Origin of the sequence: Pseudomonas sp. MH9.2 (genome assembly GCF_034353875.1) — a bacterium.
GTDB lineage: Bacteria > Pseudomonadota > Gammaproteobacteria > Pseudomonadales > Pseudomonadaceae > Aquipseudomonas.
Map to the genome: position 1 here is coordinate 2747844 of NZ_CP133784.1, position 57671 is coordinate 2805514.

Sequence of the window (57671 nt, forward strand, 5' to 3'; positions counted from 1 at the left end):
GTGGAAACCTGGTTACTGGTCCCTCTGGCGATTGGCTGGTTGTTGCTCAATCCAATGGCGGTCAGCGCTCAAGCCAGTTTCTGGACGACCTCTCAGGCCTGGTGGCTGGCGGCCGCAGGACCGATCACGGTCATGCCGCTGATCTGCTTCAACGCAGCGGCGCGTCATTTGCCGTACACCACGCTGGGCTTCCTGCAATACATCGCGCCCACTCTGGTCCTGTCGCTGGCGGTTCTGGTGTATGGCGAGCACTTGGCGGCCAGTACGCTGCTGACGTTTGCGTTTATCTGGGCTGGACTGGCGGTGTACAGCGTTGATATATGGCTGCGTTCACGCCGCTGAAACTGATCGAAAAACGTACAAATCCCTGCACGCCACGACAGCCGTGGCTTGCAGCGATCTCTCCAGAGGTTATCCACAGCCTCATTCAACTTATTTGTGCACAAGCCATTGAAACTGTTGGTTTTTTGATCAGTTCCAGCAAAGCCTTGATGGCTATGGGCCGCAGCGCTGTCTCCCCAGGTTATCCACAGGCAGGTGCACGTATAACTTGGATAACCTTTTTTGCCCTCTGTGCGTCAAACCTCTGCTCGAAGCACCAACTCGACCATCAAATCATCCGCCAGATTCTCCAGACGTTTCTGCAGCACATCCAGGGACAAGGTCAGCGGCACAGCCAGAATTGCCTCGGCGTGAAACAGCGGCTCGCTGCTCATCGGTGCCGGCCTGACATCGGTTATCAATCGTTCGAGGTTAACGCCCTGTTCAGCGAGCAAGCGCGTGATGTCACGCACGATGCCGGGGCGATCATTGCCAACCAACTCCATCGCGATCGGCTTCCAGGTGCAGGACTGCTCTATTCCACCTTGTGCAATCAATACCTGAATGCCGTGCGCCGACAGGCCCTGTAAGGCAACCACCAGCTCATCGTAGCCTTCTGCAGACACAGCCACTCTTAATATTCCGGCAAATTGCCCGGCCATCCGAGACATACGGCTTTCCAGCCAGTTGCCGCCATGCTCGGCGATACATTGGGCGATCCGCTCAACCTGGCCTGGCTGATCAGGCGCAAAAACAGTGAGTACGAGATGATCCACGGTCGGTTCCTCTTATTCTGCATGGGCCCAGGCCCCGATAAATCAGGGTTTTCAGAGCTGTCGGACAAGTATAGGCAACGCCTGCGGATGCGCTTTGGTCATCAAGGGATCATCGGTTTATTTAAAGGGCAGATCGTGTGCCGGTTTTAGAATCACCTGGAACAATCCTGAGGCTTTTTTAGAATATTCTGTCCCTCGGAGTGACCCGCACAAGACTACGGGTCGTTCAATGACGTATTTAGTCTGATTTTCACAACCGCAACTCATCATGTAGTATGCCGCAGCGAGCACTACATAACATTGGATTGATGTCTGCCAAGGCGCGTTTACAAACCCGTAGTTCCTTGCTGCACACGGTTGTGCGAGCAGCATGGGTCGAGCCCAGCCGCCAGCGATGGCATGTTCTGGCGCACGGGGTTTGATGAGCACGCCAAGGACTTTATTAGAAAGCTGAATAGCTGAGCAGAGTGAGGCAAGCAATGACTGAACACGTTCAAGTCGGTGGCCTGCAGGTCGCCCAAGTCCTGTTCGACTTCGTGAATAACGAAGCCATCCCTGGAACCGGCCTCGACGCCGCGAAGTTCTGGGTCGGTGCAGAGAAAATCATCAATGAACTCGCGCCGAAGAACAAAGCCCTACTCGCCAAGCGTGATGACTTCCAGGCGCAGATCGATGCCTGGCACCAGTCCCGCAAGGGCGTTGCGCACGACGCTGCGGCTTATAAAGCCTTCCTGCAAGAAATAGGTTATCTGCTGCCAGAAGCGGCGGACTTCCAGTTGACGACGCAAAACGTCGACGATGAAATTGCCCGCATGGCCGGCCCGCAACTCGTTGTGCCGGTAATGAACGCACGCTTTGCCCTCAACGCCTCGAATGCGCGTTGGGGTTCGCTGTACGACGCTTTGTACGGCACCGATGCCATCAGCGAAGCGGACGGTGCGGAAAAAGGCAAAGGCTACAACAAGGTCCGTGGCGACAAGGTCATTGCCTTCGCTCGTGCCTTCCTCGACGAAGCCGCGCCCCTGGCTGCTGGCTCGCACGTCGACTCAACCGGCTATAAAATCGTTGACGGCAAACTGGTCATCGCTCTCAAGGGCGGCAGCAACAGCGGCCTCAAAGACGACGCGCAACTGATCGGCTATCGCGGTCAGGCTGAGGCACCGACCGCCATCTTGCTCAAGCACAACGGTCTGCATTTCGAAATTCAGATCGACGCCACCAGCCCTGTCGGCCAAACCGACGCAGCCGGCGTCAAAGACGTGCTGATGGAAGCCGCGCTGACCACCATCATGGACTGCGAAGACTCGATCGCCGCCGTCGACGCTGATGACAAAGTGGTGGTGTACCGCAACTGGCTGGGCCTGATGAAAGGTGATCTGGCCGAACAGGTGTCCAAGGGCGGCGAGACATTCACCCGTACCATGAACCCCGACCGCACCTACACTGCACCGAATGGCGGCGAAGTGAGCCTGCACGGTCGTTCGCTGTTGTTCGTGCGGAACGTGGGTCACCTGATGACCATCGACGCCATTCTTGATAAAGACGGCAACGAAGTTCCGGAAGGTATTCTTGACGGTCTGATGACCAGCCTTGCTGCGATCCACAGCCTCAACGGCAAAAGCACGCTGAAAAACAGCCGCACCGGTTCGGTCTATATCGTCAAACCGAAAATGCACGGCCCCGAAGAAGCGGCGTTCACCAACGAGCTGTTCGGGCGCATCGAAGGCGTCCTGAACCTGCCACGCAACACGCTCAAAGTCGGGATCATGGACGAAGAGCGTCGGACCACGGTCAACCTCAAGGCCTGTATCAAGGCTGCCAGTGAGCGCGTGGTGTTCATCAACACCGGCTTCCTCGACCGCACCGGCGACGAAATCCACACCTCCATGGAAGCAGGCCCAGTCGTGCGTAAAGCACAGATGAAAGCCGAGAAATGGATTGCTGCCTACGAAAACTGGAACGTCGATATCGGTTTGAGCTGCGGCCTGCAAGGTCGTGCGCAAATCGGTAAAGGCATGTGGGCCATGCCTGACCTGATGGCGGCGATGCTCGAACAGAAAATCGCTCACCCTCTGGCCGGCGCCAACACCGCTTGGGTACCTTCGCCGACCGCTGCTGCGCTGCATGCGCTGCATTACCACAAGGTTGACGTGTTTGCCCGCCAGGCCGAACTGGCCAAACGCGGTCGCGCCTCGATAGATGACATCCTGACCATCCCGTTGGCGCCAAACACCAACTGGACGGCCGATGAGATCCAGAACGAACTGGACAACAACGCCCAAGGCATCCTTGGTTATGTCGTGCGCTGGATCGATCAAGGCGTCGGTTGCTCGAAAGTGCCGGACATCAACGACATCGGCCTGATGGAAGACCGTGCCACGCTGCGTATCTCCAGCCAACACATCGCCAACTGGTTGCGCCATGGCGTCGTCAGCGAAGCGCAGGTGCTGGAAACCCTCAAGCGTATGGCACCCGTGGTCGACCGGCAGAATGCCAACGACCCGCTGTATCGCCCGCTGGCCCCGGATTTCGATAGCAATATCGCGTTCCAGGCCGCAGTAGAGCTGGTGATCGAAGGGACTAAACAGCCCAACGGTTACACCGAGCCGGTGTTGCATCGCCGTCGTCGTGAGTTCAAGGCAAAAAACGGGCTGTAAGCTGCAAAATGCGGTGTGTCTGACACACCGCATTCGCTTCCCACAGGGAATCGCGATTTTCTGTGGGAGCGAATTCACTCGCGAATAGCTGTACTCGCTCTACCTGATACCCCTCTCACTCCATCCTCAACTCACGCTTGACCAACGCCAGCAACTGCTTGGTATTGATCGGCTTGAGCAAAAAATCCACCACACTCAAGTGCATCGCCGCGATGGCGTCTTTCACGTTGGCGTCGCCGGAAACAATGATGATCGGCAGCGCCGCACGCTCGGACTCACGCACCTGACGAATCAAGTCCAGCCCACTGCACGGCGCCATCTTCAGATCGGTGATCAACAAACCGATGGATTCACGGGTGTTCAGCAGGTTCAACGCCATATTGCCACTGGCCGCTGTGAGACACCTGATGCCATTGAGGCTGAGAATCTCGGCCAATACCTCACGCGCGTCTTTATTATCATCGACGATCAGCACCCGCTGTTGCGCAGGCTCATCAGGCGCTTGCATCACCTGATTGAGGGCCTCGCGCTCTTCATCGCTCAAAATATCGAGGTCAGGCATACACTCTCATTCCTATCCAAAGCCCTGCTCAGACAGCGGATTGCCCTGATTTCGCGGTACGTCTCGTCGGCTTTTTACGTCCATGCTCACCTGCGAAACACACGATAACCACTGCGCCAATTTATGCGAACCCCGTTGGATTAAGTTAAGCATTTTTCAGCGATCCTAGACTTACGTCCAATGGGCACTGCCCTGCAAGCGGCCGACCATGAACCTCTAAAACCCATTCGATAAAAATCGACAAAAAAGTGCGGTAGTGGTCATGAGCAAAGCGGATGCTTTCACCCAGGCAGGCAAAACGGCGGTGTTGCAGAACATTCAGGGCACGATTCAGTTCTTGCAAAAATTCCCCCCGTTCAATCAGATGGAAAACGCTCACCTCGCGTATCTGGTCGAACAGTGCCAACTGCGTTTTTACGCGACGGGCGAAAGCATCATCAAGCCCAGTGAGGGACCGGTAGAGCACTTTTACATCGTCAAGCAAGGTCGCGTGGTCGGCGAACGCCCTCATGCAGTCAAGAGTGGCACCGAAACTACGTTCGAGATCACCACCGGGGAATGCTTCCCCTTGGCGGCGTTGCTGGGCGAGCGGGCTACCCGCACCGAGCATCTGGCGGCCGAAGACACCTTTTGCCTGCAACTGAACAAGCTCGCCTTCATCAAGCTGTTTGCCCTCTCCAACACCTTCCGTGATTTCGCCTTGCGCGGGGTCAGCAGCCTGCTCGACCAAGTCAATCAACAGGTTCAACAGCGCGCCGTGGAGACCCTCGGCATGCAGTATTCGTTGAACACGCGGCTCGGCGAATTGGCCATGCGTCATCCCGTGACGTGCAGCCATGACACGCCTTTGCGGGCGGCAGTCAAGCTGATGCACGATCAGCAAGTGGGCAGCATCGTGATTGTCGACGAGCGCAAGACACCGCTGGGCATCTTTACCCTGCGTGATTTGCGCCAAGTGGTGGCCGATGGCGTTGAGGACTTGGGCCTACCCATCGAACAGCGAATGACTCAGTCGCCATTTTTTCTCAGCCCCGATGCCACCGCCTTCGATGCCGCCATCGCTATGACCGAACGGCATATCGCCCACGTTTGCCTGGTCAAGGACAAGCGCTTGTGCGGCGTGGTGTCCGAGCGCGACTTGTTCTCTTTGCAACGCGTGGACCTGGTGCATTTGGCACGGACCATCCGCACCGCCCCACGCATTGAAAGCCTGGTCAACCTGCGCGGGGAAATCGTGCAATTGGTCGACCGCATGCTTGCCCACGGAGCCTCGTCGACCCAGATTACCCAGATTATCACCCTGCTCAACGACCACACGGTGTCCAGGGTCATCGAGCTGACGCTGGCAGAAAAAGGCGACCCCGGCATCGCGTTCACCTGGCTGTGCTTCGGCAGTGAAGGCCGTCGCGAACAGACGCTGCTCACCGACCAGGACAACGGCATCCTGTTCGAAGCCCGCGACGCCGCACACGCGGCTGAAATCCGTGGGAAGTTATTGCCTCTGGCGCAACAGATCAACCAAAGCCTGGCGCAGTGCGGATTTACCCTGTGCAAGGGCAACATCATGGCCGGCAACCCGGACCTGTGCCTGTCCCGCGCGGAATGGTCACGGCGCTTCAGCGCGTTCATTCGCGAGGCTACACCTGAAAACCTGCTGGCCTCGACGATTTATTTCGACTTGCGGGTGGTGTGGGGCAATGAGCAAGGCGCCGATCAACTGCGCCAGGAAATTCTTGATCAAATTGCCGACAACCGCCTGTTCCAGCGCATGATGGCCGAAAATGCGCTTCGTCATCAGCCGCCCGTGGGGCGCTTCCGTGACTTCGTGCTCGCGCGCAAAGGCGGTGAAAAAGCCACGCTTGACCTTAAAGTCCAGGGTCTGACCCCCTTTGTCGACGGCGCCCGCCTATTGGCCTTGTCCAATGGCATCGAAGCCAGCAACACCTTGGAACGCTTTCGTCAATTGGTCGCCAAAGGTGTGATCGAACCGCTCGACGGTGCCGCCTATGAAGAGGCCTATCACTTCATTCAGCAAACCCGCATGCAGCAACATCAAATGCAAAGCCGGCAAAATCAGCCGTACTCCAACCGGGTCGACCCGGACATTCTCAACCACCTGGACCGACGAATTCTGCGTGAGTCGCTGCGCCAGGCCCAACGCCTGCAAAGCAGCCTGACGCTGCGTTATCAGCTATGAATCTGAATCTATTCGGTTGGCTACGCCCGCACGCCCCTCACTTGAACGCACACCAACAGCAACGGCTGGAGCAGCTACTGCCCTGTGCCGCGCTCAACAAGAGTCCGCTGCGCCAACAACGCTGGGTGGTCCTGGACCTGGAAACCACGGGATTGAACCTGAACCGTGATCAAGTGCTGTCGATTGGCGCGGTGGTGATCGAGGACGGTGCCATCGACCTTTCTCAACAGTTCGAGCGGACCTTGCTGCGCTCGGATCACAAGGTCAGCCCCAGCGTGTTGATTCACGGTCTGGGCCCCAGCGCCATTGCCGCCGGCTGCGACCCGGCTGATGCCCTTCTGGACCTGATGGAGTTCGTCGGCAGTAGCCCGATAATGGCGTTTCATGCGGCGTTTGACCGGCACATGCTCGGCCGCGCCTTGAAAGACAGCCTCGGTTATCGCTTGCAGCACAGCTTTTTCGATGTCGCCGAGATGGCGCCGATGCTTTGCCCTCAGGCGCACATTCGTAAGGGTGGGCTGGACGCCTGGACCGCGTTCTTCGGCCTGCAAGCCGGCGAACGTCATCACGCCAGCGCCGACGCATTGGTCACCGCCGAGTTGGCGCTGATTCTGTTCAGCTACGCCCGCCGCCAACAAATCGACAGCCCGGCAAGCCTCGACCAACAATTGAGCCACTGGCGCAAACGCCAGGAAACTCATTCGTTTTAAGTGCCGTTGGTATTCAGTCCAAAGCCCCCAAAGTGAGCTGATTGGCGTGGTGACGCCGATCTGCGCGACAGTGGGTGGAACATGTTGTCTTGGGTCGGGATGGAGTGCCGATACGCCTTAGTGTTAGTGCGCGGGGGATTGTTGGCGCGTTGACGGATCGTCATTGCGGACAATCCACACGCTGATTAGTCTAGGCTCCTGTCTCATCCGAGGAATTCCCATGTCCGTTCCCAGCATGACCTTGTTCTACAACCTGGCATCGCCCTTTGCGCGCAAAGTGCTGATCCTGCTGCACGAGACCGGGCAACTTGATCGAGTGGCGTTGCTGCCGACGCAGGTCAGCCCTGTCAGTCCGGACGCAGCGCTCAATCAGGACAATCCGGCTGGCAAGTTGCCGGCGCTGCGTTTGGCTGACGGCAATGTGATTCATGACAGCCGGGTGATTCTCGAATACCTCGACACCCAGCATGTCGGCAATCCACTGATTCCGCGTGAAGGCTCGGCGCGCTGGAGACGTTTGACCCTGGCATCTCTGGCCGACGCGCTGCTCGATGCGGCGCTGCTGATTCGGTATGAAACCGCCCTGCGGCCGCCGGAGAAACACTGGGACCTGTGGCTGGACAACCAAGCCGAAAAAATCCGCCGCTCCCTGGCGTATTTCGAACAGAACGCAATCGCCGAACTCAGTTCGCATTTCGACATCGCCGCCATCAGCGTCGCTGCCGCCCTGGGCTATCTGGATTTCCGTCAACCTGATCTGGACTGGCGCAACAGCTGCCCACAGCTGGCCAACTGGTTTGCCGACGTCAGCCAGCGGCCATCAATGCAGAGCACGCAGCCGCCGGTTTAAGGTTTTATGTGCAGAGACGGGCGACGCCTGCCACGCCGTCTTCGCGAAAGGGTCTCAGCCGCAGATCAGCAATCAGGTTTGTCTGCGGTATAACGACGCGCCGGATTGACTGCGGCACCGAATTCACGAAGGGCCTTGGCACCGATCAGCAGCGGATAATTGAAGCTGCTGCGGTCGGTCAGGTTGACCTCGACCGTGCGCTTGACCTTGCCCAGGCACAGTTCCAGATCGACGACCGGGCGTTTGCTCGGATCGGCGCTTTCTTCGTCATCTTCCTCGGAGCGGGTCTTGATCTTGCTGATCCGCGCGACCTTGTGCTCGTAGACCTTGTCGCTGGCACCTTTGGTCGCGAGGCGGAAGCGCACCCAGTCTGCGCCATCCCGTTTGAACATCTCGATGTCCTTGGCCGACAGCGACGCAGTCAGGGCGCCCGTGTCCATTTTCGCCTGGAGGGTTTCACCGATTTCCGGTACCCCGATGTATTCGTAGCGACCGTACAACGTTGGCTCAGCGGCCATCACAGGGAGGGCCAGCAGAGACAACAGGGCCAGGATTGATTTCACGTAGGGATTCCTCTAAATGGATGAAGCCTGTTCGCAGTAATTACGTGCCGCCAGCATAGATACCCGCACGTGAAACATTCGTAAACAGAGACAACGTACGCACCGTCGCCTTGCACGACGATGCGTCAAACGGGTGACTCAGCTACCGACATTCCACAGGCTACCCAAGCTTTGCAGCGCTGAACCGCTGGCGCCTTGCTGACCCAGGTATTGCAGGATCAACGGGGCGAACTGGCCCACCATACTGCTGTCCATGCCCAGCGCACCGAACGCCGAGTTGACGTCCGCCATGCTCTTGACGTTGCCCAGCGCGCCGGTCACCGCCGAACCACCCGAGTTTCCCATCAGACCGCCCAAACTGCCCAAACTGCCCAACGCGCCAGCACCGGACAATTGATCCAGACCCGGGACAGACTTGGTCAGCTGTGAATAGTCGTTGCCGCTCAATTTATTCTTGGCCAGGCCCAATAACGCGCCGGTACCGCCGACGGCTTGTTCAGGGGTCACGTTGAGCGTTCCCAAGGTACTGAGCAAATCGGTCGTTTGAGGCGTAGGCGCGACGTTCTGATTGCCCCCGGCAGCTCCTGAAACCACGTTGGCCGCATCACTCAGATTGAAAGCGAAGACCGAGTTCGCCGCCAAAGTCATTAGCGTAGCCAGTGCAAAACCGCGTGAAACCTTCATACAAACAACCTCGTCAGCCATGGAGTCCGGCGAATTGCCGGCATAAAACTGAACAGTTGGACCACAACATAAGCCTGATTGTTCCCTTGCGCCGTCCGGTTAAAACACCCTTGAGCCGGGCTGCCTGATTGGGCATCCCCGCTTCTCCATCGACAAGAAAGAGAGCTCCTGGGTGGATGGAACAGCGGCTCAATCTGGACTACCCTGCCATGGACTTGGCAAACTGCACAGCGCACCTCTTCACCTTGTCTGGAGAACCACTATTTCCTCTGACGACGCCGATGAACTCCGGCAACTGCTGGCTGAATGCACACTCGGTAACCGGCAAGCTTTTGAAAATCTCTATCGACGGGTTTCAAAACGCCTGTTCGCTGTCGCCCTGCGTTGCATGAACCGTAGTGATCTGGCCGAAGAAGTGTTGCAGGAAAGCTTTGTGCGCATCTGGCACAACGCCTCGCGTTACGACGGCAATCTGTCGGCACCGATGACGTGGATGATCAGCATCACCCGCAATCAGGCCATTGACCAGTTGCGCAAACACCGTGAAGTACCGCTCACCGAAGAACAAGCAGACATACTCTTCGACGACAGCCCGAGTGCCCACGAACAACTCGACAGTCAACGTGAAGCACAGGCGTTGCAGCACTGCCTGGATATGCTTGAAGGCATGCAGCGCACATCGATCGTCACTGCTTATTTCCAGGGGGTGTCCTATGCCGATCTGGCCATGCAATTGGCGGCGCCGCTCGGTTCAGTAAAGTCCTGGATTCGCCGAGGCATGGAGCGCCTGCGCAGGTGCCTTGAATCATGAATTACCAACAACCTGCTCTACGCCGCGCCCTCGCCGCCGACTATGCCATTGGCTTGATGCCGCTTACCGCGCGCCGCCGATTCGAACACCTGCTGCTGGACGATCCAGGCTTGCGCGCCGAACTGGCGCAGTGGCAGACCACCCTTGCCACGCTCACCGCCCCACTGCCAGAACACCCAGTGCCCGACCACGTCTGGCACGCCATCGAGGCCCGGATCGACCCGCAAAAACTGCACATCCCGGCCAAACGTCCGTTCTGGAACTGGCTGCGCGTGACCGCCGTCGCCTGCTCACTCGTCGTCGCAATCATCGCGGGCGTCCTCTACAACCGCGACACCCTCAACTACAGCGCCACACTGATGGCGGTCAATCAGCAACCCGCGATCAGTGTTCAGGCCTACAGCCACTATCTGAACGTCGCGCCCCTGGCCCTGCCTTCCGTCGAAACGGGGCGCAGCCTGGAGCTGTGGGCCATCCCGGCAGATGGAAAACCGGTCTCCCTCGGCCTGTTGCCCGCACACGGCAAAGGCCGGATCATCCTGAGCGAAAGCCAACAAAAACTGCTCGTTGCACCTGTCACTCTGGCCGTCAGCCTGGAACCCGAAGGCGGCTCACCCACCGGACAACCTACTGGGCCGGTGTTGTACAAAGGGGCATTGGCGGGGCTTTGATCAGAACACGCTGTGGGGTCTGAATTCATAAATAGAAAGGGCGACATAAAGTCGCCCTTTCTATTTATGAAACAAACTTAAGCAGCACTGAACAACTTGTGCGGATCAATCACAAACTTCTTCGGTACGCCGGCATCGAACTCGCCGTAACCGCGAGGAGCTTCGTCGAGGCTGATGACTTCGACGCCGACGATGTCTGCGATTTTGATCCGGTCCCACATGATGGCTTGCATCAGTTGGCGGTTGTATTTCATGACAGGGGTTTGGCCGGTGTGGAAACTGTGGGATTTAGCCCAGCCCAGACCCAGGCGGATGCTCAAGCTGCCCATTTTCGCGGCAGCGTCGACTGCGCCTGGATCTTCGGTGACGTACAGGCCCGGAATACCGATTTTGCCTGCAACGCGGACCACACCCATCAGTGAGTTCAGAACCGTAGCCGGTGCTTCGTGTTTCACACCGTCATGACCGTGACCACGGGCTTCGAAGCCTACGGCGTCGATAGCACAGTCCACTTCCGGTTCGCCCAGCAGCGCAGCGATTTGCTCGTGCAGTGGTGTGTCCAGCGACAGGTCGGCGACTTCGAAGCCTTGAGCCTTGGCGTGAATCAAGCGAACCGGGTTGACGTCGCCGATGATCACTACCGCAGCGCCGAGCAAGCGCGCAGAAGCAGCAGCGGCCAGACCCACAGGGCCCGCGCCCGCAACATACACGGTGCTGCCTGGGCCAACACCTGCCGTCACTGCGCCGTGATAACCGGTCGGCAGAATGTCGGAGAGACAGGTCAGGTCGCGGATTTTTTCCATCGCCGCGTCGCGGTCCGGGAGTTTCAGCAGGTTGAAGTCGGCATACGGTACCAACACATATTCAGCCTGGCCGCCGACCCAGTCACCCATGTCGACATAACCGTAAGCACCGCCCGGACGCGCCGGGTTGACGGTCAGGCACACGCCGGTGTTTTGCTCTTTACAGCTGCGGCAACGACCGCACGCCACGTTGAACGGCACGGAAACCAGATCACCGACCTTGAGGTTTTCAACATCGCGACCGGCTTCGATCACTTCGCCGGTGATTTCATGGCCCAGTACCAGACCGGTCTGTGCCGTGGTACGGCCGCGTACCATGTGTTGGTCCGAGCCGCAGATGTTGGTCGACACCACACGCAGGATCACACCGTGATCAATGCGTTTGCCTTGTGGGTTTTGCATTTTCGGGAAAGGAATTGTTTGTACTTCGACCTTGCCGCCGCCGAGATACACCACACCACGATTACCAGACATGCTTTCACCTCGCTGTTATTTTTTTAATGGAGCGTTGAATTGATGTTGTCTGTGGTGCCGTCTTCGCAGCACCTCGGTACTAAAGAACCACCGTGCGATTCGCGTTCAAGAACACGCGCCGCTCGATGTGATAACCCACTGCCCTCGCCAACGTCTGGGCCTCGACATCCCGGCCTTTGGCGATCAGGTCTTCGGGGTAGTGGCTGTGATCGACCGCTTCGACGCCCTGGGCAATGATCGGGCCTTCGTCGAGGTCGTTGTTGATGTAATGCGCCGTTGCACCGACCAGTTTCACGCCCTTGTTGTAAGCCTGATGGTAGGGTTTTGCGCCCTTGAAGCCGGGCAGCAATGAGTGATGAATGTTGATCGCCCAACCGTCGAGACGACGGCACAGCTCGGGTGACAACACCTGCATGTAGCGGGCAAGAATCACCAGCTCTGCACCGGACTCCTGAATCACTTGCCAGACCTGACGCTCCTGCGCTGGCTTGTCATTGGGGTCGAGGGCGAAGTGGTAATAAGGAACCTCATGCCAGCGCGCCAGCGGTTCCAGATCCGGGTGGTTGGAGATCACCGCCACCACGTCCATGGACAACTGGCCGATGCGTTGGCGATAGAGCAGATCGTTCAGGCAGTGATCGGCCTTGGAGACCATGATCACCACTTTGGGCCGATAGTTGGGCGCAGTCAGCTCGAAGACCATACCGAAGGCTGCACCGCGTGCGGCCAGGCCCACCCGGAAAGCTTGTTCATCGAAACCCTCCGGCTGACGAAACTCGACGCGGATAAAGAACCGGCTCGACAGTCGATCATCGAAGGAATGGTGCTCGGTGACGTAACAGCTCTGCTCGAACAAATAGCGAGTCACCGCGTCCACCGTGCCTAAAACGCTCGGACAGTCGGCAGTCAGAATCCATGTATCGGGGGCGCGGCTCATCTGGCGGTGACTCCTTGTTGGTACTGTTGAAACCTCTTTGCAGGGACCGACGCTTTCGCGGACAAGTCCGCTCCTACAGGAATTGCGTCAGGCCTTGATGCTCAACCCGTACTCAGCGCTGGCGTCTTGCAACCACAGCCACCAGTAGTCGGAGAACGAGCGGCGGATCAGCAATTCCCAGGTCTCTTCACCCGTGCGGCGAATCACCAATTGCGACTTGGCGAACACCGTGCCGATGGCTTTACCCACCGGGAAGTTGTTCGGGTGCACATCGTAGCTGGTGGATTTCATCAGCAGTTCGCGAACCTTGGGCCCGGTCAGTTCCAGCAGAGTTTGCCCGCCGCTGACGTTGACCACGGCGATGTGCAGCCCATCCAGTGCTGCACGCAGACGCTGTTCGGTCGCCAGCTCTTCGCCACTCGGGACGATCAGCAGCCATTCATCCGGGCCCAGCCATTGCAGTGAGCTGTCGCCGTTGGCAACGACAGTCAGCGCAACCGGCAATTCCATGCCCAGCGCCTTGGCGACACCGGCCACGAACGCCGGGTCTTTGCCGTCGCCACGCAGGGTCAGATGGCCCAGCAGCTTCTTCTCGCGCAAGGTCACGCCAGGGTTGTTGCGGCCTTTGCCAACCAGGCTATTGAGGTCGGCGTGGAACAGCGGCGACTCGGCCTTTTCGCCGGTCGTTGGCCGCTGTTGGTAAACGTTGGCTATGGTCATAGAGCACCTGTCCTGAATTCTGTTGTGTTGCCGAAACACCAATGTGTAGGAGCGGTGAATCGCTAGACGTTCTGCTGCTCACCCTTCGGATCGAAGAACACCGAAGACACGATTTCGGCCTCGATCACGGTGCCATCGACCAACGGTGCGAACACCCGTTCGCCCATGCGTTTCAGGCCGCCTTTGACCACGCCCAGCGCGAACGAATAACCCAGTGAGCCGTTGGTGTAACTGGAGGTCACGTGCCCGACCATGCTCATCGGAATCGACTGTTTGGTGTCGAATACCAACTGCGCCCCTTCAGGCAGCCATTTGGTCGGATCGATCGGTTTCAGACCAACCAGCTGCTTACGTTGATCACGCACACAGTCTTCGCGGTTCATGCCACGCCAGCCGAGCCACGAGAACGGTTTGGTCCGGCCAACACACCAGCCCATGTTCAGGTCGTCAGGGGTCATCGAGCCATCGGTGTCCTGACCGACAATAATGAAACCCTTCTCGGCCCGCAGGACGTGCATGGTTTCAGTGCCGTACGGCGTCAGGTTGTACTGCTTGCCCGCTGCGACGATTTTTTCCAGCACACCCATGGCGTAGTCAGCCTGGATGTTGACCTCGTACGACAGCTCACCGGTAAAGGAGATACGGAACACCCGAGCCGGCACACCACCCACCAGACCTTCTTTCCAGGTCATGAACGGGAAAGCGTCCTTGCCCAGGTCGATGGCCGTGACTTCGCTGAGCAGCTTGCGGCTGTTAGGGCCGGATAAGGTCAGGGTTGCCCAATGGTCAGTGACGGACGTGAAGTACACCTTCAGGTCTGGCCATTCGGTCTGTTGATAGATTTCCAGCCATTGCAGCACGCGTGCAGCGCCACCGGTGGTGGTGGTCATCAGGAAGTGGTTATCGGCGATACAGGCGGTCACGCCATCGTCGAAGACCATCCCGTCTTCTTTACACATCAGGCCGTAACGCGCCTTGCCCACATCGAGCTTGGTCCAGGCGTTGCTGTAGATACGGTTGAGAAACTCACGTGCATCCGGACCTTGAATGTCGATTTTGCCCAGTGTGGAGGCATCGAGCAGGCCAACGCTGGCACGCACGGCTTTGCATTCACGGCTGACGGCGGCGTGCAGGTCTTCGCCATTTTTCGGGAAGTACCAAGGCCGCTTCCACTGGCCGACGTCTTCAAACTCGGCACCGTTCTTAACGTGCCAGGCATGCAGCGCGGTGAAGCGCACCGGCTCGAAAATGTGCCCGCAATGACGACCCGCTACAGCGCCGAAGGTAACGGGCGTGTAGTTCGGGCGGAACATGGTGGTGCCCATGTCGGTGATCGACATCTTCAGCGAACGGGCGGCAATCGCCAGACCGTTGACGTTGCCGAGCTTGCCTTGATCGGTGCCGAAGCCCAGCGCTGTGTAGCGTTTGACGTGCTCGACCGACTCGAAGCCCTCGCGGGTCGCCAGTTCGATGGCGGCAGCGGTGACGTCGTTCTGCAGGTCGACGAATTGCTTCGGCGCCCGTGCGGTGGCTTTTTCATGCGGCACCTGGAACAGTGCCAGAGTCGCTTCTTCATGGCGGGTCAGTGCTTTTGGCAAGACGCCTTCGACCACCCTAAAGCCTGCTTCGTTGGCTGCGCGAGCGCCGCCCTCGAAACCATCGGCCAAGGCATCAGCCAGTCCGTACACACCGTTTATGCCACCGACGCAGACGCGCTTTTGCGGCGCTTCGCCCGGTACGAAACCGAGGATGTCTTCACGCCAGATCGGCTTGCCGCCCAAGTGGGACGCCAAATGCACGATAGGGCTATAGCCGCCAGAGCTGCCTACCAGATCGCAATCGAGCCATTCGCCGGGGCTGGTAACGCGATGGCCTTTGACGTCGATGGCCGCAATGCGGGCAGCGGTTACATGCTTGCTGCCACGCGCTTCGACAACGGCGCTGGAGGTCAGGATACGAATCCCTTTGGCCCGTGCTTCTTCAACCAGTGCGCCACGCGGATTGCTCCGGGCATCAGCGATTGCCACCACTTGCAGGCTGGCATCGAGCCAGTCCAGCGCTACGCGGTAGGCATGATCGTTGTTGGTCGACAGCACCAGTTTTTTGCCAGGCGCCACACCATAACGGCGGACGTAGGTGGAAATGGACCCCGCGAGCATGTTGCCCGGCACATCGTTGTTGCCATACACCAGCGGACGTTCGTGAGTACCGGTCGCCAACACCACGCGCTTGGCGCGAACCCGGTGCATACGCTGACGCACTTGACCAATCGGCGCGCGGTCACCGAGGTGATCGGCCAGACGCTCGTGAATGGTCAGGAAATTATGATCGTGATAGCCGTTCACCGTCGCCCGTGGCAGCAAGGTCACTTCCGGCATTTTTTTCAGCTCGGCCAGCACGGTGGCAACCCACTCGGCCGCCGGTTTGCCATCCAGGCTTTCACGGCTGTCCAGCAGACTGCCGCCAAACTCTTCCTGCTCATCCGCCAGAATCACCCGCGCACCGCTGCGACCGGCAGCCAGGGCTGCGGCCAGGCCAGCAGGGCCGGCGCCGACGATCAGCACGTCGCAGTGCTGGTTCATCGCGTCATAGCTGTCCGGGTCGTTCTCGGTAGGCGAGCGACCAAGGCCCGCCGCCTTACGGATGTACTTCTCGTAGGTCATCCAGAACGATTGTGGGTACATGAAGGTTTTGTAGTAGAAGCCCGGCGGCATCAGCTTGCCACCGACCTTGCCAAGAATCCCCATCACGTCGGTGTTTACGCTCGGCCAGCCGTTGGTGCTGGTAGCGACCAGACCTTGATACAGCGCTTGTTGCGTGGCTCGCACGTTAGGAATCTGGGTCGCTTCAGTGGCACCGATCTGCAACACCGCGTTCGGCTCTTCGGAACCTGCCGCGAAAATCCCGCGAGGACGCGAATACTTGAAGCTGCGGCCAATGATGTCGACGCCATTGGCCAGCAATGCTGCGGCCAGGCTGTCGCCTTCAAAACCTTGATACTGCTGACCGTTGAAGGTGAAATTCAGCACCTTGCTACGGTCGATACGGCCGCCGTTGGGCAGTCGATTATTCTGGCTCATACCTTGTCTCCCGCACGCGTACTGGCGGCTTTAGCCGTGAATTGCGGCTTGGCGCCAATCGGGTAGGTTTCGAGAATCTCGTACGTCACGGTGTCACGCGTGGCGTTGAAGTACTGACGGCAACCGGCAGCGTGATTCCACAGTTCATGGTGCAGCCCACGCGGGTTGTCGCGGAAGAACATGTAATCGCCCCACTGCTCATCGGTGCAGGCGTTCGGGTCCAGCGGACGCGGGATATGAGCCTGGCCCGACGCGTGGAATTCCTCTTCGGAGCGCAGTTCGCCACAGTGAGGACAGAAGATGTGCAACATAGGTATTTCTCCTGTAGTGGGCTTAGTGAGCTACGGCCGCGGCGCCGTGTTCGTCGATCAGCGCACCGTTGTGGAAACGGTCGATGGAGAATGGCTTGGCCAAGGGGTGCATTTCACCTTTGGCGAGACTGGCGGCAAATACGTTGCCCGAGCCCGGCGTGGCCTTGAAGCCACCGGTGCCCCAACCGCAGTTAAAGAACATATTCGGCACGGGTGTTTTGGAAATGATCGGGCAGGCGTCCGGCGTGGTGTCGACGATGCCGCCCCACTGACGGTTCATGCGCACCCGGGACAGGACCGGAAACATCTCGACGATGGCTTGAATAGTATGCTCAATCACCGGGTACGAACCGCGCTGGCCGTAACCGTTGTAGCCGTCGATACCGGCACCAATCACCAGGTCGCCTTTGTCCGACTGGCTGATGTATCCGTGAACCGCGTTGGACATGATCACGCTGTCGATAATCGGTTTGATCGGCTCGGACACCAGCGCTTGCAGCGGATGGGATTCAATCGGCAAGCGGAAGCCGGCCAGTTTCGCCATGTGCCCGGAGTTACCGGCCGTCACCACGCCGACGCGCTTGGCGCCGATGAAGCCTTTGTTGGTCTCGACGCCGATGCACACGCCGTTTTCCTTACGGAAACCGATCACTTCGGTCTGTTGAATCAGGTCGACGCCCAAGGCGTCGGCGGCACGCGCAAAACCCCAGGCCACGGCATCGTGACGAGCTACGCCGCCACGGCGCTGAACCGTCGCGCCAATGATCGGGTAACGGGTGTTTTTCGAGCAATCCAGGTACGGGATTTCTTCCGCGACCTGTTTGGCATTGAGCAACTCGCCATCCACGCCATTGAGGCGGTTGGCGCTGACCCGGCGTTCCGAGTCACGAATGTCTTGCAGGGTGTGGCACAGGTTGTACACGCCGCGTTGAGAGAACATCACGTTGTAGTTGATGTCCTGCGACAGGCCTTCCCACAGTTTCATCGCGTGTTCGTACAGGTGCGCCGACTCATCCCAGAGGTAGTTGGAGCGCACGATGGTGGTGTTGCGTGCGGTATTACCGCCGCCCAGCCAGCCTTTCTCGACCACGGCCACGTTGGTGATGCCGTGCTCCTTGGCCAGGTAATACGCAGTCGCCAAACCATGACCGCCGCCGCCGACGATGACCACGTCGTAGACTTTTTTCGGGGTCGGCGTGCGCCACATGCGCTGCCAGTTTTCGTGGTGGCTGAGAGAGTGCTTGAAGAGGCCGAAGCCTGAGTAATGCTGCATGGGGCTACTCCTGACTCAGCGATAAACCGGGAAATCGGCGCACAGTGCCGCAACCTGGCTGGCGACATTGGCCTCGACATCTGCATCGCCGAGGTTGTCGAGAATGTCACAGACCCAGCCGGCCAGTTCGACACATTGTGGAACTTTGAAACCTCGCGTGGTGACGGCCGGGGTGCCGATACGCAGACCCGAAGTCACGAACGGCGATTGTGGATCGTTCGGTACGGAGTTCTTGTTCACGGTGATGTGCGCACGACCCAAGGCGGCGTCGGCGTCTTTACCGGTGAGGCCCTGACGGATCAGACTGACCAGGAACAGGTGGCAGTCGGTACCGCCGGACACCACGTCGTAACCACGGTCGATGAACACCTTCGCCATCGCCTTTGCGTTATCGATCACTTGTTGCTGATAGACCTTGAACCCTGGCTCCAGCGCTTCCTTGAAACACACGGCCTTGGCCGCGATAACGTGCATCAACGGGCCGCCCTGACCACCAGGGAATACTGCAGAGTTGAGTTTCTTCTCGATCTCTTCGTTGGCTTTGGCCAGGATCAGGCCGCCACGTGGACCGCGCAGGGTTTTATGGGTCGTGGTGGTCACCACGTCGGCGTACGGCAGCGGGTTCGGGTACAGGCCAGCAGCAACCAGACCGGCCACGTGGGCCATATCAACAAACAGATAGGCGCCCACTTTGTCGGCGATGGCGCGGAAGCGTGGGAAATCCAGGGTTTTCGAGTAGGCCGAGAAACCGGCAATGATCATTTTTGGCTTGCATTCAACGGCGATGCGCTCGACTTCGTCGTAATCGATCAAGCCGGTGGCGGTGTCGATGCCATATTGCACAGCGTTGTACAGTTTGCCGGAGAAGCTGACTTTGGCGCCGTGGGTCAGGTGACCGCCGTGGGCCAGGCTCATGCCCAGCACGGTGTCGCCCGCTTGCAGCAGGGCCAGATAGACAGCGGCGTTGGCCTGGCTGCCGGAGTGCGGCTGGACGTTCGCGTAATCGGCGCCGAACAGCTGTTTGGCGCGATCAATGGCCAACTGCTCGACCTTGTCCACATGCTCGCAACCACCGTAGTAGCGCTTGCCCGGATAGCCTTCTGCGTATTTATTGGTCAGGCCGCTGCCCTGGGCTTCCATCACGCGTTTGCTGGTGTAGTTTTCCGAAGCGATCAGCTCGATGTGGTCTTCCTGGCGTTGCTCTTCAGCATTCATCGCCGCCAACAGTACATCGTCATAGCCTTGGATTTTGTCTTGCTTGCTGAACATCGCGGTTCTCCCAGCGGCGGCGCTGCGCCTGACTTATCGATAGGGCGTGTAGAGTGCCCTTTGGATGCGATGTTAGGTCCGACGCAGAGAGGCCAAATGCCTATGGGCGCCACGCAAAGGTGCGTTTACGACATGGCTTGGCGCGCAGAGATAATTGGTAGCTGGGAAAGGCCCTGTTATGGGGCTTGGCGGGAGGTTTATGTTGTCTCAACCGACGCCTTCGCGAAAGAAGCCGGCGCGATCTGACCGATAGAACGCATTCACCCCGCCACCCAAAACCTGACCCCGACCAACAGCAAAAAATGCACGGGGTAGATCGCATACGCCCAGCGCCGCATTGGCCAGACCGCGACAGTCAGCCGGGTCTTCAGCAGTGCCAATCCGACCAGCGGCGCCATCAGGCACACCGCAATGCCCTGTATCGACACACTGTCGCCCCACCGCGCCGCCGCGAACATCTCTGGCCAGGCGTTGCTCGCCAGACACACCAGCCCCGGCAATAGTGCCCCGTACCATGGCCCGCGCAGCACCCACAAAAATGCCAGCGGCAGCGCGACGCCAAAAAAGCCGAACATCAGCTGCGCCTGGAAAACCGCCGCCACCAGCAACACCACGCCCGCCAGACACAACGCCCACGGCGTACGGTCGCGCCAACCCTGCGCCAGCAACAGCCCCAACCCCAGCGTCGGCAACACGTTCAAGGTGTCTGCGTGAAGCATGAACAACCGGTAAGGCAGCTCCGCCAGCCCGGCGAACACCAGCAGCCAGGCCAGATAGCGCCATTGAACGCCCTCAACCTGTCCAGCCCCGCCACGCGCCAGATTGGCGGCGATTGCCAAGCAAAACCACGGAAACGCAAATCGCCCCGGCACATACAGGAAGTCCACCGACCAGCCGACGTAACGCAGGTGATCGAGCACCATGCTCAGCATCGCCAGCCACTTGAGCAGGTCCAGCGCAGCGTCTCGCCCGGTGGTTATCGGATGCTTCAGCAACGACCTCATAAGGCTCCATGCACGTGATGAAAAAAGCGGGAAACAGAACAACGCATGACCCGCGCCAACAATCATGGTTAAAGTGCGACCTTATTCGATCACAGGGAATCGGCCATGACAGATAAAAGCCAGCAGTTTGCCAGCGACAACTATTCCGGGATCTGCCCCGAAGCCTGGGCCGCCATGGAACAGGCAAACCACGGCCATCAGCGCGCCTATGGTGACGATGAGTGGACCGCTCGCGCCTCTGATCATTTTCGCAAACTGTTCGAAACCGACTGCGAAGTCTTTTTCGCCTTCAACGGTACCGCAGCCAACTCTCTGGCGCTGTCGTCGTTGTGCCAGAGTTACCACAGCGTTATCTGCTCGGAAACCGCCCACGTCGAAACCGATGAATGCGGCGCACCGGAGTTTTTCTCCAACGGCTCCAAGCTGCTGACCGCCCGCAGCGAAAACGGCAAGCTGACCCCAGAATCGATTCGTGAAGTCGCACTCAAACGTCAGGACATTCACTACCCAAAACCTCGGGTCGTGACCCTGACTCAGGCGACGGAAGTCGGCAGTGTCTATCAGCCCGAAGAGCTCAAGGCCATCAGCGCCACCTGCAAGGAACTGGGCCTCAATCTGCACATGGACGGCGCGCGTTTCGCCAATGCCTGCGCCTACCTCAATTGCTCCCCGGCAGAACTGACTTGGAAATCCGGGATCGATGTGCTGTGCTTCGGCGGCACTAAAAATGGCATGGCGGTGGGCGAGGCGATTCTGTTCTTCAACCATAAACTGGCTGAAGACTTTGACTACCGCTGCAAACAGGCTGGGCAACTGGCCTCGAAAATGCGCTTTCTCTCAGCGCCGTGGGTCGGGCTGCTGGAGAACGATGCCTGGCTCAAACATGCACGCCACGCCAACCACTGCGCGCAATTGCTCAGCGAACTGGTGAAGGACATCCCTGGCGTAGAGCTGATGTTCCCGGTGCAGGCCAACGGCGTATTCCTGCAACTGTCGGAACCGGCGATCAAGGCGTTGACCCATAAAGGCTGGCGCTTCTATACCTTTATCGGCAACGGCGGCGCGCGCTTCATGTGCTCATGGGACACCGAAGAAGACCGCGTGCGCGAGTTGGCAGCGGATATCCGAACGGTGATGCAGGCGGGATAAAGCCGGTCTTCTGGATGGGATACTGCGCGGTCGCGTAGCAAATACGGCACTTGCAGGAGCGCGCTTGCCCGCGCGCCTGCAAAATAATCGTTTTTGTATTTGCCAGCTCAATTCAACCCTGAGCCAGGGTCTTGGAGATGACTTCAACCGTGGCGCTGACCTGCTCTTGATAACGGTTGAGGTCCATCTTGTGCTGGCGTTTGAGTTCTACCTGCTGCGAACACAGGTTCAACGCCGCCAATACCAGCAATTTATCGCCGATCAGGCTTGGGTATTTCTTTTTGGTGTCAGCCAGGGCGGCCTTGAGCATGACCGCCGCATCCAGCAAGGCCTGCTCTTCCCCCAGGGGGGCCTTGATCGAATAGTCGTTGCCCAGAATAGAGACGACCTTCACTGCATGACTATCGCTACTCATGCGCTGACAGGGTTGACGCTAGTGGCACGCTGAACCAATGCCTGAATACGGGCAGCGGTAGCGCCCTGTTTTTCTTCCTGCTCCAGCAGACTCAATTGCAGGCTGTCGTTGTCATCCTTGACCTGGACCAGCTCGGCACTCAATTGCGCGTTCGCGGCGTGAAGGGTCTGATTCTGCTGCACAAGGTCACTGACCAGTTGTTCCAATTGACTCAGGGATGCTTCCAACATTTTGATTTCTCGAGCAAATTTCAAAGGGCGCACACGATAAAGAAAAGTCACTGCACACGCCAGGCTTATCAAGGCGTTCACGCCTTTGATTCCTCGCCGATGCGCTTCTTTTCAAGAGTTGCCGATGTAAACGCATAGGAATGTTACTGACTGCATTTTCCTTGTGGGGTTCCTGCTGCTCGTCGGACCAAGCCGTCTGCGACAAATACGGACAAGTTCGCCAGCAATGCTCAAGACTTTAGTCTTATGTCCGATAGGTGATGCAAGCCACACTTTTTTGCCTTACCCGCATGGAACGCGCCCTCATCGGAACCCCTTATGTCCCTTCGCAATATGAACATCGCTCCCCGTGCGTTTCTCGGGTTTGCCCTGATTGGCAGCCTGATGCTAATCCTTGGCATCTTCGCCCTGACGCAGATGAGCAAGATCCGTGCGGCTGGCATGGCGATCGAGCAGAACAGCTTGCCCAGCATCAAGGCCCTTGATGAGTTCACCCAACTGACACTGCGTCTGCGCGTCCTGTCTTACCGCTTGCTGATCAATCGCGAGCCCGACGTTCAACAGAAAACCATTGAGTTGTTTCAGCTAAGAAACGAGCAGATTCGCGCCGCACAAAACATCTACGAGAAGCTGATCGTCCGTTCGGAGGAACGTACTGCGTATGACCAATACGTGCAAAAGCTCGCCGAGTACCGCCAGCTTGAAGAGAGAATCAAGACGCTGTCGCGCAACAACCAGGTTGATGAACTGCGTTCAATACTCAACGCGGACCTGCTGAGCAACTCGGAACAAATGAATGCCGCGCTGAGCAAACTGGTCGATATCAATACCCGTCAGTTGAGCGAAAGCAACAAAGAAACGAGCGACCAGTACAGCATGGCATTCGATCTTCTGGTCGGGATCCTGATTGTCTCTACCCTCCTCACCATCCTCTTCGCCTGGCTCCTGACCACCAGCATCACCCTGCCCATCTCCCAGGCCTTGGCCGCCGCCGAAGACATCGCCGAGGGTAATCTGACACGCCCGATCAAAGTCAATGGCAGTGATGAAGCCGGCCGCCTGCTGGCTGCCATGGAAAAAATGCAGGGAAAACTGCGCGATACCCTGCAACGGATTTCCGGCTCGGCCACTCAGCTCGCATCCGCAGCCGAAGAACTGAACGCCGTCACCGACGAAAGCGCGCGCGGACTCTCGCAACAAAACAAGGAAATCGAGCAGGCCGCAACGGCCGTCAATCAAATGACCAGCGCCGTGGAAGAAGTCGCGCGCAATGCCGTGAGCACTTCCGATGCCTCGAAAAGCGCGACCACCTCAGCGGGCGATGGCCGGGAACTGGTGATGGAAACGGTCGGTGCTATCGAGCGGATGAGCGGTGACGTGCAAAGCACCGCCGAGCTGATTGGTAATCTGGCCAACGAGTCGCGGGATATCGGCAAGGTACTTGATGTGATTCGTGGTCTGGCGGATCAGACCAACTTGCTGGCCCTCAACGCGGCCATTGAAGCGGCACGTGCCGGTGAAGCGGGTCGTGGGTTCGCGGTGGTTGCCGACGAAGTTCGCGCCCTGGCGCATCGCACCCAACAGTCGACCAGCGAAATCGAGCGGATGGTAGGCAGCATTCAGGGTGGCACCGAACAGGCTGTCAACTCGATGCGCAACAGCACCGAGCGGGCTGAATCGACGCTGAACATCGCCAAAGGCGCGGGCATGGCGCTGGATACCATCAATCAGGCCATCGTGCAGATCAACGAGCGCAATCTGGTAATCGCCAGCGCCGCCGAGGAGCAGGCACAAGTCGCCCGCGAAGTGGACCGTAATCTGGTGAACATCCGTGACCTGTCGGTGCAATCGGCGACGGGTGCCAATCAGACCAGCGCCGCCAGCAACGAATTGTCTCGCCTGGCGGTCGACCTAAACAGCATGGTTGCGCGGTTTAGTCTGTAAACGCTACACCATCATCGGCAGGCGTCAGCTTGTTGGCGAACGGCCTGATGCGGTGTGCCTGACACACCGCATCAGTAATCGATCCGCACATCACCTTTAGGCACACTGCAGCACGACAGGATATAACCCTCGGCCACGTCTTCATCGGTGATGCCGCCGTTGTGCTCCATCTCTACTTCCCCGCCCAGCTTCAACACCTTGCAGGTCCCGCAGATGCCCATGCCGCAGGCTTTTGGAATCATCAGGCCAAGCTTGGCGGCAGCAGCGTGTACGGTTTCGCCCGGACCGACGCGGATGCTCTTGCCGGTCGAAATGAACTCCACTTGATGCAGGTCCGCCAGATCGATCTCAGGGGCGTCGGCCGCTTGCTCGGCTTGTTCCACCGCATCGGCGCGGGCTTCAGGCGGCGTCGCGCCGAACGACTCTTCATGGTACTGATCCATGTTGAAGCCATTGGCTTCGAGCAGGCGTTTGATGGCGTTCATGTAAGGCGTCGGTCCGCAGCAGAACACCTCGCGCTCAAGAAAATCCGGCACCATCAATTCGAGCATTTTCTGGTTCAGGTAACCGCGATAACCGGCCCATGGTTCGCCGAGGCCATGCTTCTCGCACACCAGGTGCAGGCTGAAGTTGTCGATTCGCGACGCCATGTGCTCCAGCTCGCGGTGGTAAATGATGTCTTTGGGCGAGCGGGCGCTGTGGACAAAAACCATGTCGACATTGGCGTTAGTGTCGTAAAACCAGCGCGCCATGGACATGACTGGCGTGATACCGACACCGCCGCTGAGGTAGAGAATTTTCGGGTTGGGGAAATCGATGGCGTTGAACAAACCCACCGGCCCGTGCACCGCCAGCTCCTGGCCTTCATGCAGAGTGTCGTGCAGCCAGTTCGAGACCTTGCCGCCGGGCACACGCTTGATGGTGATAGAGAAGCTGTACGGCACGGAGGGCGAGCTGGAGATGGTGTACGAGCGCATCACTGACTCACCGTCGATTTCCAGCTCCAGGGTGACGAACTGACCCGGCTTGAAAAAGAACAAAATCGGCTGGTCGGCCATGAAACAGAAGGTGCGCACGTCCCAGGTTTCCTGGATCACCTTGACGACACGAACCAGGTGGCGGCCATTGGCCCAGGTCTGGGTATTTACCGGGCTGAGGAAACTGTTAGACATGCTCATCTCCACGGCCGACTGTCGGCCTTATGTTGAGGATTCTGCGTAAGCCGCAGATTGCCCACTTGCCTATCTGCGACATTGACGTACTTATCGCGACCAGCCCCTAACGACCGGGGTTCACGCGTCGGAAACGGATTCGGCCATGTCGCCCATGGATAAGGTTCGGTCAGCGCCGGACCCCACACTCGGCTCTAAGTATCCATGCCCGCTTTGCAATGAAAAGCGTAACCATGAGCATGAACGGCAAAAGAACCGTCGCCTTACGTGCAACTGACCTAAAGAACCTTATTAGCCACATTCGCCGACCGTTGAAACCGGTCATGAGGACTTGAAAGATGGACGTCACCGCAACCTTGAGCTTGGGCGATCCGCTGGAACCTGCACGTAAGGCCACCGCCGAAATGCTGCAGAACCGCGAACGCACGTTTTCGCTGCCGCAGCCTTTCTACAGTGACGAGCGGCTGTTTGAAATCGACATGCAGGAAATCTTTCAAAAAGAGTGGCTGGTCGCGGGCATGACCTGCGAGATTCCGACCAAGGGCAATTACCTGACCCTGCAAATCGGCAAGAACCCTATCATCGTCCTTCGGGGTCCTGACGGTCAGATCAACGCGTTTCACAACGTCTGCCGCCATCGTGGCTCGCGTCTGTGCACCGGGGAAAAAGGCAAGGTCGCCAAGCTGGTGTGCCCGTATCACCAGTGGACCTACGAGCTGAACGGTCGCCTGTTATTCGCGGGCAGCGAGATGGGCGCCGACTTCGATATGAAGCAGTACGGCCTCAAGCCGGTGAACGTAAAAACCGCAGGGGGTTACATCTTCATCAGCCTGGCGGAAAACCCACCAGCCATCGATGAGTTCCTGGCGACGCTCACTCATTACATGGAACCGTACGACATGGAGAACACCAAGGTGGCGGTGCAAACCACCTTGATGGAAAAAGCCAACTGGAAGCTGGTGCTGGAAAACAACCGCGAGTGTTACCACTGCAATGCATCGCACCCGGAACTGTTGAAAACCCTGCTGGAATGGGACGACGTCACCGACCCGCGTGCCGACCAGGCCTTCAAGGATCACGTGGCCGCGTCTGCCGCTGCCTGGGAAGCCGAGAAGATTCCCTACGCTCACGCCAGCTTCGGCCTGCGTAACCGCATCGTGCGCATGCCGCTGCTCAAAGGCACGGTGTCGATGACCATGGATGGTAAGCAAGGCTGCAAGAAACTCATGGGCCGGATCAAAAACCCGGACCTGGGCTCGATGCGCATTCTGCACTTGCCGCATTCCTGGAACCACTGCATGGGCGATCACATCATCGTCTTCACCGTGTGGCCGATCAGCGCACAGGAAACCATGGTCAGCACCAAATGGCTGGTGCACAAGGATGCGGTTGAAGGCGTCGATTACGACCCGGCCAATATGCGCAAGGTGTGGGACGCTACCAACGACCAGGACCGTCGTCTGGCAGAAGAAAACCAGCGAGGGATCAACTCCACGGCTTATCAGCCAGGCCCGTACTCCAAGACGTACGAGTTCGGCGTGGTCAACTTCATCGACTGGTACAGCGAACGCCTGCTGAGCAACCTCGGCGCAGAGCCGGCAACGTACCTGAAGGGTGTGCCAGTCAGTCACGAGTAAGGGGAGATGGCGCGGTGTGTCCGTCACACTGCGCCGTCAATGAACTCGCGCCTACAGGTGATTAATTTTTAACCAATACCTGCCAACACCAACCCCGCCGCCCTTCCTGGCCTTCCGCCAACAACTTATCCACAGACCCACCCACAGCAATTGTGGGCAAGTCGAATTTTGCCTGTGGAAAAACCCAAGAAAAACCGTGACTTATCAGGAAGTACCCTTTCAGGGCACTATTGATTGTTTTTTGATCATGTCGCGCAAAGCCACGTCGATAGTGGCCTGCAAAGGACCGTGAACATGTTATCCACAGAAGCGCCAACAGAGATTGTGGGCAAGTATTTTGATACCGCGCCAGCTTGCTTGCGAAAGCTATTTAACGAACACGCCTTATTCAATCAGCTGCTTAATTAAATTGCAGGAGCGAGCTTGCTCGCGATAGATCGCGAGGCGGTCCGAAGACACTGAACTCAGTTTCAGTCTGAAAATGCATTCACTGGTTTACGACCGCTGTACGGCAGCACGCCTCCTCCAAGAGCTACTTACACGAAGTCCCTGGCTGTTTTTGTGCTGTTTTTCCTGACTCGGCGTATGTTGTTGTCGAGTTTCATCGGTGTGCTGGTGTTTTTTGCAGCCAATGGCTCTTTGCTGGCGTGTGAATGATCGTGAAGGAGAAGAACGATGACAGTCAGGGTTTTGATCTTGCCGGGCCTGTTCAATTCGGGTGAAGCACATTGGCAGTCACAGTGGGAGCGGCAGTTTTCAGGCCTGCACAGGGTCGAGCAGCAAGACTGGGAAACGCCAAACGCGAAGGATTGGGTGGAGCGCTTAAATCAGGAAATTGCTGCTGCCGACAGGGAGGTCGTGCTGGTGGCCCACAGCCTGGCTTGTACCTTGATCACCCGCTGGGCGCAGCAGTATCCCGAGGCGCACAAGGTTCGTGGCGCATTGCTGGTGGCTCCGAGTGATACCGAGGCGGATAGCTATCCGTCAGGCACATCGGGATTTGTGCCGATGTCGACGCAATGCCTGCCTTTTCCAACGATCATGGTGGCGAGTACGGATGATCCGTATGTCACCCAGGAGCGGGCCAAGGCTTTCAGCCAGGCCTGGGGCAGTGAACTGGTCCGGGTGGAAAATGCCGGCCATATCAACGGCCAAACCGGGTATGGGCCCTGGCCCGAGGGCGTTGAGTTGCTGTTCAAACTCACGGGAGATCCGCAGTTCCAGCTTAAGTAGCTCGGGCCATGCAGGCCAGACATTCGCCCCCCCGGCTGCAACGCCGGGGCGTGATATCCGGAGTAATCATCCAGAAGTCGCAGTGGTACTTCCTGCGCACCTACCGCACCACGCCTTCCTCAATCAACAACTTCAAAATCGCCTCGGCGCCTTCTTTGGCGCCGAGGCCTTTGAGTACTTGCCCACCGCCACCGCTGGCCTTGGCTGTTGCGGCTTTCATGCGGTCGGCGCCGCTTTTGCCTTTGATCACTTTCAGACGTTTTGGCCTTGGTTTGGCGGGTTGCAGTGATGACGCTGCGAGCAGTTCGTCCACCACCACTTCAACCTGATCAGCCGCAAGCACGCCGCGCTGTGCAGGCCCGTAGGCACTCTGCCGGGACTTGGGCGCGGCGTTATCCACAGTCGCGAGAAACGGCAGGCGGACCTTCAGACGACGACGTTGACCGCGTGGCAGCGCTTGCAGCACATGGGCCACGCCGTTATCCAGCGATTCGACCTGCGCCAATCCGACCACCAGCGGCCAGCCCAGTTTTTCCGCCAACAGAAACGGCAACATGCCCGAGCCTTCACCGGTTTCCGCCTGGCTGCCGGTGAGCACCACTTGAACATTGGCTTCGCGCAGATAATCGATCAGCGCTGGCAAGGCATCCGCGCCTGGGGGCTGCTCCAGTACATGCAGTTCGTCCAGGCCCATGCCCAAGTAAGCCCGCAGCGCAGGCTCGTCGACATTGCCCGCGTGCAGCACGTGCAAGTTGTCCCCAGCCAGTTGCAGGCCCAGTTCGACAGCGCGCGCATCTTGTTCGGCGCGGCGTGGACGGCCGGACGTCGGGTGCGCACCGATGGACACCAGGCTGATGATGTGAATTGCACTGTTATCCACAGGGGCCTTCGAATTATGCAGCATCGCGTTTCCCCTCATTGCGGTAAGCCTCAACGGCAACAATCAGTGCCTTGAGTATGTCCGCGCTTTCACAGATCACCGACAGGTCAGCACGTTTGATCATGTCGCACCCCGGATCGAGGTTGATCGCCACCACCTTGTCGCAGGCACCAATGCCTTGCAGATGCTGGATCGCGCCGGAGATACCGACAGCCACATACACCCGAGCTGTGACCCAAGTACCACTGGCGCCGACCTGACGATCACGCGCCATGTAGCCATCGTCCACCGCCACACGGGATGCGCCTTCGGTGGCGCCCAATGCCGCTGCAGTTCGGTGAAACAAATCCCAATCTTTCACGCCATTGCCACCCGAGAAGATGAACTCCGCTTCAGCCATGGGGACGGCTGCCGGGTCCACCGCCACTGCGCCGAGGTCTTCGATACGCGACAGACTGCGAGCGACGGCTGTGGATAACTCCACCGGCAAGGCTTCGTGAAGGGTTTCACTGACTGGCTCGGCGCATTCGACGGCGGCCAGAATCAAGCGAGCCAATGGACGGGCCAAGTCTTCACGACCCGCACCCGCGCGGCCGATGCACTGCTCGTCAGTCACCTGCCAGACCCGTGTTGCCGGACGTTCGCCCAGGCTTGCGGCAAAACGTCGACCCAGCTCACCGCCACCGCTGCGGCTGTCAGGCAGCAGCCAATGACGCGGATTGAACTGGTTATCCACAGCCCGTAGACCCTGAACACGCTGTTCCGGTGAATAACCGCTGAACTCGCTGCCGTCGAGCAGCAACAGACGGTCGACGCCGGCGGTGGCAAACGCAGTTTCCTTGTGCTCGCCGAATACCACGGCCAGCACTGCACCGTCGTTGCCGGCCAATTGACGAGCCTGGCCCAACACGTCGCGGTCGTGACTGCTCAAGCGGCCGCCGACCATGTCCGGTGCGACGCAAATGTAGAACGCCGGTTGCGCGATGACATGCAGCGGCAACTGCACGTCGGCCGCAGCAGAACGTTTGACTGCACCGCCCTGCTGCGCGCCGCTGCGGTCGATCCGCTTGATACCATTAGGGCCAATGAAACCCACGTTGTGCACATCTTTGCGCACGATGCCGTTGGGCCCCATCCAGCGGGTTTGCGCGGGTTGCATGGCCGCGTGCAGCGGGTGCAGGCGGTTACGGGCGATCCATTCGGCGCGGGGGTCGCGGCGGATAATGTCGCTCATCAATTCACCTCCGCAGGTTGGCGTTTAACAGGTGTCGGTTTGCTGGTGACGACGTCTTCCAGCAACGCATCGGCGACCAGTTCAGCAATGTCTTTGATCAGTGGCCGAGGCTCGACCACCCCTTCAAGCATCGCCGTACATTGCGGGCAACCCACAGCCACCAGCTCGGCGCCGGTTTCGCGGATGTCTTCCATGCGCATGTCGGGAATCCGCTGCTTGCCAGGAATGTCGGTGATCGGCGCGCCGCCACCTCCGCCGCAGCAACGGGAGCGAAAACCGGAACGCTGCATTTCCTTGATCTCGATACCCAGTGCGCGCAATACCTCACGCGGCGCCTCGTATTCGCCGTTGTAACGACCGAGGTAGCACGGGTCGTGATACGTCACGCTGGAGCCTTTGTGTTGGCCAAGGTTCAACGCACCCGCCTGGATCAACTCGGCCATGTAGGTGCTGTGGTGCTGCACTTGATAGTTGCCATCAAAAGCACCGTACTCGTTTTTCAGCACATGGAAGCTGTGCGGATCGCAGGTGACAATACGCTTGAAAGCGTACTTGGACAGGGTCTGGATGTTGCGTTTGGCAAGCATCTGAAACGTCGCTTCATCGCCCAAACGGCGAGCCACGTCGCCACTGTCGCGCTCTTCGAGACCCAACACCGCGAAGTCGACATTGGCGGCTTTCAGTACTTTGACGAAGGCGCGCAAGGTCCGCTGATTACGCATGTCGAACGCGCCGTCGCCGACCCAGAACAGCACGTCGGCGGTCTTCTTCTCGCTTAGCAGATTGAGGTTTAGGTCGGCCGCCCAGTTCATCCGGCCACCCGGCGCAAAGCCGCCTGGGTTGTCCGTGGCGATCAGGTTGTCCAGCACTTCGGCGCCCTTGTTCGGCGTCGCACCTTTTTCCAGGGTCAGGAAACGGCGCATGTCGACGATGGCGTCAACGTGCTCGATCATCATCGGGCATTCTTCGACGCAGGCGCGGCAGGTGGTGCAAGACCACAGGGTTTCGGCGTCCACCAGACCGTTGACGATCGGTTGATGGGCATTGCCGCCGTGTTCGCCGATCGGTTTGCCCCTGCCGTCAAGAGATGGATACGGGCTCCCCGCGAACTTGGCATCGGTGCCGCCAGCCAAGCCGACCACCATGTCTTGAATCAGTTTTTTCGGGTTCAGCGGCTGGCCGGCAGCGAACGCCGGGCAGGCGGCTTCGCATTTGCCGCACTGCACACAGGCGTCGAAGCCCAGCAGTTGGTTCCAGGTGAAATCCTCGGGCTTTTCCACGCCCAAAGGTGCGCTGCGGTCACTCAAGTCCAGCGGTTTCAAACCGGTGGAACGGCCGCCACCAAAGCGCTCGGCGCGACGGTGCCAGGCCAGGTGCAAAGCGCCGGCAAAGGCGTGCTTCATCGGCCCGCCCCAAGTCATGCCGAAGAACATTTCCGTCAAGCTCAAGGCCACGGCCACGCCCAGCAGCACGACGAGAACCCAACCGCCAAAGTGCTCCGGCAGGATGCCCGCCACTGGCAGGGTCACCAGAAAGAAGCTGACGGAAAAGGCCATCAGGCTTTTCGGCAGGCGCATCCATGGACCTTTCGACAGCCGCGCAGGCGGATTGAGCCGGCGCAGTGCCATGAAAATTGCGCCGACAAACATGATCGCCGACGCCAACAGCAAGGCGTAGCCGAGGATCCGGTTATGCAAGCCGAAGCCGTGTACCAGGATCGCCAGTACGGCCGCCAAGACAAAACCGCCCGCCGTCGCAACGTGGGTGTTGGCGATGTATTTATCCCGTGCCACGACGTGGTGCAGATCGACCATATAGCGCTTGGGCATGGCCAGCAGACCGCCGAGCAAGTCGACCTTGGCCGCCCGGCCTTGGCGCCACAGCAGCATCCGCCGCACTGCGCCCAACACGGCCAGGGCCAGGGCGACGAACAACAGGATGGGAAGAAGGGTGTTCAACATGTGGAGCTCCCACCGGGAAAGCGGAGAAACGCATTTACCGTAGGAGTGAACGTGTTCGCGATAAGGCCGGGGCGGCCTTCAGGCGTTCATCAAATGAACAAATCCTTTTTGGCCGCTCCGCGCCCAATCGCGAACACGTTCACTCCTACAGAGGTATTGATTTAAAAATCCTTACACAACCGCAATGCGTCGTAGATCGCCGCATGGATGTTGCGCTGGGCCACGCAGTCGCCGATGCGGAACAGCAAGTAACCTTCGCCCGGCTGACTCAGCGAAGGTTGCGGCTGGATAGCGAACAACGCTTCGATGTCGATCTGGCCCTTGTTACGCGAGGCCTCTTTCAGCGCGTAGTAGATTTCTTCGTCTGGACGCACGCCGTTCTCGATCACCACTTGGTCGATCACCCGCTCCTCTTTGGCGCCGGTGTACTCGTTCTCCAGCACCGCGACCAACTTGTCACCCTCGCGATAGACCTTCTCCAGCATCAGGTCGCCGGTCATGATCACTTCTTTGGGGTACATGCTGCGGTAGTACGTCGGGAACGATGTTCCGCCAATGGCCACGCCCGGTTTGATGTCGTCAGTGACAATCTCGACCTGACTGCCTTTGTCCGCGAGGAAGTCGGCAACCGACATCCCGGTGAACTCACAGATGGTGTCGTAGACCAGCACGTTCTTGCCCGGCGCAACTTTGCCGTCGAGGATGTCCCAACTGCTGACCACCAGGCCTTCATCCGCGCCCCAATGTTCATTCTGTTCCAGGAACGGGTGACCGCCGTTTGCCAGCACGACCACGTCCGGACGCAAGTCCAGGATGGTTGCAGGGTCGGCCGCAGTCCCCAGACGCACGTCGACTTTCAAGCGCGCCAATTCCAGCTGGAACCAGCGGGTGATACCGGCGATCTGATCGCGCTGCGGCGCTTTCGATGCGGTAGTGATCTGCCCGCCGAGCACGTCTTTTTTCTCGAACAACGTCACGTCATGCCCACGCTCGGCAGCCACGCGTGCGGCTTCCAGGCCTGCAGGACCTGCACCGACCACCACCACTTTGCGTTTCACTCCGGTGGATTTTTCGATGATGTGCGGCACGCCCATGTACTCACGGGAGGTCGCGGCGTTCTGGATGCATAGCACATCCAGCCCTTGGTACTGACGGTCGATGCAGTAGTTGGCACCCACGCATTGCTTGATCTGATCGACCTGGCCCATTTTGATCTTGGCGATCAGGTGCGGGTCCGCGATGTGCGCACGGGTCATGCCGACCATGTCGACGTAGCCGCCTTCCAGAATCCGTGTCGCCTGGTTCGGGTCCTTGATGTTCTGCGCGTGCAGGACCGGGGCCTTGACCACTTCTTTGATACCGGCGGCCAAATGCAGGAACGGCTCCGGTGGATAACTCATGTTGGGGATAACGTTGGCCAGGGTGTTGTGGGTGTCACACCCCGAACCGACCACACCGATAAAGTCGAGCATGCCGGTGTCGTCGTAGTACTTGGCGATCTGCTTCATGTCCTCATGGCTCAGGCCATCGGGATGGAATTCATCGCCGCACAGACGAATGCCGACGCAGAAATCCGGACCGACTTCCTTGCGCACAGCCTTGAGCACTTCCAGACCGAAACGCATGCGGTTTTCGAAACTGCCGCCCCACTCATCGGTGCGTTTGTTAACCCGAGGGCTCCAGAACTGATCGATCATGTGCTGGTGCACGGCGGACAGTTCGACGCCATCCAGGCCACCGGCCTTGGCCCGCCCGGCAGCGCTGGCGTAGTTGCCGATCACGCGCCAGATTTCTTCCGGCTCGATGGTTTTGCAGGTCGCGCGGTGTACCGGCTCACGAATGCCGGACGGTGACAGCAGGGTCGGCCAATGGTCGCCGTCCCAGCGCGAACGACGACCCATGTGAGTAATCTGAATCATGATCTTGGCGCCATGCTTGTGCATGGCATCCGCCAGGTTCTGGAAATGCGGGATGATCTTGTCGGTGGCCAGGTTGACCGATTTCCACCAGCCTTGTGGGCTGTCGATGGCCACGCTGGAGGACCCGCCACAAATGGCCAGGCCGATGCCGCCCTTGGCTTTCTCCTCGTAATACTTCACGTACCGGTCAGTGGTCATGCCGCCATCGGTGGCATAAACCTCGGCGTGTGCGGTACTGAGTACGCGGTTGCGGATGGTCAGTTTGCCGATCTGGATAGGCTGGAACATTGCTTCGAAAGCCATGACGGAAACCTCGACTTACAACGGTTTGACGATGAACAGGCCATCGTCGTGGCCTTCTTCAGAACCACCGTAAACCTGCTCGGCCACAGTGCGGATCGGACTGCCTTTGGCGGCCAGGATTTGATCCATGGCACCCGCGAACCAGCCGGTGAACATATAATCGACCTTGCGCCCGACCTTGCCGTACACATAGACGAAGCACGAGTGCTCCAGGCGGATGCTGGCGGTGCCTTTTTCCAGGTCAATGGCTTCGATCTTGAACAGCCCCCAGCCGCGTTGCGACAAACGCTTCATGTAGTGTTCGAACACCGCGACGCCTTCCAGGCCGTGGCATTCAGCTTCTTTCTCGCACCAGTGCCAGGCCGATTTGTAACCCGCCTTGTAGAGAATTTCGGCGTAGGCGTCAGCGCCCAACACTTCTTCGATGCCCATGTGGTTGTTGACGAAAAAGTGACGTGGCACGTAGAGCATCGGCAACGCATCAGACGTCCAGACACCGGTTTCGCTGTCGACTTCGATAGGCAGTTGCGGGGCGATTTTAGCCATGGGGTAACACTCCAGAAATTCGGGTTGCGCCCACTGCGCGGATGGCAGTGGGGTCAGCTATTCAATGCAGATACGGTGTGAGCGTTACTCGCCCCAAACATCCTTGAGGACGCTTACCCAGTTCTCGCCCATGATTTTGCGCACGACGCGCTCGGGGTGGCCGCGTTTGAGCAGGGTTTCGGTCAGGTTGGGGAACTCACCCACGGTACGAATACCCAGCGGGTTGATGATCTTGCCGAAGCTGGTCAGACGCCGCGCGTAGCCCTTGTCGTGGGTCAGGTATTCGAAGAAGTCCTGACCGTGACCCTGTGTGAAGTCAGTGCCGATACCGATGGCGTCTTCACCGACAATGTTCATCACATATTCGATGGCTTCGGCGTAGTCGTCGATGGTCGAATCGATACCCTTGGCGAGGAACGGCGCAAACATGGTCACGCCGACAAAACCGCCATGGTCAGCGATGAACTTCAGTTCTTCATCGGACTTGTTGCGCGGATGTTCTTTCAAGCCGGACGGCAGGCAATGCGAGTAGCAGACCGGTTTTTTCGATTCGAGGATGACTTCTTCGGAGGTTTTTGAACCCACGTGAGACAGGTCGCACATGACACCGACGCGGTTCATTTCGGCAACGATCTCGCGACCGAAGCCCGACAGGCCGCCGTCACGTTCGTAACAGCCGGTGCCGACCAGGTTTTGCGTGTTGTAGCACATCTGCACAATGCCAACGCCGAGCTGCTTGAAGATCTCGACGTAGCCAATCTGGTCTTCATAAGCGTGGGCGTTCTGGAAACCGAAGAGGATGCCGGTCTTGCCTTGTTCTTTAGCCTTGCGGATATCCGCCGTGGTACGCACGGGGATGACCAGGTCACTGTTTTCACGCATCAGCTTCTGGCTGGTGCAGATGCTGTTGATGGTCGCCTGGAAACCTTCCCACACCGACACGGTGCAGTTGGCTGCGGTCAGGCCGCCTTTGCGCATGTCTTCGAACAGCTCACGGTTCCACTTGGCAATGATCAGCCCGTCAATAACGATGCTGTCGGCGTGCAATTCGGCTGGGCTCATCAGGCTGTCCCCTCTGGGTGATTCATGCGCCGAATCGTCTGCCGGCGCTTTGGGGCCAGCATATGCCTGAGGGTTGAGCGAGCCGGGTGCAAAAACGACAGGGGGTTTGCCGAAAGCGTCAAGAAACGACAAAGGGTAAGCGCCGTCTACATAGATAGACCATTGGGCCTCTATTCTTTACGCGGCGGCTGGGGGAAAATCCTTGGCGATTGCTCTGAACAACCGGCGAGGATGTTGCAAATGAGGTCAATGTTATTGGTGCTGGCAGTGCTGGCAACCGGTGCTCAAGCCGAAGACAGCACCCCCTGCGACAACGTGGAAACCACCCAGCAGAGCTTCGAGTGCTCAGCCTTCAACAAAACCACCTCCCAGCACGAGCTGGACAGCGCTTATAAAGACCTGGTCGACCGGATCAGCTCTCAGTACGCCAACCACCCGGCGCAGCTGAACGACTACCTCGCCAAAATAAAAAATGCCCAACAAATCTGGACCAAACTGCGCGAGGCTGACTGCGCGGTACAAACCTTCCTGAGCGAAAAAGGCAGCCAGACCCTAGAAATCGGGCAAAACGATTGCTTCTCGCAGATGAGCGATCAACGGTCGGAGTATTTGCAGTCGATCGGGATGGAGTGAAGCAGCGCCTGATAGTGATTCACGCATTCGTCCGCTGTCGATCCTCTCTCGGGCAGCGCGCAAACCGCGCGCGGTAACTGCGAGTGAAATACGATGGCGATTCAAAGCCGCAGGCCAGGCTGACTTCCAGCACACTCATGTCGGTCTGGCGCAGCAGTTGCCGCGCCTTCTCCAGGCGCAGCCCGAGATAGAAATTGCTCGGTGTGTCTTTCAAATGCAGGCGAAAAAGGCGCTCCAGCTGGCGGCGGGTGACCTGGATGCCTTCTGCCAGGTCCAGGGTGCTGAGCGGTGGCTCAGTGTGCTGCTCCATTTCGCCAATCACCTGCACCAGCTTTTTGTTGTTGATACCGTAACGCGTGGCGATCTGCATGCGTTGGTGGTCTTTGCGTGGGCGAATCCGGCCGAGCACGAACTGTTCCGAGACCTGAATCGCCAGTTCCGGCCCGTGGGCCTGGCCGATCAGGTCGAGCATCATGTCGATGGACGCCGTGCCGCCTGCGGACGTGATGCGGCGACGGTCGATTTCAAACAACTCCTGAGTCACTGCCAGCTGTGGATAAGACTCCTTGAACGCCCCCAGCGCCTCCCAATGCAGGGTCAGACGATGGCCGTCGAGCAGGCCTGCCTGCGCCAGGATAAAACTGCCGGTGTCGATGCCACCAAGGGTCACGCCTTCGTGGTCGAGTCGACGCAGCCAGTGCTCCAGTGCCGGGGTGCAGAATTTCAGCGGCTCAAAGCCAGCCACCACCCACAACGTCGTGCCTTTCTTCAGCGGCTCCAGCGCGGCATCGGCGTTGACCGACATGCCATTACTGGCAACCACCGCCCCGCCATCGACACTCAGCACATGCCAGCGATACAGCTCGCCACCGAAGCGATTGGCGACGCGCAGCGGCTCGACGGCCGAGACGAAGCCCATCACCGAGAACCCTGGCATGAGCAAAAAGTAATAGTCCTGGGACATCGGCGGTACTCGCGGGGTCAGCATCACTCACCACATACGCCAGTTGAATGAGGACAGCAAGAGAACAAGTCGCTACTGTGCAAGAGCGCGTCGCCGCTGTGCGTTTTCCAGGGGCTGCGGCTGCGTAACGTTGCATCACGGCGCGCAGACTTCGGAACCCCACAATAACGACTGCCGAGGGAATCCATCATGAAACGACTGATTAGCTGTTGTTTGCTGGCACTCACCGGAACCACCTTCATCGCCAACAGCGCCAGTGCAGCTGAAGCGGCAACCTGTCAGAACGTACGCCTGGGCGTGGTCAACTGGACCGACGTTATGGCTACCAGCGCCATGACCCAGGTTCTGCTCGATGGCCTGGGCTACAAGACCAAACAGACCAGCGCCTCACAGCAAATCATCTTCGCCGGTATCCGCGATCAGCGCCTGGACATGTTCCTCGGCTACTGGGACCCGTTGATGACCCAGACCATCACCCCGTTCGTGGAAAAAAATCAGGTGCGCATCCTGCCTGAACCCAGCCTCAAAGACGCTCGCGCGACCCTCGCCGTTCCAACCTACCTCGCCGACAAGGGCCTGAAAACCTTTGCCGACATCGCCAAGTTCAAGAAAGAACTGGGCGGCAAAATCTACGGCATCGAGCCCGGATCGGGCGCCAACACCCAGATCAAGGAAATGATCGCCAAGAACCAGTTTGGCCTCGGCGACTTCCAGTTGGTGGAATCAGGCGAAGCCGGAATGTTGTCGGCAGTCACCCGGGCGGTCAATCGCAACGAAGCCATCGTGTTCTTCGGGTGGGCGCCGCACCCAATGAACGTCAACCAGAAAATGACCTACCTCACCGGCAGTGATAACGCCCTCGGCCCGAATGAAGGCGAGGCCAAAGTCTGGACCGTTACCGCACCGGATTACGCCCAGCGTTGCCCGAACGTCGACAAGCTGCTGACCAACCTGAGTTTCACCGCTGAAGACGAGAGTCGGATGATGCAGCCGTTGCTCAACCACAAAGACGCGCTTGAATCAGCCCGGCAATGGCTCAAAGACCATCCGCAAGACCTCAAGCGCTGGCTCGCTGGGGTGAAAACCTTTGACGGCAAAGACGCCGCTGAAAACCTGAAACTTAGCAGCAACCCGTAGCGTATCCGAACCACCGATCCGCAGCCTGAACAGGCTGCGGAAGGGATCACCACACTCTAAAAACCGCCTGTAAGGAACCTGAAATGAACCATGACGTCATCATCACCTGCGCACTGACCGGTGCTGGCGACACTACCGGGAAGAGCCATCTGGTCCCGGTCACTCCCAAACAAATCGCTGCCGCCGCCGTTGAAGCCGCCAAAGCCGGGGCGACCGTGGTCCATTGCCATGTACGCAACCCTGACACCGGCAAGTTCAGCCGCGACGTGGCCCTGTACCGTGAAGTGATGGAGCGCATTCGCGAAGCCGACGTCGACATCATCGTCAACCTCACCGCCGGCATGGGTGGCGACCTAGAGATTGGCGCAGGCGAGAACCCGATGGAGTTCGGTCCGAACACCGACCTGATCGGCCCGCTGAGTCGCTTGGCACACGTCGAAGCACTGCTGCCGGAAATCTGCACCCTCGATTGCGGCACCCTGAACTTTGGCGATGGCGACACCATCTACGTGTCCACCCCGGCCCAACTGCGCGCTGGCGCCAAACGCATTCAAGAGCTGGGCGTGAAAGCCGAGCTGGAAATTTTCGACACCGGTCACCTGTGGTTCGCCAAGCAGATGATCAAGGAAGGTCTGCTCGACGACCCACTGTTCCAGCTGTGCATGGGCATCCCGTGGGGCGCGCCTGCTGACACCACAACCATGAAAGCCATGGTCGATAACCTGCCGGAAAACGCCGTGTGGGCAGCCTTTGGTATCGGCCGCATGCAGATGCCGATGGCAGCCCAGGCCGTGCTGCTCGGCGGCAACGTGCGTGTGGGTCTGGAAGACAACATCTGGCTTGATCGCGGCGTGCTGGCCAGCAATGGCGCACTGGTCGAACGCGCCTCGGAAATCCTCAGCCGCTTGGGCGCCCGGGTTCTGACCCCTGCTGAAGGCCGGGTCAAGATGGGCCTCAAGAAACGCGGCTAACGACACCCCGAACTGTAGGAGCTGACTTGTCACTACGCGTCCCGCTGCGAAGACCATTCAGCGCGGTGTATCTGATAGACCGTGTCGTCTGGCATTCGCAGACAAGCCAGCTACAAAAGCGACTTTTTTCAGGAATTTTCGATGACTTTTATCACTGACATCAAAATCTTCGCTGCGCTCGGTAGCGGTGTTATCGGCAGCGGTTGGGTTTCCCGCGCACTGGCTCACGGCCTGGACGTGATCGCCTGGGACCCGGCGCCCGGCGCTGAGGAGGCCCTGCGCAAACGCGTGGCCAATGCCTGGTCCGCCCTGGAAAAACAGGGCCTAGCCCCTGGGGCGTCGCAAAGTCGCCTGCGCTTTGTCGCGACGATTGAAGAATGCGTGCGTGACGCCGACTTTATTCAAGAAAGCGCCCCCGAGCGTCTCGACCTGAAGCTGGACCTGCACAGCAAGATCAGCGCCGCAGCCAAGCCCAATGCCTTGATCGGCTCCAGCACCTCGGGTCTGTTGCCCAGCGAATTTTACGAAAGCGCCATCCACCCAGAACGCTGCGTGGTCGGTCACCCATTCAACCCGGTCTACCTGCTGCCTCTGGTTGAAGTGGTCGGTGGCAAACACACGGCCCCCGAGGCCGTACAAGCGGCGATCAAGGTGTATGAATCCCTGGGCATGCGGCCGCTGCATGTGCGTAAGGAAGTGCCGGGCTTTATCGCCGACCGTCTGCTTGAAGCGCTGTGGCGCGAGGCCTTGCACCTGGTCAACGACGGGGTGGCCACCACCGGCGAAATCGACGATGCGATCCGCTTTGGCGCAGGCCTGCGCTGGTCGTTCATGGGCACCTTCCTCACCTACACCCTGGCAGGTGGCGATGCTGGCATGCGCCACTTCATGGCGCAATTCGGCCCGGCGCTGCAACTGCCGTGGACTTATTTGCCGGCCCCCGAACTGACCGACAAGCTGATCGACGATGTGGTCGACGGCACCACCGACCAGCTCGGCAGCCACAGTATTTCAGCCCTGGAACGCTATCGCGATGACTGCCTGCTGGCCGTACTTGACGCGGTGAAAACCACTAAAGCCAAGCATGGAATGGCGTTTAGCGAGTAGCCCGCTCCTACAGGGAATTCATTCCAGATAAAAATTGATGAGACTGCCATGCCAACACTCACCACCTACACAACCCCAGTCCTCGCCGACTGGGTCGATTACAACGGGCATCTGCGCGATGCGTTCTATCTGCTGATTTTCAGCTACGCCACGGACGCTTTCATGGACCATTTGGGCCTGGACAGCGACAACCGCGAAGCCAGCGGTCACTCGTTGTTCACCCTCGAATGCCATCTCAATTATCTGCATGAAGTGAAGCAGGGTGAAGAGGTCGAAGTCCGCACTCAAGTCATCGGCCACGACCGTAAACGCGTGCACCTCTACCACAGCCTGCACAAACCCGGCAGCGACGAACTCTTGGCCGCCAACGAACAAATGCTGTTGCACGTCGACCTGGCGGGCCCACGCTCGGCACCGTTCAGCGAGCCGGTATTGAACACCCTGCTGGCCTTGGTCGAAACCCAAAAAGACCTGCCGCGGCCCGCCTACATCGGCCGCGTGATTGGTTTGCCCGTCTGACCCTCTGCCGCCACCTACGACAATAGAAAAGGAGATCGCCATTAACACTCCCGCCGTCGCCGACTTTCGCAATTACCCGTTGATCAGCGCGTTGACCGCCGTACAACCCTTGGCGGACAGGTTGCACGTGCAATGGGCCGATGGGCGGCTCAGCCCCTTTCATCATCAATGGCTGCGGGATAACTGCCCGTGCCCTGAATGCGTGTACAACGTGACCCGTGAGCAGGTGCTGGAAATCGTCGATGTCGCTGAAGACCTGGTGCCCAACACCAGTCTGATCGACGCCCAGGGTTGCCTGTGGGTGGAATGGCAAGACGGCCATCAAAGCCGCTTCGATCCTGGCTGGCTGCGTGCCCATGCTTACGACGAGGCGTCGCGCGCCGAGCGGTTCGAGGCCACACCGAAAAGCCAACTGTGGACCGCCAACCTGCAACTGCCGGTGTTCGAATATCACGCGATCATGGAGGACCCGAAGGCGCTGCTTCAGTGGCTGCTGGCGCTGCGTGATATCGGCCTGACGCAGGTGCGCGGCGTGCCCACGGAACCTGGCTCATTGGCGCAAATCGCCAAGCGGATTTCGTTTATCCGCGAGAGTAATTTCGGCGTGCTGTTCAATGTGCAATCAAAAGCCGATGCCGACAGCAACGCCTACACCGCCTTCAACCTACCGTTACACAGCGACCTACCAACCCGCGAGCTGCAACCGGGGTTGCAATTTCTGCATTGTCTGGTGAATGACGCGGTGGGCGGCGAAAGTGTGTTCGTCGACGGCTTCGCGATTGCCAATGCCCTGCGCCATGAAGACCCGGAAGCGTTTCGCAGCCTGTGCGAGATTCCGCTGGAGTTTCGCAACAAGGATCGCCACAGCGACTACCGGTGCCTCGCGCCGATCATTGCATTGGACACCTTGGGCCAGGTCCGTGAAATCCGCATGGCAAACTTCCTGCGCGGCCCGTTCGATGCGCCTGCAGAGCAGATGCCCGCACTGTATCGGGCCTATCGACGCTTTATCGCCATGACCCGCGAAGCGCGCTTTCGAGTGAGTGCGCGGCTGAGCCCCGGCGACATGTGGTGCTTCGACAATCGCCGCACCCTTCACGCCCGTAATGCGTTCGACCCGGCAACCGGGGCGCGGCACTTCCAGGGTTGCTACATAGACCGCGATGAACTGCTGTCGCGCATTCGGGTATTGCAACGGTAGATGCAGCGCTGCTACAGGTAACTTGAGGTATAAAAAAACCCGCATCGCTGCGGGTTTTTTCAATCAACTCAAACTCAGTTGACCTTGGCGTTCAACTCGCCTTTGGCATAACGCAGGTACATTTTTTCCAGCGACATCGGCTTGATCTTCGATGCCTGACCAGCAGTACCGAACGCTTCGTAACGCGCGATGCAGATGTCACGCATGGCAACGATGGTTTCGCCGAAGAATTTACGTGGGTCAAATTCGCTCGGGTTGGTGGCCATCAGGCGACGCATCGCACCGGTGGACGCCAGACGCAGGTCGGTGTCGATGTTGACCTTGCGCACGCCGTACTTGATGCCTTCGACGATTTCTTCGACGGGTACACCGTAGGTCTCTTTAATGTCGCCGCCGTATTGGTTGATGATTTTCAACCATTCTTGCGGGACCGAAGACGAACCGTGCATCACCAAGTGGGTGTTGGGGATGCGCTTGTGGATTTCTTTGATGCGTTCAATCGCCAAGGTGTCGCCGGTAGGCGGCTTGGTGAACTTGTACGCGCCGTGGCTGGTACCGATGGCGATAGCCAGGGCATCGACCTGAGTCCTTTTGACGAAGTCAGCGGCTTCTTCCGGGTCGGTCAACAGTTGGCTGTGATCAAGCACGCCTTCTGCACCCACGCCGTCTTCTTCGCCAGCCATACCGGTTTCCAGGGAACCCAGGCAACCCAACTCGCCTTCGACCGATACGCCGCAGGCATGCGCCATGGCCACGGTTTGCTGAGTTACGCGTACGTTGTACTCGTAATCAGTCGGGGTCTTGCCGTCTTCGGCAAGGGAGCCATCCATCATGACCGAGCTGAAACCCAACTGGATCGAGCGCTGGCAGATATCAGGGCTGGTGCCGTGATCCTGGTGCATGACCACCGGGATGTGCGGGAATTCTTCGATGGCGGCGAGGATCAAGTGACGCAGGAACGGAGCACCGGCGTATTTGCGGGCGCCGGCCGAAGCCTGAACGATCACCGGGGAATCGGTCTTGTCGGCCGCTTCCATAATGGCGCGCATCTGTTCCAGGTTGTTGACGTTGAAAGCTGGGACGCCGTAGCCGAACTCGGCTGCGTGGTCCAACATCTGGCGCATGCTGATAAGTGCCATTTTAGGTTTCTCTCCCGGTTGGGTCGTTAATCGTGCAAGCCTGCCTTAACGGCGGCTGCTATTCAAATTTTGCGCATCGGACAATGGCCGAGCGCGCTCAACAGGCAGTCGCAAACATACTCAGCGCCGAACTAGGGAGCCTTGCAAGCGCGACCGATCAAATCATTGGTGGCGACCCAGTACACCAGGCCTTCCTCACCCTTTATGTGAAACGCCAAGACACCGTCGCTGTACAACTCCCCGGAAGCGCCAGGCTCAGGCTTCAAACGATAGACCTGATCTTTGCCACCCAGGCGAACATCGACTTGAGTCTTGGTACTGTCGGTGAAATGCCATAGCACTTCGGCCTGACTGTCACACACCCAACGGGTCCACGCGCTCTGTTGTTCCGGTGCATTCATACTGGCGCATCCGCCCAGCACTGCAAATGTCGCAAGGGCGATTAAGCCTTTCATTACTTCTCCTGGCCACCCCATGAAGCTCGGCAAGTGCCAATCACTTCGGTCGATCAGGGGCGGTTTTGTTCCTGATTGCATCATCGTAGGCTCAATCGCACCCCAAGCCTCAAGGACAGCCTGCCTTTACCTCAGCAGGCATGACCTCATACTTGTCCAGTACATCCGGGCCGCCGCGCTTATAGATGATCGGCACGGTTTCCGCCTGCCAGTCAGCTTCGTAACAGCTTGCCCGAGGTGCCTTGGGCGCGGCTTTTGCGTCTTCAGCGCCGGGCTCACTGGCACACCCGGCCATCAGACCGGCAATGACAAACAGTGGTAACCGCTTGACCATGTAAATCCCCTTCACCCACACCGGACGCTCAGGCCTTGGCCCGCTGCTCCAATACTTCAACCGCGGGCAGGACTTTGCCTTCGACGAACTCAAGGAAAGCGCCGCCACCGGTAGAAATGTAGGAGATTTTATCCGCTACGCCATATTTATCGATGGCCGCCAGCGTATCGCCACCGCCCGCAATGGAAAATGCATCGCTAGCCGCAATAGCCTTGGCCAACGTCTTGGTGCCTTCGCCGAATTGATCGAACTCGAACACGCCAACCGGACCGTTCCACAGGATAGTCTTCGACGATTTCAACAAGTCGGCGAAGTGCGCTGCAGTTTGCGGACCGATATCCAGAATCATGTCGTCGTCAGCCACGTCAGCGATCAGTTTGACCGTCGCTACAGCGTTTTCGGCGAATTCCTTGGCCACTACCACATCCACCGGCAGCGGCACGCTGACTTTGGCGGCGATGGCGCGGGCGGTGTCCAGCAGATCAGGCTCGTACAGCGATTTGCCGACATTGTGCCCGGCCGCTGCGAGGAAGGTGTTGGCGATGCCGCCACCGACGATCAACTGGTTGCAGATATGGCTCAGGCTGTTAAGCACATCCAGTTTAGTGGAGACCTTGGAGCCCGCGACGATAGCCGCCATTGGCTGGGCCGGAGCGCCAAGGGCTTTGCCCAATGCATCCAGCTCGGCAGCCAGCAACGGGCCGGCACACGCGACTTTGGCGAACTTGCTGACGCCGTGGGTCGAGCCCTCGGCGCGGTGAGCTGTACCGAAAGCGTCCATCACGAATACATCGCACAGGGCAGCGTATTTTTGCGCCAGCTCGTCGGTGTTTTTCTTCTCGCCCTTATTGAAGCGCACGTTCTCGAACAGCACGATGTCGCCCGCCTTGACCTCGACACCGTTCAGGTAGTCGGCAATCAGCGGTACGTCACGACCCAACGCCTTGCTCAGGTAGTCGGCAACGGGTTTGAGGCTGTTTTCAGCGGAGAACTCGCCCTCGGTCGGACGGCCCAAATGCGAGCAGACCATGACGGCGGCGCCCTTTTCCAGCGCCAGTTTGATGGTCGGCAGCGAAGCAAGAATCCGCGCATCGCTGGTTACCACACCGTCCTTGATCGGGACGTTAAGGTCTTCACGGATCAATACACGCTTACCTTGCAGATCGAGGTCGGTCATCTTCAACACGGTCATGAGGCTGTCCCTGGTTTACTGTTGTGTGTGAGCAACGCGCAGATAGTGATCGGCGACGTCGAGCATTCGATTGGCAAAACCCCATTCGTTGTCGAACCAGGCCAGCAGGTTCACCAGCCGAGGGCCGGAAACGCGTGTCTGACTGGCATCGACAATCGCCGAATGAGGGTCATGATTGAAATCACAGCTGGCATGCGGCAGTTCGGTATACGCCAACAACCCTTTGAGCGGGCCGCTGGTGGCGGCGTCGCGAAGTATCCGGTTGATCTCGGCGGCATCGGTATCACGCGCTGTCTGCAGGGTGATATCGAGGCAAGAGACGTTAACCGTTGGCACACGCACTGCTTTGGCCTGAATTCGCCCGGCAAGTTCCGGCAAAAGCCGTTCGATGCCGCGCGCCAGACCAGTGGACACCGGAATAATCGACTGAAAGGCCGAACGCGTACGGCGCAGGTCTTCGTGATGATAGGCGTCGATCACCGGTTGGTCGTTCATCGCCGAGTGGATGGTGGTGATGGAAATGTATTCCAGGCCGATGGCCTGATCGAGCAAACGCAACAGCGGCACACTGCAATTAGTGGTGCAGGAAGCATTGGACACCAGCAATTCGGTGCCCGTCAGTTTGTCCTGATTGATGCCATACACGATGGTGGCATCAACATCCGCTTCGCTGGCCATCGGTTGCGAGAACAACACGCGGGGGGCGCCTGCGTCGAGAAAACGCTGGCCATCTTCCCGTGTGTTGTAAGCACCCGAGCATTCAAGCACCAGATCGACGCCTAGCCCAGCCCAATCGATCCCTTCAGGGGTTGCGCTACGCAGCACCTTGATGCCGTGCTCGTTGATGTACAAGTAGTCGTCTTCGACCCGCACTTCGCCAGGAAAGCGACCGTGGGTTGAGTCAAAGCGCGTGAGGTATTCGAGACTGGCTATGTCTGCCAGATCGTTCAATGCAACCACTTCAAACCCGGCTTTCGCCCCTCGCTCACACAGCGCGCGCAAGACGCAACGACCGATACGGCCGTAGCCGTTGAGAGCAACTTTATACAGGCGTGGCTGAGGCATGGGGTTCTCGCTGGCAGGTGTTAAAACCTGTAGGAGCGCGCTTGCCCGCGATAAGGCCGGAACGGCCTTCCGATGCAAGACAACATCGTGTGACTGCTGCGCAGCCAATCGCGGGCAAGCGCGCTCCTACAAGGGGAACGCATTACTGCTTAGTCTTCAAGCAGCTCTTCAGCCGTACCCAGGATGTTTTCCAGGGTGAAACCGAACTCTTCGAACAAGGCCGGCGCAGGTGCCGACTCGCCGAAGGTGGTCATGCCGATGACCCGACCTTCCAGACCAACGTATTTGTACCAGTAGTCCGCGTGAGCGGCTTCGATGGCGATACGCGCGCTGACTTGCAACGGCAGAACCGTTTGCTTGTACATCGCATCCTGGGCATCGAAGACGCTGGTGCACGGCATGGAAACCACGCGCACGTTACGGCCTTGTGCAGTCAGTTTCTCGTAAGCCAGTACCGCCAGGCCCACTTCGGAACCGGTGGAGATCAGGATCAGCTCAGGCTCACCCACACAGTCGCGCAGCACGTAACCGCCACGGGCGATTTCCGCCACTTGAATGGCATTGCGGGATTGGTGAGTCAGGTTCTGACGAGAGAACACCAGGGCCGATGGACCGTCGTTACGCTCAATCGCGTATTTCCAGGCCACTGCCGACTCCACAGCATCTGCCGGGCGCCAAGTATCGAGGTTCGGCGTGCCACGCAGGCTGGCCAGTTGCTCGATCGGCTGGTGCGTCGGACCGTCTTCGCCCAGACCGATGGAGTCGTGGGTGTAGACGAACAGCACGCGTTTTTTCATCAGCGAAGCCATGCGCACTGCGTTGCGCGCGTATTCCATGAAAATCAGGAAGGTCGCGCCGTACGGTACGAAACCGCCATGCAGGGCGATACCGTTCATGATCGCGCTCATGCCGAATTCGCGAACGCCGTAATGCAGGTAGTTACCGCTGAAATCTTCAGCCGTGAGGCTCTTGCAGCCTTTCCAGATAGTCAGGTTGGAGCCTGCCAGGTCAGCCGAACCGCCAAGGAACTCAGGCAGCAGCGGACCGAAGGCATTCAATGCGTTCTGGCTGGCTTTACGGCTGGCGATGGTTTCGCCCTTGGCATCGACTTCGGCGATGTAGGCATCGGCCTTTTCGGCAAAATCAGCCGGCAGCTCGCCACTCATGCGACGGATCAATTCGTTGGCCAGTTCCGGGTGTTCGGCGGAGTAGGCAGCAAAACGTTGATCCCACTCGGCTTCTACAGCAAGACCCGCTTCCTTGGCGTCCCACTCGGCGTAGATATCCGCCGGAATTTCAAAAGGGCCGTAATTCCATTTCAGCGCGGCACGGGTCAGCGCAATTTCCGCGTCGCCCAGTGGAGCGCCGTGGCAGTCTTCCTTGCCTTGCTTGTTTGGCGAGCCGAAACCAATGGTGGTCTTGCAGCAGATCAGCGTGGGTTGCGCGCTTTTACGTGCTGTTTCGATGGCGATCTTGATTTCTTCGGCATCGTGGCCGTCGACATTACGGATCACTTGCCAGTTGTAGGCTTCGAAACGCTTCGGCGTATCGTCGGTGAACCAGCCTTCGACTTCGCCATCGATGGAAATGCCGTTGTCATCGTAGAACGCGATCAGTTTGCCCAGACCCAAGGTACCGGCCAGCGAGCCGACTTCGTGGGAAATGCCTTCCATCATGCAGCCATCACCCAGGAACACGTAGGTGTGGTGATCGACGATATCGTGGCCAGGACGGTTGAACTGCTCGGCCAGCACTTTTTCAGCGATGGCAAAACCGACGGCATTGGCCAAGCCCTGCCCCAAAGGACCGGTGGTCGTCTCGACGCCAGGGGTGTAGCCATATTCAGGGTGACCCGGCGTACGGCTGTGCAACTGACGGAAATTTTTCAGGTCGTCGATGGACAGGTCGTAACCGGTCAGGTGCAGCAGCGAGTAAACCAGCATCGAGCCGTGGCCGTTGGACATGATGAAGCGGTCACGGTCGGCGAACGATGGATTGCTCGGGTTGTGTTTGAGGTAATCACGCCAAAGCACCTCGGCGATATCCGCCATGCCCATAGGGGCACCGGGATGGCCGCTGTTGGCTTTTTGCACGGCATCCATGCTGAGGGCACGAATGGCGTTGGCACGCTCACGACGGCTGGGCATCGCTGATCTCCTGGAACTGAAAGGATGGGATCGGAAAAAAGGTGAGCATTTTCCCTCAGGCATTGCTTCGGGGCAATGACAGATAGTCGTTGGAAGGCCTTTTTCCTGCGCTGTCCTCGTTATTACACGGCCAAACCGGATATTCCTCAGACACAAACCTGTCTGGCGCGTTCACTCGGTGCCGAATGCGCATGACGGACACCACCCATCGACCAATATCAAAACTTTTTGATATTGGTCTTGCGAGACGAACAATCGCTCTCTAGACTGCCAGCCCTATGAACCTTCGCGTGCCTGCAATCCGCCATGATGACAGCGACGATCTGGCTGCCTTGTGCAAAGCCGGAGGCGATCCGCTGCGACTCAATGTGCTGCGCGCGCTGGCCAACGATTCGTTCGGGGTCCTGGAACTGGCGCAGATTTTCGCCATCGGTCAATCCGGCATGAGCCACCATTTAAAGGTGCTGTCTCAGGCCGAGCTGGTAGCGACGCGCCGCGAAGGCAATGCGATTTTTTACCGTCGCGCCCTGCCCCATACCGAACAACCGGGCGGCAGGCTGCACGCGGCACTGCTCGACGAAGTCGATAACCTGGCCTTGCCCGGCGATGTCCAGGCGCGCATTGGTCTGGTGCACCGGCAACGGGCGACCGCCAGTCAGGACTTCTTCGCGCGGGTCGCGGAAAAATTTCGTGCCCAGCAGGATTTGATCGCGGGTCTGGCGCAATATCGCGAGAGCCTGCTATCACTTCTGGACACGCTGAGTTTCAGCCGCGACGCCACTGCGGTGGAAGTCGGCCCAGGCGATGGTGGTTTTCTACCGGAACTGGCGCGGCGCTTTCGCCACGTCACCGCGCTGGACAACAGCCCGGCGATGCTGGAACTGGCCCGCCAGGTCTGCGAGCGCGAAGCGCTGGGCAATGTCGAGCTGCAACTGGCTGACGCCTTGGTCAACGCCACTGTGCGCGCCGACTGCGTCGTATTGAATATGGTGCTTCATCATTTTGCTGCACCGGCCGAAGCACTTAAACAGCTGGCTCACCTGGTGCAACCAGGCGGTAGTCTGTTGGTGACAGAGTTGTGTAGCCACGACCAGAGTTGGGCCAAGGAGGCCTGCGGCGATCTCTGGTTGGGTTTTGAACAGGATGATCTGGCCCGTTGGGCCACTGCTGCGGGACTCGTTCCCGGGGAAAGCCTCTATATAGGGCTACGTAATGGTTTCCAGATCCAGGTTCGCCACTTTCAGCGACCGGCTGGCAACACTCACCATCGGTAAATTCAGGAAACCCGTCGATATGAGCGAATACTCACTTTTCACCTCCGAATCCGTGTCCGAAGGACATCCGGACAAAATCGCCGACCAGATTTCCGATGCGGTTCTGGACGCCATTATTGCCGAAGACAAGTTTGCCCGCGTCGCCTGCGAAACGCTGGTCAAAACCGGCGTAGCGATCATCGCGGGTGAAGTGACCACGTCGGCCTGGGTCGACCTGGAAGACATCGTCCGTAACGTTATTCTCGATATCGGCTACAACAGCTCCGACGTCGGCTTTGACGGCGCGACGTGCGGCGTGATGAACATCATCGGCAAGCAGTCGGTGGACATCGCCCAAGGCGTTGACCGCAGCAAGCCTGAAGATCAGGGCGCTGGCGATCAGGGCCTGATGTTCGGCTACGCCAGCAACGAAACCGACGTGCTGATGCCTGCGCCGATCACCTTCTCCCACGCACTGGTAAAGCGTCAGGCCGAAGCCCGCAAATCCGGCCTGCTGCCATGGCTGCGCCCGGATGCCAAATCCCAGGTTACTTGCCGTTATGAACACGGCAAGGTCGTGGGCATCGACGCGATCGTGCTCTCCACCCAGCACAATCCTGAAGTGTCCTACAAAGACCTGCGCGAAGGCGTGATGGAGCTGATCGTCAAACACGTGCTACCAGCCGAGCTGCTGCACAAAGACACTCAGTTCCACATCAACCCTACCGGCAACTTCATTATCGGTGGCCCCGTGGGCGACTGCGGCCTGACCGGTCGCAAGATCATCGTCGACACCTACGGCGGCATGGCCCGTCACGGCGGTGGCGCGTTCTCCGGCAAGGATCCATCTAAGGTTGACCGTTCCGCAGCGTACGCGGGTCGTTATGTGGCGAAGAACATCGTCGCCGCAGGCTTGGCTGAGCGTTGCGAGATCCAGGTGTCCTACGCCATCGGCGTTGCACAACCGACCTCGATTTCGTTGAACACGTTCGGCACCGGCAAGTTGCCAGACTCGAAGATTATCGCCCTGGTGCGTGAACACTTCGACCTGCGCCCTTACGCAATCACCACCATGCTCGACCTGCTGCACCCGATGTACCAGGCCACTGCTGCCTACGGCCACTTCGGTCGTACGCCAGTAGAAATGACTGTTGGCGATGACACCTTCACCGCCTTCACCTGGGAACGCACCGACCGCGCCGACGCCCTGCGCATCGCTGCCGGTTTGTAATAGCGCCAGCGTTTCAAGTTAAAAACAGCCCCCGTCGACGTTGGTCGGCGGGGGCTTTTTTGTGTCCGCTGGAAATCCCTCCGCCATCGCGGGCACTGCAAAATCCGGTAACCAGTCAATGCTCTTCCCCCCCAACCTAGCAACTAGCCTCATAAGCAAACCCCAAGCAAGGATGCTTCGATGCTGCCCGTTCTGCGTGTATTGACCAGTGCTGTTTTCGCGCTCGCCTCGTTAACCGTCAACGCCGACACCTGCCCCGACTGGCCGCCCGCCAAGGTCCGCACCGAAATAGTTGCTCTGCAACAACACATTGCCCAATGGGATGACAGCTATCACCGCCAGGGAGTTTCTCTGATCGCGGATGAGCTTTATGACCAGTCTCGCGCACGCCTGTCGCTGTGGCGTGGGTGCTTTGCTCAGAAGGCGCCTGACGACAATCCGCTGAAAACAGCGGCCGGTCCGCTCGTTCATCCCATACCCCATACCGGGCTGAGCAAACTGCGCAACGAACGCGCAGTCCAAGCCTGGCTCAAGGACCGTGAGGACGTGTGGATTCAGCCCAAGGTCGACGGAGTCGCGGTCACGCTGGTGTATGAAAGCGGCCAGTTGAAGCAGGTCATTAGCCGAGGCGATGGGCTCACAGGACAGGACTGGACCCACAACGCACGCCAGTTACCCGCCATCGCGCAGCACCTGCCCTGGCGGGAAAGTCTGGTGCTGCAAGGCGAGTTGTACTGGCGGCTGGCAGACCACGTGCAAGCCGACGGCGGCAGCCTGAACGCGCGCAGCAAGGTCGCCGGGTTGCTGGCACGCAAGACCATTACCCCGGACGAGGCGGCAAATGTAGGCCTGTTCGTCTGGGACTGGCCAAGCGGGCCGGAGCACCTGACCGAACGCCTCGACGGATTGAGTGCCATGGGGTTCACCGACAGTGCGCTCTATAGCAAGCCCCTGCAAAACTTCGCTCAAGCGCAGCAATGGCGCGAGCACTGGTACCGCAATGCGCTGCCCTTCGCCACCGATGGAGTGGTCATGCGCCAGAGCCAGCGACCCTCTGCACAACGTTGGCAAGCCAAGGCGCCCTACTGGATCGCAGCCTGGAAATACCCCTACGCCCAAGTGATCGCGAACGTGCGCAAGGTCAACTTCAACATCGGGCGCAGCGGCCGAATCACGCCGGTTCTGGACGTGGACCCGGTGCGTCTGGATGATCGGAACGTCAAGCGGATCAATGTCGGGTCCCTGGTACGCTGGCAAAAAATGGACATCCGCCCCGGCGACCAGATCGCAATCAGTCTGGCAGGATTGACCATCCCACGCCTGGACAGCGTGGTGTCACGCAGCGTTGAACGGGCTGAGTTCAACGTGCCGCAGGCGAGCGACTACCACGCCCTCAGTTGCTGGCAGCCGAGCCCGGGATGCGAAAGCCAGTTTCAGGCGCGCCTGGTTTGGCTCGGCGGCAAGCAAGGGCTGGCAATGCCCGGAGTGGGACCTGGCACGTGGGATGCGTTGCTCAGGGCCGGAAAGATTAACGGCCTGCTCGATTGGATGACCCTTGATGCCGTGCAGCTTGCTAACATTGCCGGCCTCGCCGAGCGCAGCAGCGCTAAACTGCTTGGCAGTTTTCAACAGGCTCGACAGCAACCGTTTCATCGCTGGGTGAAAGCGCTCGGGTTACCGCCGACCGCTGGCGTTGACCTCGGTAGCCAGTGGAGTGAACTGGCGGCCAAGAGTGTCGAACAGTGGATAAGCGAGCCGGGAATCGGTCCAGGAAGGGCCGCACAGCTCAATGCGTTTTTTCAAAATCCGCAGGTACAGGCATTGAGTGAGCAATTGCGGGTGCAAGGGATAGAAGGTTTTTAGGTCAATATCATTTTTCAGGGACAGGCGAGTCTTCGTTCGCTTATCGCGTCACTATTTTCAAGGGAGCCCCCATGAAGTGCTTGTCACCGCTGACCCTGTTCACGGCATGCAGCCTGCTGGCAGCACCGCTGTTCGCCGCCGAGGAAGCCCCCCAACTGACGGGCTGCGCGGCCAAGCGCCAGGACATCAGCGCCCGGATCGAACTCGCCAAGGCCAACGGCAACAGCGACCAGCAAGCCGGGCTGGAAAATGCCTTGAGTGAGGTATCGACCACCTGCGCCGACGCCTCCTTGCTCAAGCAACTTGAACAGAAAGTGCTGGAGGCCAAACGCGACGTCAGCCGGCGCCAGTCAGACCTGACCAAAGCGATGAGCAAAGGCGACCCGGACAAGATCAACACGCGCAAAGACAAACTCGCCGAGTCGCGTAAAGAACTGCATGACGCTCAAGTGGAGCTGGAGAAGGTCGAGCCGAACTATGATTGATACACCGCAAAGCAGTGTGTCAATCACTGCACATCAATGATCGCGAAACTCTTTATGGCATGCCTCGCACGCATCTTCGACCTTCTGCACCGCAGGGCTCAGGGTGCTGGCCTTGAAGGGCTTGGCATTGGTGGCGAGCACCAGTTCCCCGGTGGCCGATTCGAGTGACCGGGCCAGTTCCTGGAAATGTGCCTGTTTTTGCCAGACATCATCCTTGGCGCTGGTATGGTCGGCTTCCTTGACCACGGGGAAATGCTTCCACGGCTCGTGGGCCAGGCTGTCGAGCTTGATCGCGCCGTCGGTGAAGCGCTGGCCGTCGAACGTCACGCGGCCACGCAGCATGCCGCCCAAGTCTTCGCTGGTTTTGAGCATCTCTTTGAAGATCGCCTTGCGCTGACCCAAAGGTGAATTGGGATCAACCCCGCCACAGGCGCTCAAGGTCAGGCAGGCCAGCAATACCACGGAAAGTCTTTTCAAGGTCATGATCGCTACAGGCTGGTGGAAACGGCGGCCAGTATCCTCGGCTCATCGCAAAAGACCAAGCGTACCGTTGCCGCAGCAGGAACTTCTCTTAGGCGGAAACGATGAACAACGTCACGATAACCCCCATGCCAATTGCCCAGGCCAGGGAGCGCAAAACTGCCAGGTCCGCCAGGTAAAAAATGATGTACAGCAGACGACTGGTGATAAACAGCACCGCCAGCACATCAATGGTGACCGCTTGGGCGTTACCGACGATGTCGGCAATGATCACTGCGGCGGCAAACGCTGGCGTCACCTCAAAGCTATTGAGTTGCGCTGCATGCGCACGCTTGGCAAACCCTTCAAGATTGTCGAGAAAGGTGCGCGGGTCATGGTTCTCCCGCAGGCCGAACTTGCCGCCACTGAACTTGGCCACGCCGATACATAGGTAAGGCAGGCATATCGCGATCAATATGCACCAGAAAGCAGGAGTCATAAGCAAATCCTTATAGTTTCAGCTTCATTAGAAGCATGCCGAGCAACACTAGCCCACACGCTAAGAGCCTGGGCCGACCAAAAGGTTCTTTCAGGTAGCGCATGCCGAACAACACCACCAGCACCACACTGATTTCGCGCAAGGCCGCAGCCTCTGCCACCGACCCCAGCTGCATGGCCCATAGCACCAGAGCGTAGCTGAACAACACACACAACCCGACGCCTAGCCCAAGGCGCCACTGCTCGCACCAAAACAGGGTAAACGCCTGACGCTTGTTGCATATCGCCAACAATGGAAACGGCCAGGCACTGATCAGCGTCAGCCATACCAGATAGTCCAGTGGCTGCGCGCCGATCCTGAGTGCCTGGCCGTCGATCCACGTGTAGCAGCCGATGCATAGGCCGATCAACCCAACCACCGGCAGCATCGACCAAGGCAAACGCTCGCCGCCACCACCCTGCCACAACAGGCAGACCATGCCGCACGGGATCAATAAAATGCCGAGAATTTGTTGTGTGCTCAATTGTTCGCCAGCAAACATCAGCGTCAACCCCAACACCACCAGGGGTGAAAGCCCGCGCATCAACGGATAGACCAGGCCCAGATCGCCCACTCGGTACGCCCTGATCAGCAGGCCACGATAAACCAGTTCGAAAGCGGCCGAGGCCAGCATCCACGGCCAGACTTCAGCAGGCGGCGGTGTCACGAAAGTAAGCGCCAATACGGCGAAAACCAGAGCGACCCCATCCATGCTGGCGATGACCAATAGCCGTTCGCCACTGAATTTGATCAGGGTATTCCAGGTCGCATGCAGGAGGGCTGCAATCAACACCAAAGCCGTCGCCAGCACTGGCCGCTTCCTTGTTCAAAAGGGTCGTTATCCGGGAAGTTACCGCCGGGAGCAATTGATTCGCCATCTACCAGCAGCTGGATATACTGACACCGATTACGTCACACCCCCGTTGCGCACCCTAACTATTCCAATAATTTTGCTTCTACGGACTCAGCCTTTACCGGATCGAGTTCAGTCGCTCGCCTGCGCACGCCTGATCGGGACGTCAAGACTATCGACATATCCCTTAAGACGGAGCCTCTACACATGCCACTCGCTTTGCTTGCACTCGCCGTTGCCGCTTTCGGTATCGGCACCACCGAATTCGTGATCATGGGCTTGCTGCCCGAGGTCGCCAATGATCTGAGCGTCAGCATTCCTGACGCCGGCCTGCTGATCACCGGCTACGCGTTGGGCGTGGTGTTTGGCGCGCCGATCCTCGCCATTGCTACCGCGAACATGCCGCGCAAAGCCACATTGCTGGGCATGACACTGATGTTCATCCTCGGCAATGTCCTCTGCGCGCTGGCGCCGACCTATGCCACGCTGATGGCCGCACGGGTGATTACCGCCCTGTGCCACGGTGCGTTCTTTGGCATTGGCTCCGTGGTGGCGGCAGGGTTGGTCGCGCCGAACAAACGCGCGCAGGCCATCGCGCTGATGTTCACCGGATTGACCCTGGCGAATGTATTGGGCGTGCCGCTGGGCACGGCGCTCGGGCAATACGCAGGCTGGCGTTCAACCTTCTGGGCAGTGGCCGTAATTGGTGTGATCGCGGTGATTGCGCAAATGGTCTGGCTGCCCAAGGAGATCCCTATGGAAAAGGGCAATCTGGTCACCGAATTCCGCGTATTGGGCAAACCCAATGTATTACTGGCGCTGGCGATGAGCGTCCTGGCGTCGACCAGTCTGTTCAGCGTATTCACCTACATCGCCCCGATTCTGCGCGACGTTACCGGTGTCACCCCGCACGGCGTGACCTTCATGCTGCTGTTGTTCGGCCTGGGCCTGACCGGCGGCAGCATGCTCGGAGGCCGACTGGCCGACAGTCGTTTGCTGCCTGCGCTGCTAGGAATGTCGATTGCCGTCGTACTGATCGTGGCCTTGTTCAGCCAGACCAGCCATTCGGTCATTCCCGCTGCCATTACCCTGCTGCTGTGGGGCGTGGTGGCGTTCGCGTTGTGCCCGATTCTGCAGTTGCTGATCATCGACCAAGCCAGCGATGCGCCGAATCTGGGTTCAACCCTCAATCAAAGCGCTTTCAACCTCGGCAACGCGGCCGGTGCCTGGATCGGCGGCCTGGTGGTTGCCAGCGGCGCCGACCTTGCCGACCTGCCGTGGACGGGCGCAGCCGTCGGGGTATTGACCGTACTAACTGCGCTGTTCTACCTCTATTTGCAGCGGCGTCAGGCGCAAATAGTCAACGCCTGATACTCAGCCGGGTCTACGACATCCTCAATGAGTGTCGCTGTCCTTGAACTGGTCCTTCACGTAGGTGATTTCGGTCTTGCCGTGCGGGGCTGGCAGGCCGTCTTCACCGAGGTTGACGAAGACCAGCTTTTCCACTGTGAGGATGCTTTTGCGCGTGATTTTGTTGCGCACCTGACAGGTCAGGGTAATCGAGGTCCGACCAAATTCGGTCGCAGTGATGCCCAGCTCAATGATGTCGCCCTGCCGCGAGGCGCTGACGAAGTTGATCTCGGAAATGTACTTGGTTACCACCCGTTGATTGCCCAGCTGGACGATGGCGTAGATCGCGGCTTCTTCGTCGATCCAGCGCAACAGACTGCCACCAAACAGCGTGCCGTTGGGGTTGAGGTCTTCGGG

General features: G+C 58.8%; 54 protein-coding genes (2 of these 54 cut by a window edge). 22 read left to right on the plus strand and 32 right to left on the minus strand.

The features are described from left to right. Positions 1-342, plus strand: the 3' portion of a protein-coding gene (gene rarD, locus RHM55_RS12935) for an EamA family transporter RarD (RefSeq protein ID WP_322182607.1). It extends 540 nt beyond the left edge of the window; the window shows 342 of its 882 coding nt (coding positions 541-882); its start codon lies off the left edge, out of view; the stop codon is at positions 340-342. A gap of 236 nt (positions 343-578) precedes the next feature. Here rarD and RHM55_RS12940 read toward each other — a convergent pair whose 3' ends face one another. After that, positions 579-1097, minus strand: coding sequence for a glycine cleavage system protein R (locus RHM55_RS12940; protein WP_322182609.1), 519 nt, complete (start codon positions 1095-1097; stop codon positions 579-581). A 479-nt stretch (positions 1098-1576) separates the two neighbouring features. Here RHM55_RS12940 and RHM55_RS12945 point away from each other — a divergent pair, with 479 nt between their 5' ends. Next, complete coding sequence (locus tag RHM55_RS12945; protein WP_322182611.1) at positions 1577-3754, plus strand: malate synthase G; 2178 nt, start codon at positions 1577-1579, stop codon at positions 3752-3754. A gap of 115 nt (positions 3755-3869) precedes the next feature. Here the strand turns inward: RHM55_RS12945 and RHM55_RS12950 are convergent, their stop codons facing one another. Then, the gene (locus RHM55_RS12950; RefSeq protein WP_322182613.1) at positions 3870-4316 is read right to left on the minus strand and encodes a response regulator; all 447 of its coding nucleotides are present in this window, start codon (positions 4314-4316) and stop codon (positions 3870-3872) included. Positions 4317-4578: 262 nt separating this feature from the next. On the opposite strand from RHM55_RS12950, the gene RHM55_RS12955 reads away from it, so the two are divergent. From RHM55_RS12955 to RHM55_RS12965, 3 genes are all read left to right on the plus strand, one after another. Continuing rightward, a complete protein-coding gene (locus RHM55_RS12955) occupies positions 4579-6513 on the plus strand; it encodes a putative nucleotidyltransferase substrate binding domain-containing protein (RefSeq protein WP_322182616.1) in 1935 nt (644 codons plus the stop codon). A 2-nt stretch (positions 6514-6515) separates the two neighbouring features. Then, entirely contained in the window at positions 6516-7223 is a 708-nt protein-coding gene (locus RHM55_RS12960) for a 3'-5' exonuclease (protein WP_322182907.1), read from the plus strand. 220 nt (positions 7224-7443) lie between these two features. Beyond that, on the plus strand, positions 7444-8073 hold the full coding sequence (locus tag RHM55_RS12965) for a glutathione S-transferase (RefSeq protein ID WP_322182618.1): 630 nt from the start codon (positions 7444-7446) through the stop codon (positions 8071-8073). Positions 8074-8138: 65 nt separating this feature from the next. Here the strand turns inward: RHM55_RS12965 and RHM55_RS12970 are convergent, their stop codons facing one another. Together RHM55_RS12970 and RHM55_RS12975 are read right to left on the minus strand one after the other, a co-directional pair. Then, positions 8139-8636 (minus strand): ATP-dependent zinc protease, encoded by a 498-nt coding sequence (locus RHM55_RS12970; RefSeq protein ID WP_322182620.1) that lies wholly within the window; start codon positions 8634-8636, stop codon positions 8139-8141. Positions 8637-8774: 138 nt separating this feature from the next. Then, complete coding sequence (locus RHM55_RS12975) at positions 8775-9320, minus strand: DUF2780 domain-containing protein (RefSeq protein WP_322182622.1); 546 nt, start codon at positions 9318-9320, stop codon at positions 8775-8777. A gap of 172 nt (positions 9321-9492) precedes the next feature. On the opposite strand from RHM55_RS12975, the gene RHM55_RS12980 reads away from it, so the two are divergent. Together RHM55_RS12980 and RHM55_RS12985 are read left to right on the plus strand one after the other, a co-directional pair. Beyond that, a complete protein-coding gene (locus tag RHM55_RS12980; protein ID WP_407074605.1) occupies positions 9493-10131 on the plus strand; it encodes a sigma-70 family RNA polymerase sigma factor in 639 nt (212 codons plus the stop codon). Further along, a complete protein-coding gene (locus tag RHM55_RS12985; RefSeq protein ID WP_322182624.1) occupies positions 10128-10802 on the plus strand; it encodes an anti-sigma factor domain-containing protein in 675 nt (224 codons plus the stop codon). The genes RHM55_RS12980 and RHM55_RS12985 overlap by 4 nt, the downstream gene beginning before the upstream one ends. 77 nt (positions 10803-10879) lie before the next feature. On the opposite strand, the gene fdhA is transcribed toward RHM55_RS12985, so the two are convergent. The 8 genes from fdhA to RHM55_RS13025 form a co-directional block, all read right to left on the minus strand. After that, the gene (gene fdhA / locus RHM55_RS12990) at positions 10880-12079 is read right to left on the minus strand and encodes a formaldehyde dehydrogenase, glutathione-independent (RefSeq protein ID WP_219064051.1); all 1200 of its coding nucleotides are present in this window, start codon (positions 12077-12079) and stop codon (positions 10880-10882) included. 79 nt (positions 12080-12158) lie between these two features. Continuing rightward, a complete protein-coding gene (gene purU / locus RHM55_RS12995; protein ID WP_322182628.1) occupies positions 12159-13016 on the minus strand; it encodes a formyltetrahydrofolate deformylase in 858 nt (285 codons plus the stop codon). 87 nt (positions 13017-13103) lie between these two features. Continuing rightward, positions 13104-13736, minus strand: coding sequence for a sarcosine oxidase subunit gamma (locus tag RHM55_RS13000; protein ID WP_322182630.1), 633 nt, complete (start codon positions 13734-13736; stop codon positions 13104-13106). Between the two features lie 62 nt (positions 13737-13798). Then, entirely contained in the window at positions 13799-16816 is a 3018-nt protein-coding gene (locus RHM55_RS13005; RefSeq protein ID WP_322182632.1) for a sarcosine oxidase subunit alpha, read from the minus strand. Continuing rightward, positions 16813-17127, minus strand: coding sequence for a sarcosine oxidase subunit delta (locus tag RHM55_RS13010; RefSeq protein WP_219064047.1), 315 nt, complete (start codon positions 17125-17127; stop codon positions 16813-16815). Before RHM55_RS13010 ends, RHM55_RS13005 begins: the two co-directional genes overlap by 4 nt. A 22-nt stretch (positions 17128-17149) precedes the next feature. After that, on the minus strand, positions 17150-18400 hold the full coding sequence (locus tag RHM55_RS13015) for a sarcosine oxidase subunit beta family protein (protein ID WP_219064046.1): 1251 nt from the start codon (positions 18398-18400) through the stop codon (positions 17150-17152). Between the two features lie 15 nt (positions 18401-18415). Next, positions 18416-19669 carry a serine hydroxymethyltransferase gene (gene glyA / locus RHM55_RS13020; RefSeq protein WP_322182635.1) on the minus strand — a complete coding sequence of 418 codons (1254 nt, stop codon included), beginning with the start codon at positions 19667-19669 and terminating at the stop codon, positions 18416-18418. A 260-nt stretch (positions 19670-19929) separates the two neighbouring features. Further along, complete coding sequence (locus RHM55_RS13025) at positions 19930-20673, minus strand: TraX family protein (protein ID WP_322182637.1); 744 nt, start codon at positions 20671-20673, stop codon at positions 19930-19932. Between the two features lie 105 nt (positions 20674-20778). Here RHM55_RS13025 and RHM55_RS13030 point away from each other — a divergent pair, with 105 nt between their 5' ends. Further along, positions 20779-21822 carry a low specificity L-threonine aldolase gene (locus RHM55_RS13030; RefSeq protein WP_322182639.1) on the plus strand — a complete coding sequence of 348 codons (1044 nt, stop codon included), beginning with the start codon at positions 20779-20781 and terminating at the stop codon, positions 21820-21822. Positions 21823-21934: 112 nt separating this feature from the next. Here the strand turns inward: RHM55_RS13030 and RHM55_RS13035 are convergent, their stop codons facing one another. Continuing rightward, positions 21935-22237: a cell division protein ZapA gene (locus RHM55_RS13035; protein WP_219064042.1), complete on the minus strand. Its 303-nt coding sequence runs from the start codon at positions 22235-22237 to the stop codon at positions 21935-21937. Next, complete coding sequence (locus RHM55_RS13040) at positions 22234-22467, minus strand: hypothetical protein (RefSeq protein WP_322182642.1); 234 nt, start codon at positions 22465-22467, stop codon at positions 22234-22236. Before RHM55_RS13040 ends, RHM55_RS13035 begins: the two co-directional genes overlap by 4 nt. A gap of 318 nt (positions 22468-22785) precedes the next feature. Between RHM55_RS13040 and RHM55_RS13045 the strand changes: the two genes are divergently transcribed. Beyond that, on the plus strand, positions 22786-24411 hold the full coding sequence (locus RHM55_RS13045) for a methyl-accepting chemotaxis protein (RefSeq protein WP_322182644.1): 1626 nt from the start codon (positions 22786-22788) through the stop codon (positions 24409-24411). Positions 24412-24482: 71 nt separating this feature from the next. Here RHM55_RS13045 and gbcB read toward each other — a convergent pair whose 3' ends face one another. Then, positions 24483-25583: a glycine-betaine demethylase subunit GbcB gene (gbcB, locus tag RHM55_RS13050; protein ID WP_322182646.1), complete on the minus strand. Its 1101-nt coding sequence runs from the start codon at positions 25581-25583 to the stop codon at positions 24483-24485. A gap of 338 nt (positions 25584-25921) precedes the next feature. On the opposite strand from gbcB, the gene gbcA reads away from it, so the two are divergent. Beyond that, on the plus strand, positions 25922-27220 hold the full coding sequence (gene gbcA, locus RHM55_RS13055; RefSeq protein ID WP_322182648.1) for a glycine-betaine demethylase subunit GbcA: 1299 nt from the start codon (positions 25922-25924) through the stop codon (positions 27218-27220). Between the two features lie 675 nt (positions 27221-27895). Then, complete coding sequence (locus RHM55_RS13060; RefSeq protein WP_322182650.1) at positions 27896-28453, plus strand: RBBP9/YdeN family alpha/beta hydrolase; 558 nt, start codon at positions 27896-27898, stop codon at positions 28451-28453. A 100-nt stretch (positions 28454-28553) separates the two neighbouring features. On the opposite strand, the gene RHM55_RS13065 is transcribed toward RHM55_RS13060, so the two are convergent. The 6 genes from RHM55_RS13065 to RHM55_RS13090 form a co-directional block, all read right to left on the minus strand. Further along, entirely contained in the window at positions 28554-29357 is an 804-nt protein-coding gene (locus RHM55_RS13065; protein WP_322182652.1) for an electron transfer flavoprotein subunit beta, read from the minus strand. Beyond that, complete coding sequence (locus RHM55_RS13070; RefSeq protein ID WP_322182655.1) at positions 29347-30567, minus strand: electron transfer flavoprotein subunit alpha/FixB family protein; 1221 nt, start codon at positions 30565-30567, stop codon at positions 29347-29349. The genes RHM55_RS13065 and RHM55_RS13070 overlap by 11 nt, the downstream gene beginning before the upstream one ends. After that, the gene (gene dgcB / locus RHM55_RS13075; RefSeq protein WP_322182657.1) at positions 30567-32528 is read right to left on the minus strand and encodes a dimethylglycine demethylation protein DgcB; all 1962 of its coding nucleotides are present in this window, start codon (positions 32526-32528) and stop codon (positions 30567-30569) included. Before dgcB ends, RHM55_RS13070 begins: the two co-directional genes overlap by 1 nt. Positions 32529-32689: 161 nt before the next feature. Beyond that, the gene (gene dgcA, locus RHM55_RS13080) at positions 32690-34750 is read right to left on the minus strand and encodes a dimethylglycine demethylation protein DgcA (RefSeq protein ID WP_322182660.1); all 2061 of its coding nucleotides are present in this window, start codon (positions 34748-34750) and stop codon (positions 32690-32692) included. Positions 34751-34765: 15 nt separating this feature from the next. Next, the gene (locus RHM55_RS13085; protein ID WP_219064030.1) at positions 34766-35296 is read right to left on the minus strand and encodes a DUF5943 domain-containing protein; all 531 of its coding nucleotides are present in this window, start codon (positions 35294-35296) and stop codon (positions 34766-34768) included. Positions 35297-35380: 84 nt separating this feature from the next. Then, a complete protein-coding gene (locus RHM55_RS13090; RefSeq protein ID WP_322182663.1) occupies positions 35381-36358 on the minus strand; it encodes a dipeptidase in 978 nt (325 codons plus the stop codon). 240 nt (positions 36359-36598) lie between these two features. Here RHM55_RS13090 and RHM55_RS13095 point away from each other — a divergent pair, with 240 nt between their 5' ends. Next, complete coding sequence (locus RHM55_RS13095; RefSeq protein ID WP_322182665.1) at positions 36599-36991, plus strand: lysozyme inhibitor LprI family protein; 393 nt, start codon at positions 36599-36601, stop codon at positions 36989-36991. 19 nt (positions 36992-37010) lie between these two features. Here RHM55_RS13095 and RHM55_RS13100 read toward each other — a convergent pair whose 3' ends face one another. Beyond that, positions 37011-37955, minus strand: a complete 945-nt coding sequence (locus RHM55_RS13100; protein WP_322182911.1) for a GlxA family transcriptional regulator — start codon at positions 37953-37955, stop codon at positions 37011-37013. 189 nt (positions 37956-38144) lie between these two features. Here RHM55_RS13100 and choX point away from each other — a divergent pair, with 189 nt between their 5' ends. The 5 genes from choX (at position 38145) to RHM55_RS13125 (ending at position 42890) form a co-directional block, all read left to right on the plus strand. After that, positions 38145-39092, plus strand: coding sequence for a choline ABC transporter substrate-binding protein (gene choX, locus RHM55_RS13105; protein ID WP_322182667.1), 948 nt, complete (start codon positions 38145-38147; stop codon positions 39090-39092). Positions 39093-39175: 83 nt separating this feature from the next. Next, positions 39176-40063 (plus strand): 3-keto-5-aminohexanoate cleavage protein, encoded by an 888-nt coding sequence (locus RHM55_RS13110; protein WP_322182669.1) that lies wholly within the window; start codon positions 39176-39178, stop codon positions 40061-40063. A gap of 141 nt (positions 40064-40204) precedes the next feature. Then, the gene (locus tag RHM55_RS13115) at positions 40205-41170 is read left to right on the plus strand and encodes an L-carnitine dehydrogenase (RefSeq protein ID WP_322182671.1); all 966 of its coding nucleotides are present in this window, start codon (positions 40205-40207) and stop codon (positions 41168-41170) included. 48 nt (positions 41171-41218) lie between these two features. Beyond that, positions 41219-41689, plus strand: a complete 471-nt coding sequence (locus RHM55_RS13120) for a thioesterase family protein (protein ID WP_322182673.1) — start codon at positions 41219-41221, stop codon at positions 41687-41689. Positions 41690-41729: 40 nt separating this feature from the next. Further along, positions 41730-42890: a gamma-butyrobetaine dioxygenase gene (locus tag RHM55_RS13125; protein ID WP_322182913.1), complete on the plus strand. Its 1161-nt coding sequence runs from the start codon at positions 41730-41732 to the stop codon at positions 42888-42890. A gap of 74 nt (positions 42891-42964) precedes the next feature. Here the strand turns inward: RHM55_RS13125 and fba are convergent, their stop codons facing one another. From fba to tkt, 6 genes are all read right to left on the minus strand, one after another. Continuing rightward, complete coding sequence (gene fba, locus RHM55_RS13130; RefSeq protein ID WP_219064023.1) at positions 42965-44029, minus strand: class II fructose-bisphosphate aldolase; 1065 nt, start codon at positions 44027-44029, stop codon at positions 42965-42967. A 131-nt stretch (positions 44030-44160) separates the two neighbouring features. After that, positions 44161-44484, minus strand: coding sequence for an MliC family protein (locus RHM55_RS13135; protein ID WP_219064022.1), 324 nt, complete (start codon positions 44482-44484; stop codon positions 44161-44163). 109 nt (positions 44485-44593) lie between these two features. Then, on the minus strand, positions 44594-44818 hold the full coding sequence (locus RHM55_RS13140) for a hypothetical protein (protein ID WP_322176832.1): 225 nt from the start codon (positions 44816-44818) through the stop codon (positions 44594-44596). Between the two features lie 28 nt (positions 44819-44846). After that, positions 44847-46010: a phosphoglycerate kinase gene (locus RHM55_RS13145; RefSeq protein ID WP_322176833.1), complete on the minus strand. Its 1164-nt coding sequence runs from the start codon at positions 46008-46010 to the stop codon at positions 44847-44849. Positions 46011-46025: 15 nt separating this feature from the next. Further along, positions 46026-47075, minus strand: coding sequence for an erythrose-4-phosphate dehydrogenase (gene epd / locus RHM55_RS13150; RefSeq protein ID WP_322176834.1), 1050 nt, complete (start codon positions 47073-47075; stop codon positions 46026-46028). Positions 47076-47224: 149 nt separating this feature from the next. After that, positions 47225-49222 (minus strand): transketolase, encoded by a 1998-nt coding sequence (gene tkt / locus RHM55_RS13155; protein ID WP_322176835.1) that lies wholly within the window; start codon positions 49220-49222, stop codon positions 47225-47227. A 278-nt stretch (positions 49223-49500) separates the two neighbouring features. Here tkt and RHM55_RS13160 point away from each other — a divergent pair, with 278 nt between their 5' ends. The 4 genes from RHM55_RS13160 to RHM55_RS13175 all read left to right on the plus strand — a co-directional run bounded on the left by RHM55_RS13160 (position 49501) and on the right by RHM55_RS13175 (position 54054). Continuing rightward, a complete protein-coding gene (locus RHM55_RS13160) occupies positions 49501-50496 on the plus strand; it encodes a metalloregulator ArsR/SmtB family transcription factor (protein ID WP_322176836.1) in 996 nt (331 codons plus the stop codon). Positions 50497-50515: 19 nt separating this feature from the next. Further along, positions 50516-51706 carry a methionine adenosyltransferase gene (metK, locus tag RHM55_RS13165; RefSeq protein ID WP_219064016.1) on the plus strand — a complete coding sequence of 397 codons (1191 nt, stop codon included), beginning with the start codon at positions 50516-50518 and terminating at the stop codon, positions 51704-51706. 180 nt (positions 51707-51886) lie between these two features. Then, on the plus strand, positions 51887-53569 hold the full coding sequence (gene ligB, locus RHM55_RS13170; protein WP_322176837.1) for an NAD-dependent DNA ligase LigB: 1683 nt from the start codon (positions 51887-51889) through the stop codon (positions 53567-53569). A 71-nt stretch (positions 53570-53640) separates the two neighbouring features. Then, positions 53641-54054 (plus strand): DUF1090 domain-containing protein, encoded by a 414-nt coding sequence (locus RHM55_RS13175; RefSeq protein ID WP_322176838.1) that lies wholly within the window; start codon positions 53641-53643, stop codon positions 54052-54054. A 33-nt stretch (positions 54055-54087) separates the two neighbouring features. Here RHM55_RS13175 and RHM55_RS13180 read toward each other — a convergent pair whose 3' ends face one another. From RHM55_RS13180 to RHM55_RS13190, 3 genes are all read right to left on the minus strand, one after another. Further along, positions 54088-54537, minus strand: a complete 450-nt coding sequence (locus tag RHM55_RS13180; protein WP_219064013.1) for a c-type cytochrome — start codon at positions 54535-54537, stop codon at positions 54088-54090. Between the two features lie 88 nt (positions 54538-54625). Then, on the minus strand, positions 54626-55012 hold the full coding sequence (locus tag RHM55_RS13185) for an MAPEG family protein (RefSeq protein WP_322176839.1): 387 nt from the start codon (positions 55010-55012) through the stop codon (positions 54626-54628). Positions 55013-55022: 10 nt separating this feature from the next. Next, positions 55023-55862, minus strand: a complete 840-nt coding sequence (locus tag RHM55_RS13190; protein ID WP_322176840.1) for a DMT family transporter — start codon at positions 55860-55862, stop codon at positions 55023-55025. A 249-nt stretch (positions 55863-56111) separates the two neighbouring features. Between RHM55_RS13190 and RHM55_RS13195 the strand changes: the two genes are divergently transcribed. Further along, positions 56112-57275: an MFS transporter gene (locus RHM55_RS13195; RefSeq protein ID WP_322176841.1), complete on the plus strand. Its 1164-nt coding sequence runs from the start codon at positions 56112-56114 to the stop codon at positions 57273-57275. A gap of 24 nt (positions 57276-57299) precedes the next feature. Here RHM55_RS13195 and RHM55_RS13200 read toward each other — a convergent pair whose 3' ends face one another. Further along, a protein-coding gene (locus RHM55_RS13200; RefSeq protein WP_322176842.1) for an acyl-CoA thioesterase crosses the window boundary here: on the minus strand, positions 57300-57671 show its 3' portion. It continues 30 nt past the right edge of the window; the window shows 372 of its 402 coding nt (coding positions 31-402); its start codon lies off the right edge, out of view; the stop codon is at positions 57300-57302.

Excerpts from the sequence above, each read along its gene's own strand:
- RHM55_RS12945 (WP_322182611.1), top strand. The coding sequence starts at position 1,577 with ATGACTGAACACGTTCAAGTCGGTGGCCTGCAGGTCGCCCAAGTCCTG.
- RHM55_RS12950 (WP_322182613.1), bottom strand. The coding sequence starts at position 4,316 with ATGCCTGACCTCGATATTTTGAGCGATGAAGAGCGCGAGGCCCTCAAT.
- RHM55_RS12955 (WP_322182616.1), top strand. The coding sequence starts at position 4,579 with ATGAGCAAAGCGGATGCTTTCACCCAGGCAGGCAAAACGGCGGTGTTG.
- RHM55_RS12965 (WP_322182618.1), top strand. The coding sequence starts at position 7,444 with ATGTCCGTTCCCAGCATGACCTTGTTCTACAACCTGGCATCGCCCTTT.
- RHM55_RS12975 (WP_322182622.1), bottom strand. The coding sequence starts at position 9,320 with ATGAAGGTTTCACGCGGTTTTGCACTGGCTACGCTAATGACTTTGGCG.
- RHM55_RS12985 (WP_322182624.1), top strand. The coding sequence starts at position 10,128 with ATGAATTACCAACAACCTGCTCTACGCCGCGCCCTCGCCGCCGACTAT.
- fdhA (WP_219064051.1), bottom strand. The coding sequence starts at position 12,079 with ATGTCTGGTAATCGTGGTGTGGTGTATCTCGGCGGCGGCAAGGTCGAA.
- purU (WP_322182628.1), bottom strand. The coding sequence starts at position 13,016 with ATGAGCCGCGCCCCCGATACATGGATTCTGACTGCCGACTGTCCGAGC.
- RHM55_RS13000 (WP_322182630.1), bottom strand. The coding sequence starts at position 13,736 with ATGACCATAGCCAACGTTTACCAACAGCGGCCAACGACCGGCGAAAAG.
- RHM55_RS13005 (WP_322182632.1), bottom strand. The coding sequence starts at position 16,816 with ATGAGCCAGAATAATCGACTGCCCAACGGCGGCCGTATCGACCGTAGC.
- RHM55_RS13010 (WP_219064047.1), bottom strand. The coding sequence starts at position 17,127 with ATGTTGCACATCTTCTGTCCTCACTGTGGCGAACTGCGCTCCGAAGAG.
- RHM55_RS13015 (WP_219064046.1), bottom strand. The coding sequence starts at position 18,400 with ATGCAGCATTACTCAGGCTTCGGCCTCTTCAAGCACTCTCTCAGCCAC.
- glyA (WP_322182635.1), bottom strand. The coding sequence starts at position 19,669 with ATGTTCAGCAAGCAAGACAAAATCCAAGGCTATGACGATGTACTGTTG.
- RHM55_RS13025 (WP_322182637.1), bottom strand. The coding sequence starts at position 20,673 with ATGAGGTCGTTGCTGAAGCATCCGATAACCACCGGGCGAGACGCTGCG.
- RHM55_RS13030 (WP_322182639.1), top strand. The coding sequence starts at position 20,779 with ATGACAGATAAAAGCCAGCAGTTTGCCAGCGACAACTATTCCGGGATC.
- RHM55_RS13035 (WP_219064042.1), bottom strand. The coding sequence starts at position 22,237 with ATGAGTAGCGATAGTCATGCAGTGAAGGTCGTCTCTATTCTGGGCAAC.
- RHM55_RS13040 (WP_322182642.1), bottom strand. The coding sequence starts at position 22,467 with ATGTTGGAAGCATCCCTGAGTCAATTGGAACAACTGGTCAGTGACCTT.
- RHM55_RS13045 (WP_322182644.1), top strand. The coding sequence starts at position 22,786 with ATGTCCCTTCGCAATATGAACATCGCTCCCCGTGCGTTTCTCGGGTTT.
- gbcB (WP_322182646.1), bottom strand. The coding sequence starts at position 25,583 with ATGTCTAACAGTTTCCTCAGCCCGGTAAATACCCAGACCTGGGCCAAT.
- gbcA (WP_322182648.1), top strand. The coding sequence starts at position 25,922 with ATGGACGTCACCGCAACCTTGAGCTTGGGCGATCCGCTGGAACCTGCA.
- RHM55_RS13060 (WP_322182650.1), top strand. The coding sequence starts at position 27,896 with ATGACAGTCAGGGTTTTGATCTTGCCGGGCCTGTTCAATTCGGGTGAA.
- RHM55_RS13065 (WP_322182652.1), bottom strand. The coding sequence starts at position 29,357 with ATGCTGCATAATTCGAAGGCCCCTGTGGATAACAGTGCAATTCACATC.
- RHM55_RS13070 (WP_322182655.1), bottom strand. The coding sequence starts at position 30,567 with ATGAGCGACATTATCCGCCGCGACCCCCGCGCCGAATGGATCGCCCGT.
- dgcB (WP_322182657.1), bottom strand. The coding sequence starts at position 32,528 with ATGTTGAACACCCTTCTTCCCATCCTGTTGTTCGTCGCCCTGGCCCTG.
- dgcA (WP_322182660.1), bottom strand. The coding sequence starts at position 34,750 with ATGGCTTTCGAAGCAATGTTCCAGCCTATCCAGATCGGCAAACTGACC.
- RHM55_RS13085 (WP_219064030.1), bottom strand. The coding sequence starts at position 35,296 with ATGGCTAAAATCGCCCCGCAACTGCCTATCGAAGTCGACAGCGAAACC.
- RHM55_RS13090 (WP_322182663.1), bottom strand. The coding sequence starts at position 36,358 with ATGAGCCCAGCCGAATTGCACGCCGACAGCATCGTTATTGACGGGCTG.
- RHM55_RS13095 (WP_322182665.1), top strand. The coding sequence starts at position 36,599 with ATGAGGTCAATGTTATTGGTGCTGGCAGTGCTGGCAACCGGTGCTCAA.
- RHM55_RS13100 (WP_322182911.1), bottom strand. The coding sequence starts at position 37,955 with ATGTCCCAGGACTATTACTTTTTGCTCATGCCAGGGTTCTCGGTGATG.
- choX (WP_322182667.1), top strand. The coding sequence starts at position 38,145 with ATGAAACGACTGATTAGCTGTTGTTTGCTGGCACTCACCGGAACCACC.
- RHM55_RS13110 (WP_322182669.1), top strand. The coding sequence starts at position 39,176 with ATGAACCATGACGTCATCATCACCTGCGCACTGACCGGTGCTGGCGAC.
- RHM55_RS13115 (WP_322182671.1), top strand. The coding sequence starts at position 40,205 with ATGACTTTTATCACTGACATCAAAATCTTCGCTGCGCTCGGTAGCGGT.
- RHM55_RS13120 (WP_322182673.1), top strand. The coding sequence starts at position 41,219 with ATGCCAACACTCACCACCTACACAACCCCAGTCCTCGCCGACTGGGTC.
- fba (WP_219064023.1), bottom strand. The coding sequence starts at position 44,029 with ATGGCACTTATCAGCATGCGCCAGATGTTGGACCACGCAGCCGAGTTC.
- RHM55_RS13135 (WP_219064022.1), bottom strand. The coding sequence starts at position 44,484 with ATGAAAGGCTTAATCGCCCTTGCGACATTTGCAGTGCTGGGCGGATGC.
- RHM55_RS13140 (WP_322176832.1), bottom strand. The coding sequence starts at position 44,818 with ATGGTCAAGCGGTTACCACTGTTTGTCATTGCCGGTCTGATGGCCGGG.
- RHM55_RS13145 (WP_322176833.1), bottom strand. The coding sequence starts at position 46,010 with ATGACCGTGTTGAAGATGACCGACCTCGATCTGCAAGGTAAGCGTGTA.
- epd (WP_322176834.1), bottom strand. The coding sequence starts at position 47,075 with ATGCCTCAGCCACGCCTGTATAAAGTTGCTCTCAACGGCTACGGCCGT.
- tkt (WP_322176835.1), bottom strand. The coding sequence starts at position 49,222 with ATGCCCAGCCGTCGTGAGCGTGCCAACGCCATTCGTGCCCTCAGCATG.
- RHM55_RS13160 (WP_322176836.1), top strand. The coding sequence starts at position 49,501 with ATGAACCTTCGCGTGCCTGCAATCCGCCATGATGACAGCGACGATCTG.
- metK (WP_219064016.1), top strand. The coding sequence starts at position 50,516 with ATGAGCGAATACTCACTTTTCACCTCCGAATCCGTGTCCGAAGGACAT.
- ligB (WP_322176837.1), top strand. The coding sequence starts at position 51,887 with ATGCTGCCCGTTCTGCGTGTATTGACCAGTGCTGTTTTCGCGCTCGCC.
- RHM55_RS13175 (WP_322176838.1), top strand. The coding sequence starts at position 53,641 with ATGAAGTGCTTGTCACCGCTGACCCTGTTCACGGCATGCAGCCTGCTG.
- RHM55_RS13180 (WP_219064013.1), bottom strand. The coding sequence starts at position 54,537 with ATGACCTTGAAAAGACTTTCCGTGGTATTGCTGGCCTGCCTGACCTTG.
- RHM55_RS13185 (WP_322176839.1), bottom strand. The coding sequence starts at position 55,012 with ATGACTCCTGCTTTCTGGTGCATATTGATCGCGATATGCCTGCCTTAC.
- RHM55_RS13195 (WP_322176841.1), top strand. The coding sequence starts at position 56,112 with ATGCCACTCGCTTTGCTTGCACTCGCCGTTGCCGCTTTCGGTATCGGC.